Origin of the sequence: Candidatus Kapaibacterium sp., assembly GCA_023957315.1 — a bacterium.
Classification (GTDB): domain Bacteria; phylum Bacteroidota; class Ignavibacteria; order Kapaibacteriales; family UBA2268; genus PGYU01.
Map to the genome: position 1 here is coordinate 230686 of JAMLHE010000001.1, position 57671 is coordinate 288356.

Below are 57671 nucleotides of genomic sequence, written 5' to 3' on the forward strand. Positions count from 1 at the left end.
GATATTCTCGCCTCCTTCGACTAATGGATATATGGCAGTTTTATCTCGGGACACAAATACCGGAAATAAGATTTTATATTCGGTTGATTCGGAAGGAAAGTATTTTCAAAAAGTTGCCGAAGAGAGTTCATTATTCGATATAAACTATCCTATAATGTCGCCGGATGGAAAGAAAATTGCTTTCAACGGAGGGCAAAAGAGATTGTTTATCAGCAAATATGACGGAGCGTACGTTTTCGACTTAATTGACGACAATATTACGAGCAACACGATTCCGGCGTTTTCGCCAAATTCGAAAATGATAGCCTATTTCAAAAATGAGACAAATGGGAATTTGGTGCTGAAAGTAGTCAATGCTGAAGAAACGGGCTCAACTCAAGTTATATTTCAGACAATTATTTCAGAAACTTTAGTTGAACGCAGCGAAATTCATCCTGAATGGTTCTCTGACAACAATCGGATTGTGATATCGGTAAGCAACAATGGTGCTGAGAAGCTAAAAATCATTGACATAAGTTCAGGAAATATTCGTGAAATCCTAATCGAATCACCTTTGATAGGTTCGTCCGACCCTGCGATTTCAGCCGATGGAAACTTTGTGGCAGTATCGGGTAAAGACGGTAACATTTGGGTGATTGACATTTTGGACGATGATTACAGATTCTCGCGTATCACGGATGTTTTCGAAGGGGAAACTGCCAAGTCACCAACTTGGCTATCAAACGGAAAAAGTATAATGTACAATTTACAAACGAAATATGATAAAGTAAGCTATTCGACACTCTTTTTGACAAATATCAGTTATGACGGTACTTTAGTAAACAAAGAGACAACGTACGTGTTGGCGAATTCGGTAATAAAAGGTTTTTGGCAATCTCAAGGAAAATGATGAAATTGAATTTCAAACAAATGGAAGATTCAGAACTTATAAGCTTGTTGTTTACAACCAAGCATAAGGACGCTGCATTTGCTGAAATTTACGAACGATATTCACGAAGAGTTTATGCCTATTGCAAAAAGATGCTTCATTACAATGTTGAAGAAGCTAACGATGTTTTTCAGGATGTGTTCATTAGATTCTATAATTCGATAAACAAAAATCATTATTACGGAAATCTTCAGAACTTTTTGTTGACAATTGCAAGAAATTTATGTCTGAATCAAATCAGAGACAAGAAAAACCACGTGCCCTTAGACGAAGCAATAATGGTTGAAGGACGTTCGGAATATGATTCTTATGAATTGAAAGAACTGCTAAACAAAGCATCAAATATGTTAGAAATTGAATATAAAGAAGTTTTTATACTGAGAATGTATGATGGATTGGAATACGAAGAGATTGCAGAAATTATCGGCGAAAAAGCCGCAACGGTAAGAAGCAGAGTTTGGAGAGCGAAAGAAAGAATCAAAGTGATTTTACAGAAGTATTTCGATGAATATGAATTTAATAAATAATTATATATAGTGAGTTTACAATGTCTTATGCAAAAATGATACACGATTACATTGACGGTGGCTTAGACAGCACGAACGAGCAGGCTATGTTCGCATTGCTGTCCCAAAGTGATGATTTGAGGCACGAATTCAATTCGCAATTCAAAATGCACCTCGCTGCTCAAGAGGATATGTCGCAAATTGCTCCACCAATCCATGTTACAAATGCAATATTTGCAGGGCTCGGAATGGCTATTCCGGCAAATACGGTGCAATCGCCAACCAGCAGCATAAAGCGTTTCTTGAACAGGTTCGCCCCTGCTATCCTCTTGCTACTGTTCTTCGGAGCAATGGGCTGGGGTTTGCTCGAATATCAAAAAAACCGAGACCTCGAATCTCAATTGGCTTCGTCAAACGGCAACGCATCTATTGGGAATTCATCAAATAATATTCCGATGATGTCCTCATTCAGCGATGATGATGTAGCTGCAAACGGCAGCAATTCTACCGGGAATGCCGTCAATAATGATGCGTCCGTTAATTCAGCTACCTCGGGAAACTCGAATAATGCAAACCGAAATAATGCTAATAGTTTTTACAATTCACGTGCTAATTCAAACTCGGGAATAAGCACCCAAAACGGTCAAAATGATTATGATTTGGCTTCGGGAAATTTGCAAAATAGCAGAACTTCCGGCATGAATAATCATATCGAAGGCTCAAGGATTCAATCTGACAAGAATTTTGCAAGAAATGCGATGTTCGGTTCGAGTCATAATTCAAATACTTCATCGCAATTTGGCAATTCGATTTCGATGAATGGTGGATTGGGCAATTTCCAATTGATTTCGGTAAATTCGATGATTGGTAGTAAAGTTCAAATTCAAGTGAGCACTTTACAATCACCTTTCACTTCGCCATCATTTGAAAATTCCAATTTGCAAAGCCCGAATGGAAGCTGGTCAGGTGCATTTTTGTATTCCATTAATGATTTTAGTACTATTGGTTTAGTAGTTGGTGTGGAAAGCTTCAACCAAGATTTCAAGACATCCGATGGATTGCATTATTTACAAAGCCCTGAATTGCTTTGGTTCGCTGCAAGTTATCGCTATACAGCAAAAGATTTGTTTGTGCCACACATTTTCTATCCTTACGCTCAATTAAGTGCCGGTGGGACAAGTGTCGGACCAATTACCAAAGGACAAGTCGGTGTTATCTGGAATGTATTTTCTACAGTTAATTTGAACTTAGGTGCTGAAGTAGGATATTTATTTTACAATGTAAATGGCAATATTCATAATTCAAGCAAAATTGGATTTACAAGCGGAGTTACAATAGGATTTTGATACATAGTTTCTTATACGGCGCATTCGCAACCTTTTTAGCTTTGTCAGTTATAGCTATTGGTGGTTGTGAATGTGTCCCCGATATTACAACGCCAAAGGAAATTACTCCCGAAAACTCTTCGTTTGTGAGAATTATTAACGCTTTGCCGGACCATCCGGAAATCGAATTGGAAAGCAACGATATTAAGATTAGCACTATTGCCTATTATTCCGGTTCGGATTCATCGCTATATCAAAAATTTCATGCCGGAAATTCCTTCATTCGAATCAAATCTATAACTCGAAATCAAGTAATTGCCAATCAAGCATACTTGCTCACAAGAGACAAACAATATTCACTCATTTCATACGGACGCGGCAGTTTAGCCTTGACGGCATTGATTGAAGATGAATTGGAATTATTGCAAACGGGAACATCGGGCATAAGATTGTTGAATTTCACTGACGGAATGAGCGAATTGACCTTTTCGCTCACCGGTTTGAACAATCATGAGCAATCAATTGCATATTCGAGCTATTCCGAATTCATCAAAATCCAAAGCGGAGATTACATAGTAAAAATTCGTGATGGAGCAGGAAATGAAATTGCCACAGAAAACATAAAAATAGCCCCGGGAATAAATTATGATTTAATTTCCAAGGGCTACATTTCGGGAACGTCAAAAAATACTTCATTGCAATTAATAGCAATCAAAAAACCAAATTAGTTTTGTTTAGTCAATACTTTCAAAATCGAATTCATCTCCCACTTCTTCTTCCTCTTTGCGAATGTATTCGTCGAATGTGATGTTAGTGCTTGGCAAACATCTCACCAAATTCATGACATCTTCGTGGCGAATCTTGTTGCCCTTCAAATTGAGCAATCTCAAACCTTTTAATTCGCAAAGCATCATAGGAACTTCTTTTAGTTTATTGTTGCTCAAATTCAATTCGCGCAAATTTTTCAATTTGGACATATCATTCGGCAAATCGTCAATTCGATTATTGCTCAAATCAAGATAGTGCAATTTGTTCAAATCGCCGATTGAAGCAGATACATTTCTGAGCCTATTGCCGGAAATATCGAGGTATTCCAAATCTTTGTAGCGATTGAGCCCATCAGGGAAATCACGGAACCTGTTATCAGAAAGAATCAAACTTGAAGAGTTGAGTGGCAAATCATAAGGCATATTGCGTAATTTGCTATTTGAAAGATTGATAACTCCCGATGAACTGCCGAAAGCCATACTACCGCCGTCACTAAGCATTTTGCTGATTCTTCCGCTGCTTTCCATAACATTTTGCATCGCAACCTGGCTACCGTCTGATTGCTTGATTATTCGCGAATATATATCCAATGCTTTCCTGAAGTTAGCATCAGCATTATCTTGTTGCCCCATATCGCGGTATAAAAAGCCGTAATATTCGTAAGCAACTGCTTGCCAATATTGTGATTCAAATCCACGATTGGATTCGACGCCCGAAAGCCCTTTGTCAAGGAATTCCTTTGCTGCATCGAATTCACCTGATTCTCTGTATGTATTACCGAGCTTGAGATTTCGCTTGCCCAATTCCAATGATGAACCTTGGGAAAATGCTTTGAAATCATTAGCTGAAACAAAAATTAAAATCGCGAGAAATATTAGAGTTTTTTTCATAATTTACCTGCTGAAATAATTAAAATGGAGACCTCCAAAAGTTGTACCTTACCCCGAGTGAGAGCCCTAAATGTGTCTTTCCGAGGTCAATTCGGTTATAGCCTTGGACATCGGTCACGAATACCAAATTTTTTGTAAATGAGTGATAGATTGAAAAATCAACAAAAATTTCAAATGGGAATTCACAACTTGGCATTCCAAAGAAGTATTCGATATTTATATTGTACCCATCCCAGCTAAAGTTGCTGGTAGGTCTGTTGACAACTTCGCCTTTGCCCCAGAAATAGCCTAATTGCATGTTCAAACCATGGACTAAATTCTCGCTCTTACCTACAGCTAATTTAGCACCAAGTCCGACAGCGTGCATGTTAGTTCCCCATTTCTCGGTATAATCAGTACCCATAATGTCATATTTTGTGAAGAAATTGGGAGATAAATATTCGTACCAAAAATCAATTCCTTGCCAAAATCCAAATAGTTTTTGAATATTTACAGCACCTTTCACGCCCAATCCCGGGTCATTGGTAACATGGTCGCCACCATTTGAAACGAAAACATTTCCCGTTCCGGCAATTGAAAAAATCGTAGTATAATCACGGCAGTTTAGGAAAAATTGTTGGCGAAGAAGTTGGAGATTATCTGAGTAGAGTTGGTCTTGTTCGATTAGACGAGCAATCATTTCATTGAGGATTTCATTTGTGATTTTGCCTTTCATGACAATCATATCGGAAACCGTATCGCTCAATTGCTTCTCAAGTTGGTTAATGCGTTCGAGAAGCAATTGGCGGTCCGTATTTGGTGCGGATAACACCTCTTTCTCCAGATTCATTGCGATTCTGTGGTATTTGCGAATAATTCTGAAGTCCATGTCTTCCAATTCTTCAAAGGTGGGTTGAAACACTTTTGATTTTGGTTCAATACCCATCAATGCGAGTTGAGTCTCAAGAATGATACATGTTCGGTATAACTCGAGTACTTTCAGTGCGAACAAACCTTCGCTTTCTTCGTACATTTCGAGTTCCGAATCCGATGGTAAAGCCGAAACCTTCAAAATCGGCTCTGCCCCGAACGCCATGTAAGAACACATTACAAATGCGAAAAATATTTTTATCATTATTTTCATGTTTTTGTCTCCAAATTTTTATACTATCTGAACAGCAAAGTATATGCCAAAATAAAGACGGTCATATCCTATTGTATTTCATAGGCTTACGAAACATGAATCAAGTCAAAGAACAATTTAAAACATTTGCAATTCCAACGATACTAAAATGCAGTATTCTCAGATAGGAATGCTAAGTAAATTTTCGGATATGAAAAAAATAGTTTGTTTGTATCGTTTTTTTTGTTATTTTTATAAAAGTTGTATAGTTGTAATTGGAAAAATGTTAAGATTTGCAAACATATCACTCGGATTGTTGTCGCTGCTTGTTCTAATCAGCGCTTGTTCGGATATGGGTAGCCCTGTAATCAACCACGAGAACCAAAATGTTTTGAAATCTATTACCAAATGGCAGGTTGACGTTACTACAAATCAAAAGAAATCCGTTGTGATGTTTCAAGAATTTGACAGAAGTGGCAGATTGACTTTCAATGAAGAATACAACGAAGTTGGCATTATTAAATATAAATCTTCTTACTCATATACAAGCAATAACGAAAGCAAAGAAATTTTAATAGAATTCGATGCGGCAGGTAATGAAAAGCAACAATCAGTTAATGAATATGAGTTGGATAACTATGGTAGAATCGTTAAAAAAGTAGCGATTGACCAATCCGGCGATGCTTGTAAGGAAACTGTTTATACCTATGATGAACTGGGCAATATAATCAAACGTTCCGAGACTGATATCAAAACAAATAATACAGTAGTTTTTGATTATAGTTATACATATAGTTCCGGTGGGAATTTGGTCGAGCGAACCATAATATCTTCAAACGGGAATACTTTCTCACGCGACAGTTTAGTGTATTCTCCCGGGAATTCGGGGCTTGATGTCATCAATTATGACAACGAAGGAGTCACATATATCAAATCATACAAATACAACTCCGCAGGTCGCATAATAACTGAGTTCGAAAGTACCTCTCAAGGTACTGTTATCAGAAAATTTATCTACGAATATAGCTTCTTCTCCTCTAACTAATTTTTGTCTTCATTACAATTATTTTCACTTTTTTCGTTTCATATCGTCTATTAAGATATATTTGAAACTAATATTAATTTATAATGACAATCATCAAAAACCTAAAATTTCTCTTTATAGCTTTTCTTTTCGTGTTTATAATGTCGGCTCAAGCCCACAGCCAACCGAAACTCAATGTTTTTTACCCCGGAGAAGTAATCGAATACGAAGTATCTTTTATGGGAATTAAGTTGGGTAATATCACAATAACTTCGATTGAAGAAGTTGATTTCAACGGCAAAAAAGTTTATTCCGCTAAAGCTGAAATGAAAAGCAACCCGGGAATTCCTTTCCTAAGTCTCAATGCTTTGTTCGAATCTTTGATGGAGAAGAATTTGACACATTCACATCAATTCAAGGGCAGTACTAAGCAGGGTGATAATCCATGGACAACAGAAAAATTTGATATGAAATATCCCCAAAAGCATATTGTATATGAACTTTGGAAAGATAACAAGTTAGATAAAACGAACAAAATCGAATTTGATAAGAAAGTCAATGATGGGTGCTCCTTGTTTTTCTTCGCCAGGCAATTTACTGATTTGGGTAAAACCGTCAGAGTTCCGACACTAATTAATGCAGCGTTGTCTTATACAAGTCTTAATTTTCATGGTAGGTCTGAAAAAACTAACATTTCCGCTGTCAAGTATCCTATAAAAACGCTATTTTTCGACGGTAGAGCCGATTGGGAAGGAGTTTATGGGTTAAAAGGGTATTTCAAGGGTTGGTTCTCCGATGACGAAGCCAGAGTCCCTATAAAGGCAGAAATGAATGTTTATGTTGGAAGTGTCAATATTGAATTAATACGTTGGGAAAGAGGTAATTGGCAACCACCAAAAGCTAATTAAGAGCTTTGATTAGCTTGCCGATTTTTTTGAGACGAGTATATAAATCATACTTGGTAATTACCATAAAAGTAGATATGTCGAATCCTGAATCTCGCAACAATCTCGCTACCCAAGTATTGCATGTATTGAATGTATGATATTTCTCATTTGAAAAATAGAATTGCACTTTGCCGGAATATTGCTCTGAAGCTTTTTGAATTTTACCGTAATCATCTAAATCGAAAGATTGATTAACAAGTTCAATCATTTTGGCAAATCTCTCTCTCGAAAATTTCAATAAAACAATAAAATCGAAATTCTCAGGCATTGACGTAACAGGGTAATTCATACCTTCAAACCGTAGGACACTCGAAGTTGGCATTAGCAGTGCTTTCGCTCCCAAATATAAATCAAAACCGGTAATTTGGTAAAAATCGGCATCTCCCCAACCTATATCAATCTTCCGGTATTCCTTGAAATTTTCGCCTACATTCAATTCAGACAAAACAAGTGAATCAGTCGGGATTATAACGCCTGTGTGGTAACTATAATTGATGATATAAACATCAACACTATCGGAGGCAAATATGTATCCGACTTGCAAGCAACACAGCAGCAAAGTTGATTTTATTATGTTAGATATTAGAGCCATTTAAAATTCAAAAACGAAATACCATCGTCTGAATTTTCTGAAAAATAGCGGAATAAGACTTTGCCCTCAATTCGTTCGGACGAAATCGGACCAAAGTAACGTGAATCATAGCTTTTGCTGTAGTTTTCGCCTGTTACGAAATAATATGAGTTCTTGAAAATATAGACATTTGATGATTTGCCATTGACAAGAAAGTCCTTTCCGGTATCGAATACAGATTCATTCTCTGAACGCATCAAGGAAATATAAAAGTCGGAATTCACCGAATCATACTTGATTTCAGTACCTTTCGCAGGTAAAGCTGCTTTTTTATAGTGGTCTTCAAACTCTACCAAAGTAAAAAGATTGAAAGTTGTATTACCTTCAAAATGCTGGTAATTAACAGTATCTCCGGGAATAGCATCAACTTGTTTTGTTACATATCTGATAGATTTGAAATCGCCTTCGTAATCCTCGTCACGAAATACTATCACATCACCTCTTGACGGTTCTTTGTACCATAGGGCAAATCTAAGAGGGTTTTCGAGCGTAGTGAAAGGAATTATTGAGCCCAATCCGAAATAATAGCCGAGCCGACTCATCAGTACGTGGTCACCCTTTTTTAAGGTAGGCGACATCGAATCAGACTCGATTTTCAGGAATTCGAGAGTTGTAAATCTGAGCAAAAAAGTGACCAAAAGTATCAGAATCAGTACTTCAAAAAATGCAGATATGACAACTCGTAAAGAGTTTTTTTTTTGAGGTGAAACCTTTAATTCCGAATCGCTCATCATCTGATAATTGTGCCAATTCTTGGTAATCGAACCGAGCCGAATTTGTCAACTATTTTAGATAATGGAATATTTGTATCCCATGACCAATAAACAATCATTGGAGTACCAATCACATTATCATAAGGAATATAGCCCCAATAGCGGCTGTCGAGACTATTGTCTCGATTGTCGCCAAGCCCGAAGCAATAATCACGTTCAATTGTATAGCTTGAAACAGAGTTGCCATCAATCAAAATTCCGCTTGCAGTTGATGCCACTTCGTGTCCCTCGCGAGCAATAAGCACTTCCCATTCACGAATATTTTCAGGACTTAGCTCCACTACATCGCCTTTTTTCGGAATTCTTATAGGTCCCCAGTTATCGCGAGTGAATCCCAATCCCGGAGGAAATGTACGCAATTTATCACCGGGATAAATAGGCAGCTCTCTATCAAATTTTCCATATTCGGCAAGTGGAACTTCTGTACCATTTACGATTAATTGCTTGTTTACAATTGAAATAGTATCTCCGGCTACGGCTACACAGCGTTTCAAGTAATAAACGAAATCAGCCGGCTTTACTTCGTCACGGTCACCCGGGTAAATAAATACAATGACATCGCCTTTCTCGGGCTCTTTCAGTCCCGGAAATTTATAAAAGGGCAATGGAATATTCAAAAATGGGATTAGTTGTGGTGTAGTTGGTCCGTAAATAAATTTATTGACAAAAAGGAAATCTCCTGTCATAACGGTTTTTTCCATCGAACCGGTAGGAACAACAAAAGATGCTACTGCAGCACCATTAATAATCATCACAACAATAATAGCACCTAAAATAGTTTTTACCCAGGAAATGACACTCTCTTGAAAAGTTTCGGGTTTCTTCTTAGCCGGTTTCGCAGTCTTAGCGAAATATTTCTTAATATCCATTGCTTTTTGTATTTATTATCTAAAAATTAATTGTCAATGCTGAGTACAGCCAAAAATGCTTCTTGCGGAATTTCAATACTTCCTACTTGTTTCATACGCTTCTTACCTGCTTTTTGTTTCTCAAGTAATTTACGTTTACGCGAAATGTCGCCACCATAGCATTTGGCAGTTACATTTTTACGCAATGCTTTCACGGTCGAACGAGCGATAACTTTTTGCCCAATTGATGCTTGAATCACTACTTCGAACATTTGTCTGGGGATTAAATCCTTAAGCTTGTCGCATAATTTTTTACCCCAATCGTATGCCTTAGCTCTATGGACAATTGCCGATAATGCGTCAACAGGTTCGCCGTTGAGCATTATATCAAGTTTGACCAAATCACCTTTTCGATATTCCATGAATTCATAATCGAGTGAAGCATAGCCACGAGTGATTGATTTCAGTTTGTCGTAAAAGTCGAATACAACTTCAGCTAAGGGCAATTCCCATTGAATGTCAACACGTGTTGCAGACAGATAAATTTGATTTGTTAGCACTCCTCTTCTATCCATGCACAATTTCATGATATTGCCCACATAATCATTTGGCGTGAGGGTTTGAGCCTTGATGTATGGCTCTTGAAGTTCTTCAATTTCGCCGAGTTTGGGTAATTCTGCAGGATTGTCAACAAAAATAACATCACCGTTGGTTTTGAGTACTTTGTATCGTACGTTTGGAACTGTGGTAACAATTGTTTGGTTGAATTCGCGTTCGAGCCTTTCTTGGACAATTTCCATGTGCAAAAGCCCTAAAAATCCGCACCTGAAACCGAATCCGAGTGCATTAGATGATTCCGGTTCGTAAGTAATTGCCGAATCGTTTAGTACGAGTTTGTCCAAAGCTTCGCGTAAATTTTCGAAATCATCCGCATCCGCAGGGTAGATACCCGAAAATACCATCGGCTTAACGACTTGAAATCCTTCGATAGCACCGACGCATTGATTTTTGAAATATGTAACAGTATCGCCGGCTTTGGTATCGTGCAAGTCTCTGATACTTGCTGTAAAATACCCCACATTTCCCGCTGAAAGCTCTTTTGTTCGGTGGCGAGTCATGTACAAAATACCTACTTCTTCAGTCTCGTAAACTTTATTTGATGCCATAAACAAGACTTTTTCGTTTTCGCGTAAAGTTCCCTCGAAAACACGAACATTTACAATTACGCCACGATATGCATCATAAATCGAATCATAAATCAAAGCTTTCAGAGGAGCATTGGGGTCGCCTTTTGGTGGTGGAATTCTCTTTACAATCGCTTCCAACATTTCATGAATGCCAATACCTTGTTTGGCGGATGCAAGCAAAATTTCATCTTCCCCACAACCTATGAGCTCCATTACCTGTTGTTTTACGTCATCAACAGTTGTAATGGCACTCGGCAAATCAATTTTGTTCAATACAGGAATAATTTCCAAATCATTTCCAAGTGCGAGATATAGATTACTAATGGTTTGAGCTTCAATGCCTTGAGTGGCGTCAACGATTAACAGGGCGCCTTCGCATGCAGCAAGTGAGCGAGAAACTTCGTATGTAAAGTCAACATGGCCCGGAGTATCAATCAAATTTAAAATATATGTATTGCCGTCATCGGCTTTGTAGTCCATTTGGATGGCGTGCAATTTAATGGTAATGCCACGTTCTTGCTCGAGTGGGTTATCATCTAAGATTTGGTTCATAACCATTTCCCGCTTGCTAACTCTTCCAGTCATTTCAAGCAAACGGTCTGCCAATGTTGATTTGCCATGGTCAATATGTGCAATAATACAAAAATTTCTAAATAGCTCTAAGGGAGTTGCGCTCATTAATTTCTTTATTGAATTTCTAATTGAAATATTTTTCAGACTAACTATAGTTTTTCTTAGACGAAAGAGATGATTTTTTAATTAGACTTAAAGAGATTTATTATTGGGACAAAAAAAAAGAGCCGACTCATGCGAGCCGACTCTAAAAATACTTTATTATTTATAGTCTTATTTAATTACTGCTATGCGTTGAATCAACTGAACACCGTTTGCTCTCATGACTACAGAGTAAATTCCGGAAGTCAGACGCAATGCGTTAGCATCAATATTGAGTTGGTACTGCCCGCCTGCAAGTCTTGAGTTAACAAGTTTTGCGACTTCGACACCTAATTGGTCAATTAGGACGATTTCGACAAATCCGTCAGAGGCAACTTCGTAAGAAATTACCGTAGTTGAATTTACAGGATTAGGAACTGCTGCACCAAGCAAGTAACCGTCTTTCATTTGGTCAGTAACGTCACTTGTAGATGATGATACAGTAACAATTGCTATTTCGGAAGTAACTTCACCGCAAGCATTTGAAATCAATACATAGTAAGCTCCGGTATTCGATTCATCTACACTTTCAATCGTATAAGATACATCGTTTGCACCTGGAATTGCTTCGGTATCGAAATACCATTGGTAAATTAGGTCAGTACCTGTAGTTTCAACTTCAAGCATCAAATTATCACCAACTGTTAAATTAACTATCAGTTCCAAATCTTTCGTTATTGCAGGTAGGTCAGTGACTTCTAATACTGCAATATATGAGAGGAGTCCATAAGGTGATGATGGAACTTTAACTTCGCAATAGTATTCACCATTGAGTTCTGCTCTTGAATTGTTCACTGTCAATGTGTTTGAATGCGAACCGACGTAATCGTCATTGTCAAGCAGTGCAACACCGTCTTTGTGCCATCTGTACGAAATTGGCTCACCTGTCGAGGATGTTGCCGAAACACTAAAGCTAACAAATTCACCTTGACAAGGCGAAGTACTCATAGGTTGAGCTGTTATGCTAAATTCAGATTTGATTAATCCGAAGTTACTCACTGTATCATTGCCACATAATCCATAAACTACAACCCAATAATCATCACCATAATCAGAATCTTGGATGTTAGCAATAATCAAACTGTTAGATTGAGTACCAATGAATCTTGGTGATTCTAATAGTGGGGCTGGTCCTCTGAACCACTGAACTTTAGGTTCAAATTCAGGAGGTGCACCATTGACGTGAGCTCTGACTACCCAATTGACCGAATTGCCAAGCATAACAGATTGTGTGGTAGGCTTCCTAGTAAATTCAGTAGGAGTTGCTACGTAAACTGCAGCAGGATTTGAAGTCACGATTTTTTGACCGGCGCAATCTTCTACAGTCAAACGGCATTGATAAATACCTGAATGGTCATATTCAACATTCGGTAGTATCAAAACACGTTTGTCAGCATAATAGTTTTCTTCGTTACTTATTTCAATACCATTTTTCAACCATCTGAATCCATAAATTGTTCCTTCGGCAAAAACTTTGAGTGTAACTTCTTCGCCTGCACAAACAACCTGACTTTCCGGATGCTCTTCGATTGCAAAGAAATCCCATACTTTGACAGCTGTTGAGGGTGTTGGAACAAGTGGTGTTCCGCATGTAGTGCTACCTAAAATCATACAACGATAATCGGCAGATTCGTCAGGACTCATATTAGTCATCACAAGCGTTTGAGTATTGGCAGAAGGATATTCGTCAATGCTAAGGTCTATAAATCCTGTTCCTGTACTTTTTTGCCATTGATAGCCGAAAATAGTACCGTCGCCGGTTGCATGAATAGTAATGCTGCCATCTTTGCAAACGTAAGTCAAATCGCCTTCGTAATGCAACTGAGCATTTTCGAGTGGGTCAGAAATATTTACAAAACTGATATCCGAATACAGATAATCAGGTCCGCAATTTCCGGGTCCCATCACTTTCAATCTGTAATGTCCAATAGCTGCTTCAGGATTATTCAAATCAAGTTGCACTTCGGGACTTGTTTCACCCTGCATCGGGATAAATGTGCTTGTACCTAATTTTCTAAATTCCCATTGATAACCGGTAATATTGCCCGTTGCAACGGTTCTGATTAGCAATTGTGGGTCAGTAGAACAGATATCTTCATCTTTAGGTTGTAATTCAAAAGCTATAGGCGTTTCAACTGCGACATGTTGTGTTTTAGTCATCAATTCAACATCCATAAACTTTGCTGTGGCATGATATGTAGCGGAATCAGACATTTGAAGTGACTCAAATTCCAATTTCTTAGATTTTGCACCACTAATACCATAATTATTTTTAAACCAAACAATATCTATACTTGATAAACCATCTCTTGTTATGTCATCGCCAAAAGTTAACTCGTAATCAAATGACAATGTGAGTGGGTTGTCAACACAATAGACATTATATTCCGGTGTAAGTGTGTTATCCTCTGTCATGTTTAAATAAGCGATAACTTCATCAGCGCCTACATATGTTGAACTTTTGCGAAGCTCACCATCGGAATCATATAGAACATCATCCATTCTTGGAATCATAAGGTTGGTGTTTCCAACACTACTGCCATTTAAGTGTAAATCAGTATCACTAATATGATTTGTTGTTACCGAGAATGAGTTGACATCTTTTCCGGTCATATTTTTCCATGCTGTCAAAGTTGTAGCAACATTTGAGAATGGATAAGAAGTACCGTATCCGCCATACTTACCATGGTCACCGCCGACTGTATAATTATTATTATCAAGTATGCTCAATACATTAGTAAGATTACTAGTGCTATACAAAAATATGTTAAAGGAACTCGTGCCGTTAACACCCGAAATTGAGTTGTGAAGTATATTTCCTCTTACATCGTTATTCAAATACGAAGATGAAAATATTATATTTGCTGTAAGTGATGGTTGAGAGCCTGCAGTAGCCTGACTGCCTTTCATTATGATAGTATTGTGCCAAATCTTGTGCCCTGAGCCCGAGGCAACACGAATACCGAAAGGATTTCCTGTGGTAGAAGTTGAGCTCATTCGACTTGTGGTGATATCAAATATATAATTATTCATAATTGAATGACCCGTTCCGCCTAAGATGTTAACACCGTAACAACCAACTGTGCTTGATGCAGTTTGCTTTAATCCATGAATTATATTATTTTCGATAAGGGCGTTAGTTGATGTCGAACCATCTATTTCAATCCCCGTACGTGAAGTGCTATAAGCTGTGGTGAAATTAAATATTTTATTCCCACGAATTACAGCATTATCTGTAAGATAAACATCAATACCTTTGACGGAAATCTCACTGCCGGAAGTAGTCGAACCTATTTCATTGTTTTCAATCAACAAATTTTGTAACAGACCGGATGTCTTACCGAAAGCAGAAATCCCATATGAACATTTGTAGATTTCATTATTACGGATAGTTAAATTATTCACATTTTCACTTGAAGCATTCGTACTCGTACTTATTAAACCATCAGTAACTATTATTCCATACGAGCCGACTGTGCTCATAATATAGTTGTTGAAGATTACACAATTTTGAATTGTAACGAATTTGCCGCCATCTAACATAGCACCACCGCTTCCGATTGCTATCGCAGCATTATATCCTGTAGATTGTTGGTTGGTAATTTCGAGGTAACGACCGTCACCGTCAAAACTTCCGTCGAATGTTACATAACTTGCACCGAGCAGGGTAATGATAGACCCACCGGCAAGAGTGCCTGAAAGTCTTTTGACTTTAGCTTCGCTTGGTTTGAATGTGACGTTATAATATTCGGCGCCTTCGTATAATAATTTACCGAGTGCAATAGAACCTGACTCAGAAATATCCGTAGAAATGACTACTTCGACATCGCCTGTCAAAATACCATTATTTAAGTATTCGAATACTCCACCTACATCGGTTAGAGTAGCATAATCTTTACCGGAGCCGCTACCTACTGTAATTTCGCCTTCAATAGCTTCTGCTATTTTGAAGTTATCTGAATCGTAGAATGGAAAGTTTTCAGCTGTCAAACTTGTAGAAGTTGGATTGACAGAGAAAAAGCCCTTGGAAACACTAATGTTGCCCGCCGGAGCAACATCTTTTGCAACAATAAAGTATTCGTAAACATCTCCAACTTCCATACCATCATAAATTTTGTTGTAATCCAATGTAAATGAATATTCGTCGCCACTTATTGTAGCAGTTGCATATTTCCATCCGTCTTGAGTTGAACTATTCCCCACCCAAGAATTACTATTTTTGATAGCTCTGTAATATAGTCTTGGTGCTGAAGTAGTTTTGTTGACTGCAGTATAATCAGTAATAGTAGCTACAAGGACTCGGTTGTCTGTACTTGTTGTAGAAGCAAATCTTTCAAATACAATATCAGGACCCAATAGGTCTGCGGCTTTTTCATATGCACCCGGAGTCGGGTTAGTAGCCGAACGTTGTTCTCCGGTAATATCATATTCAACCTCACTAAGACCTATACCTTTTCCAATTACTTGTGAACCCGGGACGGGCGCGTTATTAGTGGTTGAGTTAAACTCGGTGAAAATATTCATAGAATTAGATTCACGAGATGTAGCTGATTGCCAACCTGATAAGTTTGTAATATCGGAATTTAAGTATCCAATCATGCCATAATCACCACCGGCATAATAGTTATTGTAATCCATTGTAGAGTTGTTCAAATTATTTGTACTTACAAGATAAACACAGAATGAACGCGACCCGGACAAACCTTCGAGAGTGTTGGAAAACAGGTTATTTCTCAAGTCAATTGTGTTGACTGCAGTTGAAGTAATCATGAGGCATGACGAAAGAGTTCCTGACGTGCCGGTTTCAATTTGTTCGCCATTAAGTTGCACACTATTATGCCAAATTTTATATCCTGTACCGCCTGTAATCGAAATACCGAATGGATTAGTTGTTGTGCCTGATGTGCTCCATTGGGTTGTTCGTATGTTCGCAATTGAGTTGTTTATTATTTGTGTATTGCTTGATGTACTTGAAATTTCAATTCCCCATGCTCCTGTAGTACTTGAACCATTTGCTGTAATACCGAAAATTTCATTATTGGATAATTCGCCATCGGCTACGGTCGCAAAAGAAATTCCACGAGAATAAGTTGATGCAGTTTGGTTGCTAACGATATTATTAAGCGCTTTTGACTTGCCGGAACTATTAATACGGATACCGTAAGAAGCGCCACTTGAATTCATTAAATTATCTAAATAATTTCGCTGTACAGTAGATTCAGCACTCGAAGTCAAATAAATTCCGTACATTGTTCCTGCGTTATATATATTGGTAATCCTATTGTCCTCTACAGTGGAATAGGCACAACTACTTAAATAAATATTATATAATGTAGTTGGCGAACTCATATTGTCAATTTTGTTATTATATAATTCTGTGTAAGGGCTTTGAAGTATATAGCATCCGTACAAAGTTGACCCGGATTTGAAATTGGAAAATGTATTGTCGTAAATTTTTGATTCATTACCATAATAGAAGTAAAGACCATAAACTGTACTTGTGCGTTCAAGTCTATCAAAAGTATTATCGTAAATTTCAGCACCATCTGTATAATATATATACATCCCATACCAAGCTACTGTTTCGGTTGCGTCAGATGAACCCAAGTGATTTCCATATATCTTTAAGTTTTTCATTCTGCCGGCTGATGTTCCATATGCTCTAATACCATAATAGAGTTTTTTGAATGTACAGTACGCAATTGTGTTATTGTCATTGCCGGCACCTGAGCCGGTCAAAGATGTGCTGACACTCATTACAATGCCATAACTTGCTGTAATAGAACCGCCAATAATATTAATGTTTCGGATAGTATTATTAGAGGCACCGCCACCACCGGTTGTATTACTATCTAACCAAATAACAGTAGTGGAAGTACTTGTGCTTGTATTTTCTATTGTTAATTTGTTTGCTGTACCTGATTGGTTCTGGCGACCGTCGAAAGTGACGTCATCAGCACCACGTAATTCGATAAGTGCAGTGGCTTGATTGCCGGAAATTTTATATTCGCCTGTCGGATAAATCACAACCGAAGTATAATCAGCACTACCTTGACCCGAGGCGTTCAAAATCGCCCTGGAGGTTTCTGAAATATCACCGGTAATTTTAGCAACAATATTGCCTGTATGGGTACCATTATTAATGGCGCTAAAAGCAGCAGACAATGTTGAGTATTCGGTCGAGCCGATTTCTACTTTTGCATTAGCTTGCTGGACATAAATTGTAAATGCAAAAAGAAAGACAAAAAATCTTGTACAGATTTTTTTCATAATAAACCTCAAATGATAAATTTTACATACTATCTATATTATAAAATGAATACTCAACCCAATAAGCAAAAAATAATGATACTCTACATTTTTATAGAGCTTAGTTTCATAATATCAAAATAATTATTTGCTAAGATATGCTTTTGGGCTTAAATAAAAAAGCAAAATCGTATTCAGTGCACGAAAAGCATCAAAATATGGCATTTTTCTACATTTGTTAATTGATAGTGAAGTTATTATGAAAAAAAACTCACTCGTGATTAACATTCACGAGTGAGTATAATGATAAAATTTTAATATATTTACTTCTTTTTAGCTTTTTTCTTGCCTTTTTTGTCTGCTTTTGATTGAATTTTTTCTCTAATAGTGGCACGAGCGGCTGCAAGACGTGCTATAGGCACTCTATAAGGTGAACATGAAACATAGTTCAAACCTGCAAAGTGGCAGAATTCCACAGAAGCCGGGTCGCCACCATGTTCACCGCAAATGCCGAGCTTTAATTTCGACTTGACACTTCTGCCTTCGTTAACAGCATGTTTAACCAAGAAACCAACGCCTGAGCGGTCAATCGAAACAAATGGGTCAACATTATAGACTTCGCGAGCAACGTAATCAGGCAAGAATTTACCTGCATCGTCGCGGCTCAAGCCAAGAGTCGTTTGAGTCAAATCATTTGTACCAAAGGAGAAGAATTCGGCAACTTCGGCGATTTCGGCAGCAGTGATTGCACCGCGTGGTATTTCAATCATTGTACCAACGAGATAATCAAATTTCACACCTGTTTCAGCCATAACTTCGCTAGCCACACGGCGAACAACTTGTTCTTGATGGGCTAATTCTTTGACATGCCCAACTAATGGAATCATCACTTCGGGCAATACTTTTTTGCCTTCTTTGGCAACGTTCACGGTAGCTTCGAAAATTGCGCGTGCTTGCATTTCTGTGATTTCGGGGAAAATAAAGCCGAGACGGCATCCGCGGAAACCAAGCATTGGATTGAATTCGTGCAAAGCGTCAACACGTTCTTTGACTGCTTTAGCCGTAATCCCGAGTTCTTTTGCAACTTCTTTTTGTCCCGCATCATCATGAGGCAAAAATTCGTGAAGTGGTGGGTCAATTGTTCTGATTGTCACCGGCTTACCGTCCATTACACGGAAGATACCTTCGAAATCTTCGCGTTGGAGTGGCAATAATTTAGCTAATGCTTTTTTGCGATTTTCGACATTTTCAGCAAGAATCATTTCGCGCATAGGTTGGATTTTACCTTCGCCAAAGAACATATGCTCAGTACGGCACAAACCAATACCTTCGGCACCAAATGCAATCGCATTTTCGCTTTGGTCAGGTTGGTCAGCATTAGTACGGACGTTCATTTTGCGGAATTTATCAGCCCAATCCATGATTTGCTTGTAAATTTGGAATGTTGGAGCGTCTTTTGCATCAAGAGTTTTGTCGATAAGAACTTCGACTACTTCGCTTGGTTTGGTAGGAATATTGCCGAGAATAACTTCGCCTGTCGAACCGTCAATTGAGATATAGTCGCCTTCTTTCACTGTGAAAGATTTTCCTTCGACAGTAAATTTGCGAGCTTTGTAATCCACCAAAAGCGAACCGCAACCTGCAACACAAACTTTACCCATTTGGCGAGCTACGAGTGCAGCATGAGAAGTCATACCACCGCGTGCAGTCAAAATACCTTCGGCGGCGTTCATACCTGCGATGTCTTCGGGTGAAGTTTCGATACGAACCAAAATAATGTTTTCGCCTTTAGCTTTCCATTCTACTGCATCTTCGGCATTGAATACAACTTTACCTGCTGCAGCACCTGGACCGGCATTCAAACCAACTGCCAATAAATCACCTTTGGCAAGTGCAGTTTTCTTAGCTTCCAAATCAAAAACGGGACGCAAAAGTTGGTTCAATTGGTCAGGGTCAACTCTCATCAAAGCTTCTTCGGGTTTGATAAGTTTTGCTTTCACCATTTCGACGGCAATTCTCATCGCAGCCATAGCGGTACGTTTACCTACGCGGCATTGGAGCATATACAGGCGACCATCTTGAATTGTAAATTCAATATCGAGCATGTCTCTGTAATGCTTTTCGAGTTTTTTGCGGATAGCTAATAATTTATGGTATGATTTGGGGTCAATGGCTTCGAGTTCGATAATCGGATTTGGAGTTCTTGTGCCTGCAACGACGTCTTCGCCTTGGGCATTCATCAAAAATTCTCCGTAGAAAATGTCTTCTCCGGAAGCAGCATCGCGAGTGAAGGCAACACCCGTTCCTGAAGTTTCGCCGAGATTACCGAATACCATTCCTTGGATGTTAACGGCTGTGCCCCATTCTTCGGGGATGTTGTTCAATTTGCGATAAACGATAGCTCTATCATTCATCCATGAGCTAAATACTGCACCAACCGAACCCCAAAGTTGTTGCATAGGGTCTTCGGGGAATTCCTGACCTGTAATATTTTTGATTGCAGCTTTATATTCAGCAACTAAGTCTTTCAAATCATCAGCAGTAAATTCGATGTCAAGTTTTATACCTTTTGCGTGTTTTTTAGCTTCGAGAATTTCTTCAAATGGGTCAATATCATCCTTGCCCTGTGGCTTCAAACCCATTACAACGTCGCCATACATGGAAACGAATCTGCGATATGAATCATAAGCAAAGCGTGCATTGCCTGATTTTTCAATCAATCCAATTATAGTAGTGTCATTAAGTCCGAGATTGAGCACAGTATCCATCATGCCGGGCATAGAAGCACGAGCACCGGAACGAACCGAAAGCAACAAAGGATTTTTGGCATCACCAAATTTGGCGCCCATTTCCTTTTCCATTTGTTTGATTGCTTTTTCAACTTGCTTAGTTAATTCTTTTGGATAGGAATGTTTGTTCTTATAAAAGTAAGTACAAACTTCAGTAGTAATTGTAAATCCGGGAGGAACAGGCAATCCGATATTTACCATTTCGGCAAGGTTAGCACCTTTGCCACCGAGCAAACCCTTCATTTCAGCAGTGCCGTCAGCTTGGTCACCCCCGAAATAATACACATACTGGTGAGATTTGCTTTTTTTGGAATTTTTAGAATCGCTTTTCTTTGATTTTGACATCGATTTCTCCGATATAATTCGTAAAATTGTGAAAATATTATCTACAAATTTACTAAAAATGATGCAAACCTATGTTAATTAATTGTTAATTGTATGAATAAAAAATAATTGTACGAATGTTTGGCATTAATAAATAACTTTTGTAATTTCACATAATTGAATTACGCAAGCATGATAAAAGAAATTAAAATATCATAAATGGGAGTTTCTATGGTTAAGAAAATTTATCCGAAACACAAAGGTAGCGGACTTGAGTTTATCCTTGATACAGCACTTGCATTTCAAAAGAGCAAAGTATTACTTACAGCCTGCGAACTTGATGTATTTAGTATAATCGGCGACGAAGCACTTTCAGCCGAAGAAATCGCTCGAATTATAAACACTGATTTTCGGGCAACAGAGCGTTTATTAAATGCTCTATGCGGAATGGAACTGCTCGAATTCATTGATTTGCATTACAAGAATACTGAAGATTCGATGAAGCATTTAGTCCACGGAAGCCCTGCCTACCTTGGTAATTTGGAGCACATCGCCGGACTGTGGGATTCGTGGAGCGACCTAATCCAAGTAATTAGGTCAGGTCAACCTGTTAATTATAAAAATCTTCAGGAAAAGGATGAAAAATGGGTAGAAAGCTTTGCTAATTCTACCGATTGGAGGGCAACGATGGAAGCCCCCGAAATACTTTCGCATTTGAATCTCAAAAATGTCAAAAAAGTGCTTGACATCGGTGGTGGCAAGGGAGCCTACGCCAAGAGTTTTATTGAACTCAACCCGAATATTAAAGTACATGTTATTGATTATCCCGAGGTAATCAGATTTACTTTACGAATGATAATTGATGATGACTTGCAAGATAAAATATTTCCGATTTCGGGAGATTTCAACGAGGATGATTTAGGCAGTGGCTATGATTTGATTTTTATTTCAAATGTAGTGAATTTATATTCGATTTGGGATAATGTAAAATTGTTGCAAAGATGTTTCGATGCTTTAAATCACGGCGGACAAATAGTCATTCACGAAATGATTATTGATGACGATAGGACACATCCGCTGAAATTTGCTCTATCATCAATAAACTTGCTCGTCAATACACTTCGTGGTGGCGTTTACACCGAGACAGATTTGTGGATAATACTCAAAGAGTCGTGGTTTAGAGATGTAGTCAAAATTGATACAGAGTTCGAATCAAGCTTAATGGTCGGGTATAAGTAAATTATTATACTTTTCGCCGCTTTGTAATATAGTCTCTTAATGCCTTGTCGAAGGGAGTTGATGTTTCAATCATTGTATAATCTATATTATGGTTGAAACATTCTTTTTTTATGTCCTTGATGAAATTTTTCACAGCATCGGAATATGCCCCACCAATTTGATGTGGTTGAGTAACAAGCTCTTCACCGGTTTCCATATCTCGGAAAGTAGCACCTGTACCAAGTTTGAAGTCAATTTCTCGCGGGTCGAGCAAATGAAAAGCAAGAACTTCGTGATTGCGGTGACGGAAATGTTTCAGAGCGTTCAGAACCGATTCTTTTTCGTCGAAAAAATCACTCATTATAATTACCAATCCGCGACGTTTGATTCGTTCGGCTAATGAATCTAAAGCCTGAGCCGTTCCGGTATTATTTGTCGGGCTATATGAGGCTAAGGTTTTCAAGATTTCAGTCACATAGGATTGCTTCGAATTCGGTGGCAAATATTTTCGAACTTCGGTATCGTACATTGCCAGCCCTACTGCATCGCGTTGCCTAAGCATCAACATACTTAGAGCGGCAGTCAAAAAAATTGCATAGTCGAATTTGGAAATCATACCTTTGGAAGCGTAACCCATAGAAGCACTCGAATCCACTGCAAGCACTGCACGAAGATTGGTTTCTTCTTCGTATTGCTTCACATAATATTTGTTCGTTCGGGCATACACCTTCCAATCAATATTTTTTGTTTCATCACCGTGGCGGTATTGCCTATGTTCGGCAAATTCAACGCTAAAGCCATGATAAGGCGAGCGGTGCAATCCCGTAATGAAACCTTCGACAACGAGCCGAGCAACTAATTCGAGATTTTGAATCCCGGCTACATTAGCAGGTATGAGAAATTTTCTGTAGTCTTGATTTTGTTCCATATTAAAAGCATTGACGAAGCTGATTGATATGTATTAAAAAAAAGGAAACCTGCCCGGGGGGATGGACAGGTTTCTCAAACGGGGCGTTTCCTCGTCATATTTTATAAGGTTCTATCCTTAATAACCATAATAGCGACACCCCAAATCTCGAACTTGTCGCCGGAGCGTACTTTAATAGGCATATAATTTTCGTTTTCGGAAAGTAACATCGTTTCGCGATATGAAAAGTTCAGCTTTTTGACTAAAATCTTACCATTAATAGATGCTACTACAATGTCACCGTGTTTTGGCTCAATTGAGCAATCTACCAAAAGAGTATCAGTATTATCAATACCGCAATTAATCATCGAATCGCCTTTGACCTTTATCAGGAAAGAATAATCGGGCTTTTTGATAAGCATCGCGTTTAGGTCAACATCATCTTCGATTATTTCTAAGTGTTTTCCTTTTCTTTCTAAAAATTCGGTCGCTATTGATTTATCAAAATTTAGTTTGCTATTACTTTTCAAATTTGAGATTATTTTTCTTTCTTCGTCAGTTATCAAGTTACATACAGGGTTCATATAGTTTTGCTTTTCTTTAGTTTCAACAATTACAAATCAATTATATCACATATCGTGCCAATGAATTTAAAGAAAAATATTTTTTTTTGAAATTTTTTGATATTTTATACTTTAATAGTCTTACTTTGTAATTTGTTTATCATAAAAAAAATAAAAAATGTCCGAAGAAAATACATTGACTAACGAAGTCGAGAACTACATAGTAACGGCTCGAAAGTGGCGTCCATTAACGTTTGCCGATGTTGTGGGGCAAGACCACATCACTCAGACATTGAAAAATGCCGTTACTTCCGGGCGGATGCACCATGCTTATTTGTTCTGCGGTCCGCGAGGAGTGGGCAAAACAACTACAGCCCGAATTATGGCTCGTGCCGTGAACTGTTTGCACCCTGTAGCTGCCGAACCGTGTAATAAGTGCGTCAACTGCCAAGCTGTGCTCGAAGGACGCTCGGTGGATGTTATCGAAATTGACGGTGCATCAAATAACAGTGTGGATGACATCCGGAAATTGAGAGAAAATGCAAAGTATCCTCCATCTCACGGCAAGTATAAAATGTATGTAATCGACGAGGTTCATATGCTTTCGTCAGCTGCATTCAATGCCTTGCTCAAGACTTTGGAAGAACCGCCGCCGCATTTGATGTTTGTGTTTGCAACAACCGAAGCTCATAAAGTGCTCCCGACTATCACAAGCCGATGCCAAAGGTATGATTTCCGGAGAATGGAAACCGGTGAAATAGTCTCGCAACTCAAATATATTGCGGGTAAAGAATCTATTACTATAGATGAAAAATCGCTAATGATTATAGCAAAGCGGGCAGACGGCTCGATGCGAGATTCACAAAGTATTTTCGACCAAGTCATTGCCTTTTGCGGCAAAAATGTGGATTTCCATGCGACTGTTGATTCACTGAGTTTGATTGATGATGAGTTCTATTTCAGGATTTCCCGAGCAGCAGTCAGTAAAAACACTGCCGAAATGTTCCACATTGCAAATGAAATTATCAATCGTGGATACGATTTGCAGGAAACATTATCGGGATTACTCGAGCATTTACGACATTTATTGACCGTTGTAGTAACCGGAAGCACAGAATTAATCGAAACAGCGAGCGAAATTCAATCTCTGTACCAGCAAGAATCTAAAAATTTCAGAAAGAATGATTTGTTGAGAATGATGAATTTGATAGCTCAATCCGAACAAGAAATTCGATTCGCCAAGCAACCGCGGGTCAAATTTGAACTGACTTTATGCAAATTAGCTACGATGGATACTGTCGCAGAAATTGAGGATTTGATTCGCCAAATAAACGGTTTGCCAACGACTGAAAGCCCTGTTACAGTTACTCCTCAACCCAAAGCTGCTCCAAATGAAAATATAGTAGCCCGTGAAAATAGCACTGCCTACGCACCAGAAAGTAAAGTCACTGAAGCAAAAGCAGTAACTCCAAAAGCTGAAAGTAAAATAACTGAAGCAAAAGTAGAAGTCCCGAAGATTGTATATGAATTACCAAAGGATTGGAGTAAGATTTTAAAATCAGATGAAATCAACGAAAGCGGGCTATCGAAAGGATTGGAACAAGCCGAGATGATGATAGTCGGCAAAACGCTCGTACTCAAATTTAATAATGCTTTTCATGCCGATTTTATTGGTGGTAAAGGCAAATTACTCGAATCAATACTTTCAAAACATTTCGATTTACACTACTCAGTCAAAGTTGAATTAGAGCAAGAAAAGATTGAATCGAATGATAACAACTTAAGTTCCGATTCGACGTCAGATAATAAATACGTTGACCAAAGCAAAGATTTGCATCCTTTTGAAAATGAAATCATAAATATCTTTGGTGCAACTGAAGTAAGAAATGATTAGTTCAAAGATTTAGGAGAAGTATGTCACTCGAAATTGGTTCAAAAGCACCTGATTTTTCCGCCGAAGTAAATAGCGGACAAAAGTTTAAATTATCTGAAACCCTTGGCAAATGGTTAGTTCTATATTTTTATCCTCAGGATGACACCGAAACTTGTACTAAACAAGCTTGTGATTTCCGAGACAATATGGAACGCATAACAAGTGTGGGAGCAAACGTAATTGGCGTTAGCCCTGATGGAGTCAAATCTCATGATAAATTCACATCAAAATACAATCTCAATTTCCAATTAATCGCTGATGAAAGCAAAGAAATATGTAATTTATATGGTGTCATCGGTGAGAAATCAATGTTTGGCAAAAAGTATATGGGTGTGATTCGGACAAGCTATATTATAGACCCCAAGGGAGAAATAAAAAAGGTTTACAACAATGTGCAGATTAAAGGGCATATAGATAAAATCATCGCCGATTTGAAAACACTTCAATCTTGAAAGTAAAATTGAATAAATCCAAATGATAGATACACACGCACACATTGATTCGGAAGATTTCGATACGGATAGAAGTGAAGTCATAGACAGAACTTTTGCCGAAGGGATTGAAGCAGTGATTGTTCCAGCAATCGAGCCGGATAAGTTTGAATCAACATATGAACTCGCAGCCACTCACCAACGCATATTTGCCGGAATTGGAATTCATCCGCATAGTGCTCTCACTGCAAATGAAGAGTCGTATGCAAAAATTTACAAATATGCACAGATGGAGAAAACAGTCGCAATTGGCGAAATAGGTTTGGATTATTTCTACGATTTCGCTCCCAGAGATGTGCAAAAAGATGTTTTCCGCAAACAACTCCAAATCGCCAAAGAGCTTGATTTACCCGTTATCATTCACAATCGCGACTCAGAAGATGACCTTGTGGAAATACTAACAGAAGAACAAGATGGAACTTTGCGAGGCGTTTTGCATTGCTTTTATGGTTCGCATGATTATTTTCAAAAAATTATGGATTTGAGAATGCACATTTCTTTCACCGGAAATATCACATTCAAAAAATTTGCCGACCATGAAATTATTCGTAGTGTGCCAAACGACAGATTCATGCTCGAAACAGATTCACCCTATATGTCTCCCGTACCTTTCAGAGGTAAACGAAATGAGCCTTTATTCGTCAAGTATGTTGCGGAAAAAATCGCTGAAATAAAAACAATTAAAATAGAAGAGGTTATAGAAATGACAACAATCAATGCTAAGAAGTTATTCAAACTGACTTTAGTCACATTATTATTTGCACTTGCAGGTCTGAATTCAGCACAATCACAAGGATATGAAGAAGATTATCCGGAAGAAACTCCGCGATACACAAAACCTTTTAATCATTTCAAAAAGACACTCGGCATAGGATTTGTTTTGGGCACAAACACTATCGTTGAATCATACAAGCCGGACCCTCAAGATTTGTCCTACGAAGGATTAGTTGCATTTGGTGGCACGATTCATGGGTCACCATTTGATTTTTTGGTACTTTCTGGTACATACTTGTACGCAAAAAATGAAAAATTACTTGTGAAATTTCCCTTCCTCAAACCAAACATACACCAACAAATTCAATTTACAGCACATTTTCTTTTGAATCCTCGCAACAAAATCAATTTTTACGGAATGGCAGGACCATCAATACTATTAAACGAGTACGGATTGGAAAATGGTGAGGTTGACAATCAAACTCGTATGGGAGTTAATGCAGGATTGGGCTTCTTCATTAATATTCCTGTATCAGGTGCCGGATTATTTGCTATTCAAGCTGAATGGAAATTAGATTTTATGATTGGCAAAACTACCAGGAACTTTGACCCAAGATATGAAAGAAATGACCCCAACGGTAAATTTTTCCGCGAAACAGAAGTAACAACCTTTTTCTCGATTCCGAGATTGAATTTAGTTTGGTATCCGGATTTATTTTAATTATGGTAAACTTACTTAATCATCCGATTATTGATTTCGAACTTACCAAACTTCGAGATAAACGTACAAGTTCCGAATTATTCCGCCAATCTGTCGATAGCATCGGCAGTTGCATGGCATACGAAGTTCTGAAAAATCTACCAACGAGGGAAATTCAAGTCGAAACACCACTTGAAACAACAAAAGGCAAAGAAATCACAAGCAAAGTCGTTTTTATTCCGATTCTCAGAGCCGGATTGGGCTTGATGCCTCCATTTATGAAAATGTACCCAAAAGCTGAAGTGGGTTATATAGGAATTCGCCGAAATGAAACAACATTCAATAGCGAAGAATATTTTTTTAATGTGCCGAAAATAGATTCAGATAGTCGAATTTTCCTATTAGAGATTATGCTTGCGACTGGCGGTTCGCTATTATCAGCAATTTCGAGACTCAAATTGGAAGGAGCTGCCAATATTAGCGTTGTTGCTTTGATTTCTGCACCCGAAGGAATCGAAAGAATCATCACAGAATACCCCGAAATACCAATCTATACAGCTGCAATTGACCGTGGCTTAAATGAAAAAAAATACATTGTCCCCGGGCTTGGTGATGCCGGTGACAGACTGAATGGAACCTGAATCCCGCATTAGCCTTGCCTACATTATAATTAAATAAAAACTAAACTCAAATTATTAAGAAAAAAGTCTGTTTTTTTTCTTAATTTTGCTTTGTAATTTGACAATGGTAATTTTTCGTAATAAAAATGTGAGGTACTATGTTCAAAAATCATCCTAAAGGTCTTATCGTAGCCTTCTTTGCCAATATGGGCGAGCGGTTTGGTTTTTACACAATGATGGCGATTTTGGTTCTGTTTCTGCAAGCAAAATTCGGTTTGGCAGCCGATGATGCCGGAATTATTTATAGCGTTTTCTACACTTTGATTTATGCGTTGGCACTTGTCGGTGGGTTTTTAGCCGATAGAACTCAAAATTACAAAGGCATAATATTAATTGGTATAGTAATAATGTTCGTGGGATATGCACTAATGGCAACTCCCGGAACTGGTCTGGTTATCACCCTTCTCGGACTTTTTACGATTTCGCTTGGTAATGGTCTGTTTAAGGGCAATCTTCAAGCACTCGTTGGTCAGATGTATGATGCACCGCAATATGCGCATCTACGCGACTCAGCGTTCAGTATTTTTTACATGGGTATAAATATTGGTGCATTCTTTGCGCCTACCGCTGCAAACGGTATTAGAAATTGGTTCTTGAAAAGTCAAGGCTATTCCTATGATGCAGATTTGCCGGCTTTAGCCCACAAAGTGGTAAATGGTCAACCTGTTGATATGGTTCAATTCCAGGAATTAGCAACTAATTCGACTACTTTGCCTGTTACAGATTTAACTGTATTTGCACAAAACTATATTGATGTATTTGCAGTAGGATATAATTACGCTTTTGGTGTGGCAGCGGTTGCAATGCTTATTTCGTTAGTTGTATATATTTTCTTCAAGGGTAAATTACCTGACAGAAAAAAGCAAGTCGAAAAAGGCGAAGCTACTATTCAAATGGCTCCTGCAGAAGAGCGCCAACGCTTGGTTGCACTTGGTTTGGTTTTCTTAGTAGTTATTTTCTTCTGGATGTCATTCCACCAAAACGGACTAACACTTACTTACTTTGCTCGTGATTACACCGCTAAAACTGTTGATGCATTCACATATCTATTCTTCGATTTGCGTGGATTCTTGCCAATTATCGCAGCTATTCTCGGTATGGTCTTCTTGGTGAAGAAAAGTTCGGAGACAAAGCATCGAATCATCGGAGGTGCATTAGTAATTGTAGGTAGCGCTTTGGCTTATTATTTCTATGGAACTTACAATGACTCAAACGTTATCGAACCCGAATTATTCCAACAATTCAATCCGATATTCATTGTATTTCTGACGCCCGTGGTTGTATGGTTCTTCGGTTGGCTCAAAAGACGAAACAGCGAGCCTTCGACCCCGCGAAAAATCGGTATCGGTATGATTTTGGCTGCTTTTGCATTTATGCTTCTGCTCGTAGGCTCTGTCGGACTTGTTTCACCAGCTGATTTAGGTGGTGAGGCAACACCGGGTCGAGTATCGCCATATTGGTTGATTAATACATATTTGATATTGACAATTGCAGAATTATTCCTTAGCCCCATGGGTATTTCATTCGTGTCGAAAGTGTCGCCACCTCGATTCCAAGGTTTGATGCAAGGCGGATGGTTGGGAGCAACTGCAGTTGGCAATCAACTTTTATTTGTCGGCTCATTCATGTGGATGCGTATCGAAGTGTGGCAAGTTTGGGCTATTTTCGTCGTTTGTTGTTCTATTTCGGCAGTATTTGTATTTTCAATTATGAAAAAATTAGAAAAAGCAACCGGGAAATAAATATCCCTTATTTAATAAAAAATCGCTCCCAAAACGAATTCATGGGAGCGATTTTTTTTTAGATAAGTAATTGTTTTATCTAACTACATTGAATTTTTTGACAACAGACCCATTTTTTGTACTTAGACTTAGATAATATTGACCTGCTGAAATAGATTTAACGTCAATATCAAATGTATGAGAGCCGATGATATTATCTCCGAGAATTCCCGAAATAAGTGCATCGCCGGATAGGTCGTAAATTATATATTTAAGCTCACCCATCTTATTCAAAGTTACTTCGATATTCAATTTTTCATTTGCGGGATTTGGGTAAAGTTTTGTGATGAAAAAATCAGAGAAAATGCTGACAATATCGGGTACGCTAGTGAGATATTGCTCCAGATTGTCCGAATCAATTTTAGCCATATAAATATTAATATTCCCATCGTTAGTTCTGCCATCAGCCCAGATAGGGATTATTGTTTTACCGTCAGATACAATAGCATTGTATTCACCGATACCGAAATTGTTATTCTGAGAACCAATATTTGCAAAATTCATTGGCTCGGAGGTAAGCGGGAATTCGACAAAAGTTTCGCCTTGGTCTTTCGAAACGGCAAGGTAATAATGCGTAGATGCACTTGTTGAGTGGCGTCTGTCATAATATGAAATTGAAAGAACACCTGTGGAACTAACATTAATGGATGAATAATAAGCATGAATTTTCTCCCCCTCCGGATGTTTGTTAACAATCTTAGGGTCAGACCATGTATGTCCACCGTTAGTTGATTTGGCAAAATAAATATCAAGCCCACGCGAAGCATTTGAAGTTACTCCATTAGCAGTCCAAGTCAAATATAAATTGTTTGAACCGATGCCGTTACTTCTATCTATTGCAACATACGGGCATGGATACAAACGAGTTTGATTCATTCCCACGACAGATTCGGCATTACCAAGCTGAGCTAAAGTGCCACGAATTTGAGCAATTGGTTGAGGCACGGAGAAAGTCACTCCTCCGTTTTTGGAAACGCAGTGATATAAATTACCTATACGGTCACTTCTCGCTCCGAGAAATGTAAAATGTACATGACCGTTCAAATCAACATCTAAAGAACCAAATTGCACCAACTGAAAATTTTGACCACGCGTGATGTTGACACCATTTTGGTCGAATTGTGATGAATCAGCCGCTTTGGTAAATACAATCATATTAATCCCATAATCTTGCGATGAAAGTTCCATATTCATTTGCATCGCACTTGTGTAAACGTTATTATAATATGGAGATGATTTTGTCACATCTGATGCCATCCATTGCTTGTCGAGCATATAAGTTATGCCGCCGCTACCCGTGTACCTACTTTTAACAAGTTTACCTAAGTACATTGAGTTGTCGAAACTGAAGGTTTCTCCTCCATCTTCCGAAACTGCATAGTGCATAACAGCCCAAAGTGAATCCGGGATTAATTGCGTAGGATTTTCGGGTAAAGAAATCGTGGAAAGGCAAACATTTATCCACGATAAATACAATTTGCCATCACCATCAAATACAAGTACTGGGTCTCCACCTCCGACAATCAATAAATTATCAATCTTAGGTTTAGTGACGAAACTGCTTTTTTGCCAACTTTCTCCTTGGTCTTTGCTATAATAAATTGGACAAGACAGCGCTGAAGTTGGATTGTTTCGATTTTGATTGATAGGTGAAGCAACAATATTATTTGGATTTGTGGGATTGACTGCAGCGTGAACTTCTGATTCAACAACCGAACTTATGCTTACAGTGGACTCAAGCCCGGATTTTTGCATTTCCGGTAGTGTTAAAGCATCAATCTGCTTGTACTTATCAGGATTGTTGATTTTGTCTAACAAATCCTCAGCTTTTAACCGAAACTTTTCATTTCTCCAAAATTCGAGAACTTTAAGATAGCTATCGGGCGTTTGCTGTTCTTGACTTAATAATTCTGTGCTTCCGATTAGAAGCAGCATGAAAACAAAAAATACTTTTTTCATATTATTTCCAAAAATTTGTAGTTTAGATAATGTAATAACAGATAAACATAAGAAAAAGTTACAATAAATTTCAAAAATAATACTATACTTTCGCTTTATTTGTCTTAATACAATGAAAATGAAAAAAATTGAAATTATAGGTAACTGAATGAAAAAGAATGTTGATTTTATATTGGACATCGAATCAGAAGAGGTTGATTTTACTAAAATACCTAAGAGGCTGCCCGTTATACCGATGCGAGATGTGGTGATTTTTCCGAATATGATATTTCCGTTACTGGTAGGACGCAGCACTACACTTAAGGCGATGTCTGTATCACTCGAATCTAAACGATTTGTTTTTCTCTCTGCACAAAGGAGCCCTGATGTTGACGAACCTACTTTTGCAGATATTTACGAATATGGTACAATCGCCAGAATTATCCAAGTCTTGAGATTGCCGAATAATTTAATGAAAGTATTGATTGAAGGGATTTGCCAAGCAAAGATACAACGGAAATATAAACGCAAAGACTATTTATCGGCTGATATACAGCAAATCGAACTCAAAATACCACCATATACTCCCGAATTTGAAGCATTAGTCAGACGTTCAGGAGATTTATTCTCTGAATACGTCAAATCGGATTCATCGCTACCGGGTGATTTGATTGCAGCATATCTAAATTCTGCCGACCCGATTCAACAACTATTTTTCGGTGCTGCAAATCTAAAATCCAAAGTCGAACGCAAACAACGATTGTTAGAAATCGAGAATTTGAGCGACCAATACTTGGAATTTATTACAATGATTGTTTCCGAGATGGAATTGCTCAAACTTGAAGGAGATATTAATAATAAAGTGAGCGATTTGATTCACAAAAATCAAAAGCGTTACTTTATTCAAGAACAAATTCGAGCATTGCAAAACGAACTTGGCGAGGAAGATGATTATAGTCCGGAACTCGTTCAGCTAAAAGAAGAATTGGACAAGGCAGGATTGCCCGAACATGTCAAAGCAAAAGCTGATGAAGAATTGAAAAGACTCGAGCGAATTCCACCTATGTCACCCGAGTTTTCGGTGCATAGAAATTTTTTGGAATTGTTGACACAAATTCCATGGAATGAAAAAACTATTGACCAGCTAAAAATTCAACATGTAAAAAACATTCTTGATGAAGACCATTTCGCACTCGAAAAACCAAAAGATAGGATACAGGAATTTATTGCATTGTTGAATTTAGCAGGTAACGTCAAAAGGCAAATCCTGTGCTTTGTAGGACCTCCCGGAGTTGGCAAGACTTCACTGGCAAAGTCAATCGCACGGGCAATGGGCAGAAAATTTGTAAGGATTTCTCTTGGTGGCGTTCGTGATGAAGCGGAGATTCGCGGACACAGACGCACGTATATAGGTGCAATGCCGGGTAAAATCATTCAATCAATGAAAAAAGCCGGAACAATCAATCCGGTAATGCTTTTGGACGAGATTGACAAAATGTCTATGGACTTCCGTGGCGACCCGTCGTCGGCACTGTTGGAAGTGCTCGACCCCGAACAAAACATCGCATTCAACGACCATTACCTCGAAGTGGATTATGATTTGTCGAATGTAATGTTTATAACAACTGCAAACGTCCGATACGACATACCTCTCCCCTTGTTGGACAGGATGGAAATCATAGAATTGAACAGTTACATGGAATATGAAAAGCTCGAAATCGCCCGTCGCCACATATTGCCAAAACTTTATGAAGAGTTTGGAATGAAGGATTTGGGCATTAAATTTGACGAAAGTGCTATTAAGAAAATCATCCGTGAATATACTCGCGAAGCCGGAGTCCGAAATTTAGAACGAGAAATGACATCAGTTCTCCGCAAGTTAATTAAAGATTTGATAAACGATTATTTTGAAAATCAACCTATAAAGAAACCGAGCAAAAAAGTGGTAACAGAAGTTGAAGTAGTTAGTATTTTGAGTCAGAGTCCGGAATTTTGCAAGTTTATTTTCGAGAAAAAAATCGAAATTGACGTTGATACTATCGAAAAATATCTCAAAGCTCCGAAATTCAAGGATATGAAAGGTGAATTGAGCGATAAAGTCGGTGTTGCAACGGGACTGGCATGGACAAGTGTTGGTGGAGACATAATGCCGCTCGAAGTAATGATTATGCCTGCATCGTCCGAAAAATTGACTTTGACCGGACAATTGGGCGATGTGATGAAAGAATCTGCCATGGCAGCACTATCATTCATCAGAGCAAATTATTCTGACTTAGGATTAGTCGAAAATTTCAACAAAAATAAAGAGATCCATATTCACGTTCCCGAAGGTGCAATCCCCAAAGACGGACCATCAGCCGGTATCACAATGGCAATAGCAATGATTTCCGCACTTACAAATAAGGCTGTCAAAGGCACAATTGCTATGACCGGAGAAATAACTTTACGCGGGAATATATTACCAATCGGCGGTTTGAAAGAAAAATTATTAGCCGCAAAACGAAACGGAATTTCCAAAGTGATTGTACCGATTGATAATAAGACTGATATAATTGATATCGAGAGCAATATTATTGATGGATTGGAGATAGTTTACGCCAAGCACCTCAAAGATATATTGGCTGTAGCCTTTGTTTCAAGCCCGATTGTAACAATCAAATCTAAATCATGATAAGCCGTCGAATTAAGTAGCTTTTTACTTTCAATGGCATGAAATTTGTATAGCTACGATGTACAAATTTATTAAATGAAGGATTATGATTAACAGAGAAGAATACACAATTATCGGCATAGATGGCGGCGGTACCAAAACAAGAGGTGTTCTATTTACTCAAGGCAACGAAAAAGTCGAAATGGTTGCCGGCACCACTCGCATTGGTGCTGTAGGAGTTGGCGAATCCTGCGAAAGGACATTGAACGTTATTACTGAACTATGCAAAAAAGCTGAAATAGACACTTCGGAAGTGGATGCAATTGTTGTCGGACTTGCCGGTGTATGGCTTGACGAAGAGAAAAAACGCTCTCAATCGCTTATTCGTACATTAGCACGCGGGCAAGGCGTCGCAATTAGTGATATTATGGTAACAAGCGATGCCGAAATCGCTCTCGAAGGGGCTTTTGAAGGTAAAGACGGAATTATGATTATCGTGGGCACAGGCTCAATCGCTTTAGCAAAGAAAAAGAACGAAGTATTTCGCTGCGGCGGTTGGGGAATTGAACTCGACGACGAAGGAAGCGGTGCATGGATTGGCAGAGAAGGCTTGACGGCTGTTGTCAGAGCTTTAGACGGCAGAGGTAAAGCGACAAAATTGACTAATGTAATCGGCGAGATGTTTCCGACTGTTGATATCGAACAACCCAGAACAATTGTCAAAGCCTATGCAGAGCGCGCTTTTGAGTATCAGATGCTGACACCGACAATTATGAAATGCGCCGAGGAAGGTGATGAAGTTTGCATGGAATTAATAAATAAGGCTGCAAATCATTTATACGAGTTGCCCAAAGCCTTGGATAAGCATTATGATTCGAAAGTTGAAGTAGCGATGATGGGTGGAATTATTGATGCAAACACAATATTGAATCAAAAATTAGAAAAATTGATTGAATCCGATAAAAAATTAAAACTCGTGAAACCCAAAGGCTCGGCGTTAAAGGGTGCAATCGAAATTGGATTCCGTATGATAGCCGATGACATTGAAAATTAACTTATAAAGCAAAAACATTGCTATTCGACGAAAATAATTTAGAAATAACTGCAAAAACCCTTGCAGGGCTTGAAGATGTGCTATCAGCAGAAATCGAAAAGCTCGGCGGTAGGGATATTTCGCTACATTCGCGCGCTGTGACCTTCTTCGGTGATACCGCACTTTTGTATAGAGCAAATCTGCACGTGCGGACTGCATTGAAATTCCTGATAGCTCTCAAAAAATTCCAAGTCCGAAATGACAAACAATTCTATGAGCAATGCCTCGATATAGAGTGGGAATCATTCATCACTCCCAATATGACAATCGCAGTTGACAGCACTGTCAATTCCCCGCATTTCAATCATGCAAATTACGTTGCTTTAAAATTGAAGGATGCTGTCGTTGATAGGCTCCGCGATTACTACGGTGGTCGCCCCGACGTTGATGTCAACAATCCCGATATTAGATTGAATGTTTATATTTCGGGTGAAGATTGCGTAATTTCGCTCGATAGTTCGGGCAATTCACTTCACAAACGCGGCTATCGCGTCACTCAAACTGACGCACCCTTGAATGAAGTTTTGGCTGCGGGAATGATTTTACTGAGCGGCTGGAACGCTGAAACTGACTTGTACGACCCGATGTGCGGCTCCGGAACAATTGTCACCGAGGCATACATGTTTGCAGCAGGTATTCCACCGGGAAATTTTCGTAAATTCAGCTTTATGAATTGGAAAAATTATAACGAAGCACTTTGGACCAGAATCAAAAATGAATCCAAAGCATTTATTATCGAACCACAGGTTAAAATTTCATGTGCCGATATTTCCTCGAAAGCAATTTCAGTAACTTTTCGAAATCTTGAAGAGATTGGAATCGAAAAGAAAATTGATGTGCGTCGCAGAGATTTCATCAAAGCCAAACCGGAATTGGAAAATACTACTTTGATAATGAATCCTCCCTACGGAGAGCGAATGGATGACGAAGACGTCGAAGCCTTTCATAAACAAATCGGCGACAAATTGAAGCAAGATTACAAAGGTAACGTTGCTTGGGTATTGAGTGGCAACATGGCAGCACTGAAGATGTTTGGGCTTCGCCACGCCAAGCAATTCATCCTGATGAATGCCACGATTGAATGTAGATTCCGCAAATTCGAGCTGTATGAAGGTTCACGAAAAAGCAAATATAATACAGACCCAGATTGACCAATTCGATAAATTACCGATTGAATATTACCTGCAAAAACCGGAAATTGTAGCACGAGATTTAATCGGCAAATTACTCGTCCGAGTAGCCGGTGAGCATATTTATACAGGAATGATAAGCGAAACGGAAGCATATTTAGCACAAGGCGATTTGGCAAGCCATTCGGCAGTCGGGCAAACAAGACGCAACTCAGCAATGTTCGATACGGGCGGCATTATCTACGTTTATCAAATTTATGGGCTGCATTATTGTGCCAATGCTGTTACCGAACTAAGCGGACGTGGCTCTGCAGTGCTACTGAGAGCGATTCAGCCAATAATTGGGATTGAACAAATGAAAATCAACCGCAATAAAGTCACTACAAATCAACTATCCGACGGTCCGGCAAAGCTATGCCAAGCATTCCAAATCGGAATAGGCGACAACCGCAAATCGTTGTTGAGTGATGAAATTTTCATTGCAGATTATCAGGATTTTCCTGATGATAAAATCGAGCTCACACCACGAATTGGCATTACAAAATCTGCAGAATTGATGTTGAGATTTAAAATAAAAACATAAATTAAACGTATAAACTAAAGCTAAAATTTATAGGTGCAATGACGAAATCAGAATTGCACCTAATTTATTTTTAATCCAATATTCTTTCAAGAATTATAGAGACGAAATTATCATATGGATAATTAATATTTGATTAATTTTAATTAATTTGGATAAACCAATTCTATACAATACTTTTGAAATATAGAGCAACTATCAATATTGGTATTTGTTTTTGCAATATACATTTATAATTTATTGGGAGGCATTTATGAATCGTATTCTAGGACTTATTGTAGTATTATGCGTAGTATTCGCATCAACTCAAGCTTTACAAGCCGGCGCACCACAAACAAAAGAAGGTACTAAAGCCTTATTTTGGAGTTTCAGCGGACTTTCGGACATATCGGTTGATAATTCCATGCTTGGATTCAAAGTCAACATTTCAGACGGAGTTGGACTATGGGGTGCTCTCGGACTTGCAATGGTAAACACATCAGACGAAGATAAAGATTTGATGTCGGGCACAGGTATTGAATTGGCTCTTGGGGCGCAATTATATCTATTCGAAACCGAACCTGTTGCAATGTTCATTTCACCATTGTTTGCAATTTCAACTGCATCTGCCGAAAACAAACAATCTGAAGTAACTGTCAGCGAAATGGGTCTTAGTATCGGTGCTGCAGTCGGTGCTGAATGGTGGTTTGCAAATAATGTGAGCCTTTCGGCACAAACATTTGTTGGTTTCCAATCAATGTCCGAAACTACAGAAATGGGTGAAAACAAATCAGAAGATAATTCGACCTTTATCGGAATTGGTGGCAACTATGGTTCGAAATTCACATTGTCATTCTATTTCAGATAATCGCTACGACATTTAAAAAATGAGTTATCATGCCGCATCAATTTTTGATGCGGTTTTTTTTTGTGCTATATTTGTTATATTCAAAGTATTATGGTAAGTTTGTTTAATTGAAAACTTTGGCTATTTAGCAAGATTTGCTCAAGTATATGGGTGGCAAGGCATAGTAGGTTCAAAAAGCATTATCAATCAATTTGATTCTTTAAATTGTGATAGATTAAGAAAATGTCGTATTAATATATAATTTTTAAAAGGAATTGTTCATGAAATCTGCATTTTTACTATGTTTCGCAACATTGTTGCTGATTTTGAACGGTTGTGGTGGGGAAAGCAAGCCAAACAATGAAGATGAAATCAAAGCTTCTGTAATGTACCCAAATAGCTTACTTCCATTGCGGAAAGGCAACTATTGGACATACATGATTAACTATCGTGACGAACCTACGTACATGTTTATAATAACGGCTTATTTAGATGATGATCCTTATTTAGAAAAAGACGAGAATAAAAGCCATCCTTTATATATTCTTTGGGGGAATTCACCTATGATTCCGCTTTTCTTTAGTATTAATTATTTTTACCGAAACCATGATACAGTAGAATGTATTTCTTTCCACAAATATAAAAAAAAGGCTTTTTTTTACCCTTACGCGGCTTCTTATGTTGATAGCTATGATTATAAGGCTGAAGATCCTTATAAATTTGTTGGGCATGGAAGAAATATACAAACAGAGTACAAATTATGGAAAAAGACTTATGTATTTGTAAGCGAATCAAACACCCTACTTGAAGAAGTACACTTTGTAAAAGGCATCGGGGTAGTATATTATAAGGCGACTCGTAAAAGTGATTCATCGATATATACTGAATTTTGGCTTATAGATGCAACTTTAAAGTAAGAATGGAAGTTCGACTTATTCAAGATTAATACATGTATTGAGTCTTGAAAGATTTGGGAGGAATTGAATTTGTTTTCATGCCGTCAGTTGTAACAACCGACGGGACGTAAAATTTTTCAAGAATCAAAGAGGAATTTAAATGGATAAAATCTCATCTGAAGTAGTTGAAAGCATAAAGAAGCTATTATTGCTTCTTGAGGAAAATGATATACATATTAAGCAAGCTTTGGTATTTGGTTCTTATGCCAAAGGTACAAATGACTCAGATAGCGATATAGATTTAGCTATCGTTTCAGATAGTTTTTCGGGCAATAGATTCGCTGATAAGGAAATTATTCGTAAATATGTTGTTTATGTTAATAGTGATATTTCTCCAATTCCTTTTCGTACAGAGGATTTCTCGGAAAAAAACTTATTAGCAAAAGAAATTTTATCCTATGGTATAAGGATAATTTAAATTATTCCATATTTTAAAAAAAAACACTCCAACCTGTAATCCTGTTCAGACTTTGTCTTAGTTAATCCTGTCCATCCTGTAATCTTGATAATCTTGTTCAGATAATCCTGTTCAAGACACAAAAAAAACCTCACAATTTCTTGTGAAGCTTCTTGTTTCTTTGAGCCGGATGACGGATTTGAACCCCCGACCTGCTGATTACAAATCAGCTGCTCTACCAACTGAGCTAATCCGGCGTCGAACAGAATACAAAAGTAAGAGTTTTTTGGATTCTGTGCAAGAAATTTTTTAAAAAAGTTCAGGAAAAATTGTTTCTTCGATTATTTCGCACCAAATATGCCCGATGAGTATGTGCGATTCCTGGATTCGGGCGGTTACTTCCGATGGGACAACAACGGAGTAGTCGCATAGAGGAAGTAATTTGCCGCCGTTTCCGCCCAAGAGCCCGATTGTCAGCACGCCTTGCTCTTTGGCGGTGTTGACTGCACGGATGACGTTTTCGGAATTGCCGCTTGTCGAAATTGCCACCAAGGCATCGCCACTCTTGCCATAAGCTTCTACGAGCCTTGCAAACACATTCTCAAATCCGATGTCGTTCCCACCGGCGCTCATCATCGAAGGGTCAACAGTGAGTGCTATTGCAGGCAATGCTGCTCGGTTGATTTTGCTCCTGAATCGAATCACAAGCTCTGCTGCGATGTGCTGACAATCGGCTGCACTACCGCCATTGCCACAAAAGAGGATTTTCCCACCTTTGTCATATACCGCAGCGAGCAGTTGTCCGCAATTCTCGATTTGCTCGGATTGCTTGGCAACTAGTTGTTGCTTAGTTTCGATGGATTCAGCTACAGATGCGGCTATAAGTTCTTTTGCATTTAACATGATTTTTCCTTATTCGGTTATACGTTTGATGATTGCGACAAGTTCCCTACGCCCCAAACCCGTTTGGACAGAGTAAGGAAGCACCTCGATGCAATGTTTGCAACTTGAGGTGAGATGCTGGATTTGTTCCTGCCGGTCTTCAACTTCTTTCGGTTTGATTTTGTCGCATTTTGTCAATATTATTATAAAATCTTTGCCGTTATTTTCGTACCATTCGATTAGCCCCAAATCAGTTTCGGAGGGGTCGTGACGGCTGTCCACAAGTGCAACGATTAACTTCAGATTATCGCGATTGGCGAGATAGTCCATATTCAGCTTTCGCCACTGCTCCCGCAAATCTTTGCTTACTTGGGCGTATCCGAAGCCGGGCAAATCTGCGAAAGACCATTTGTTTTCGACTTTGAAAAAGTTGATTTGACGCGTTTTGCCGGGACTGGAACTGATTAGAGCAAGATTTTTCTGAAGCACAATGCTATTTATCAGCGATGATTTGCCCACATTTGAGCGCCCCGAAAAAGCTAATTCGGGCAAATTTGTCTTGGGGAATTGTTCGATTGCTACTGCACCGAGCAAAAATTCGGCTTCCATTGGTTTCATATTTTTTTCACTTCAATAAATTTCAATTTCAATATTCACATTACTATTCATACCATTATCATCGGAACAAGATATTTTATATTTTCCCGATTGTTTGGGTATAAACGAAACTTTGTCGTTTAACTTTGATTTGGCGAAAAATTTATCGTTTACATACCAGAAAATGTCAGATTCGAGATTTGATGTCTTGCACTCAAAAGTCAAACCCTTGCCCTCAGCTAAGTAATATTTCGAATTATTTAGCGGGAAAATTATCATCGGTGCGTTGTTAGCTGTATAAGCATGGCATTTGTCGTTATGAGGCGGAATTTTGTCATAAGCGATTTTTATTTCCTCATAATATGACACAAGTTCAGGTTTGATGATTTTAAACACTTTCGTAACGCTGCCCGATTCGGGTTTGCAAATCATACAGTAAGAGCGTTTCATATCAGGCGACACCTCAACTTCGCGATATAAATCGGAAACTTGTACTGAAGAAATGCCAGGAATATAGTAATCTTCTGAAAATAATTTTGTAAGTGGAGAAGGCAGCAGTCCTGTTTCGGCATCTATCGTTCGGGTGAGCGGTGCTTCTGAAATTGTCAATTTTGTTGCCGGATAAAATTTATCGGCAATTCTGAGAATATCGAATAAAATCGGGATTGTGACATTACTACCTGTGAGGTGTTGGCTTGGGGCAGCATCGAAATTGCCGAGCCACACTCCGATTGTAATTCTCTCGTTGAATCCAATCGCCCAAGCATCGCGTCTGCCTTGCGAAGTGCCCGTTTTGAAAGCAAGTGGTGGCAATCCGATTACACTGCTTGCGAATAATCCGAAATCCGGGCGTTCGGGCTTGGACAAAATCTCCGTAATCATATATGAACTTTCCGAACTGAACGCTCTGCGATTTGAAAGATTTATATTTGGTTTTAATAAATAATTCGGAATGATGGCATATCCGGCGCGTGCAAACGATGAGTAAAGCGCAGTTAGCTCATCCAAACGCACTTCACAACCTCCGAGAATCATCGAAAGCCCCAAATCGCGATTTTTCCTGACAAGACCGGATAAATGATTTTCATCAAGAAATTCAACAAAATTTTTCGTCCCGACTTGTTTCATCAAATTTACTGCCGGAATATTGAGCGATGCAATAAGAGCTTGTTCTGCCGTCACTTGCCCGTGATATGTGCCGTCAAAGTTTTCGGGAGCGTAATCTTCGCCGATTAGAGGCACATCACTCATGATGAGCCTTGGTGTAATCAGTCCCAAATCAAAGCAATATCCGTACAAAAGCGGTTTCAATGCACTTCCCGGAGAGCGATAAGCTCTTACTCCATCCACTTCCCCGTGATTTCTCTTGTCGAAAAAATCGCCTGAGCCCTCATAGGCAAGAATTTCGCCGTTTTGATTGTCATAAATTATAACAGCTGCGTTTCGTATTCCAATATTTTTTAATTGCTGTAAATTTGATTTTAATAGCTCCTCTACCCCACTTTGCAAATTGAAATTGATAGTCGTCCGGATTCTGCCACGCTCTTTGTCGCTATAAAATATTCGATTGCTCAGATGTGAGGCGTATTTGCGGAAAAATCGTCGAGTGGGATTTACAGGTTCGGCTTTTGCTTTTTGAATCTGAGATTGCTCGAAAAGATTTGCTTTCTCGATGATTTCGAGCCACGCATCTCGTTCTTTTCTGATTCTCTCGTTGAATTTTCCTAGAGCTAATTGGTTTGGATTATTTGGAATTATTGACAAAATTAGCGATTGGGACAAACTCAATACCTGTGGCTCAGAATCGTAAAACAAAGTGAAGCTGCACGCACCCCTTCGATATTGCCGCCATAAGGCAATTTGTTCAGATATAATTTTAAAATCTCATCTTTGGAACAATGCAATTCCAACTGAAAAGCACGGAAAATTTCGATAAATTTATTGGCATATGTTCGAGATTTCGGTTGCAACATTCTGGCAAGTTGCATTGTAATCGTCGAAGCTCCGCTTTGGATTTCGCCCGCGAAAATATTCTGCTTAAAAGCGCGGAAAATTGAAAAGATATTCACACCCGGATGATAATAAAAATATTTATCCTCCTTGAATATGATTAGCTCCTTCATTTTGGGATTGATATCCGCTAATTCGGCTTCCAATCTCCATTTATCGTCATTGCTCAGATATGTTTTGAGTATTTTCCCTTCGCGAGATGTGATGACTGTTGAATAATCAAATTCGAATTTGAACGGGAAAATCAAATCAAGAATCAACAAGAACCACATGAAAAAAAATATCAGACCGGCAAAGGCGAATAAGATATTTTTATAACTAATTTTATTGCAGCATTTGATTGATGATAACATAGCGGATGCTATTTACTGATTAGCCCGTTTACGAGCGAAAATCCGAATTGCAAATTGAGTTGCTTCCATTTATCGACATCAATGACGTCGTTCAAAGTGTATGCAGCCGAAATATACGGAGAAATGTAAATGCCACGGAACAAAGGCACATCATAGCCGAATCGGATTTGAGGTACGAGAATCAGTGGCGAAAGTGCAGCAATTTTTCCGTTTGCTATTATGCGAGAATCAAACGGAACATTGTCCGAAATCCTGCGTTCGCTATGCTCGGCGGATGAATTATACTTGATAGCCATTCGTAAATCGAATGCCGTGAAAAACTTGGTATCGAATAAACGATATTTAATTCCCGGGCTGATTGCCAAATAGTTGACCGATGATTCGAAATTGTATTGCGTTTTCATGCTCCCACCGCGAATTGTATCGCTCGAATTCGCAGAGAATGAGCCTGTAACATTATTCACCGAGGCAGTCAGTTGGAACGAAATTTTGCTATCATACCAATATTCTAATGAAATCCCAATATTTGAATTATTGCCGTCGCCATTTCCGAATCTGCAACATGGAATTTCATTCTCGAGAAAGTTGAAATCACCCTGATGAAATACTATTCCGTACTCAGCATTGATGCCGACAAATATAACGGGATAATTCGAGGGCAGACGGTGGTCATATTGCCAGTCAAATCCCTGAGCAATGGAATTTCCGCTTGTCATGACAAACACGAAAAATAGTATGAATAGGTATCGCATCATTTGACAATTACAAAATGATTGGTTATAGATAAAAATGGAGTTGACATTTCGATAAAATATAAGCCTGATGCGAGATTACGGCGATTAAAATCGTATGTATATGCACCTGCGGGAATTTTTCCGGCGTTTTCATCGGATAAAATATTCCCGTAAGCATCATAAACTCGGAATGAAACTTCTGCGGCTTTGCCAATGGAACAATCGAATTGGACGAAATCATTCGAGCCTGAATTTAGATTTGATTTAATCGCAAATCCGGCAAAATTCCCCGGGACAGCTTTGAGTTCCAATCCGCAAACCGAATCAGTAACAAAGACGCCATTAAGGGCATTTAGCTCGAAAAGGTCTTCACAATTGCCGTCACTAAAAACGGGGTTGATGATTGCAATTTCAGTTGCGACAGCATTTCCCAAATAGGTAAAGAATCGAACTTTGCATAAAGTATCGTTCGGCTCGAAGAAGTCATTTCCGGGTTTCAAAAAGCGGATATCAACAATTTGCTTATTGGGGTTTTCGATATTGTCGCCCTCGAAAGCGGCTCCTACTGATGCTGTGCCGAGTGTTACCACGCCTTTGTACTCTAAAATTGACCTATCGTAGGACAATGAAAAACTGAAACTTTTGGCAAATTCCGAAGGAATAAAATTATCCGATGTCAGTAAAATCGGCACTTCGATTAATCTACCCGGAGAAGCTCGAAAATCATCGGAAATGGAAATTGTCGCCGAGAGAGTTGGAGTTGAGTTCGCCCTTAGAACAATTTTCGTTAAATTTTGTGGCATTGGAGCATTAGTAATTAGCTCCAAAATTGCATAATATTCCCCAACAACGCCGGAATTATTTTCAAAGCTGATGTCAATTTTGCCGGATGAATTAGGTTCAATTTCCAACGATGTGGCACCGGTAAAGAAATTTGCTCCACCACCGTTAACAATTTTGATGCTTTTAATCAGCAGTTTTTCGTTTCCAATATTGTAAATTGTGAGTGATGTATCCTTATAATTCAGGCAACTCGGCTTATTCAAAGTGACTGAACCGAAATTCAGAGTATCTTCGGCAATGACAATTTTGGGAGATACCACATTAGCTTTGATATAAAAACGTAGAAACCTCTTATCACTTTGGACGCCTTTGATTCCACGTTCCAAAATATCACTTTCTATGATGTATTCGGCAATGTCCAATCCGTTCTCTTTAGGTTGGTAACCTAATATAAAAGCATAATTACTGTCAGGTAATAAGTCTGTATCTTTATCACCGAATTTATGTGTTATAGTAAAGTCCGGGTGCTGCTCCCCGGTAAAAATATCATTGATATATTCGTTAAGCGTATGAAATGGTATATTGCCATTATTTTTCAATAATACGACTACGAGTTCAGAACTACCTGCTCGAACGTCACCTAAAACTATCGTATCTCCAACGATGTTATTGTTTGGAATTGAAGCGCGTAGATTTATTTGTTGGTGAACTCCTGTGCCAACAGCAAACATGGAAGCAACATCAACGGAATCAGGGAATTCTTCAGGGTGTGGTCTATATGTGACATTGAATTGAACTGAATCTATGCCAATATCAAGCGGGTGATACGAAACATCCCATCCAATTGTATTTTTGCTATGAATGGTAATATTCTTGGGACGCTGTTGAATTGTAAACTCTTGCCCCGATGGTTGCTGAGTAATAAACTTTGTTTGGTAATCAATAATATCAATAGATTTGTTGAAGGCGTTCTTCAATTCCCAAGTAATTTTGGGCGTGACGTTTGGCTCGATATACACTGAATCAAAATTAACGACATCATCCATACCGTTCAAGTATAAGGCTACTTTTTTGACACGAAGTAAGAAAGTATCAATTTTGGCAATCGGAGGTCCGCTCCTGTCGTCATTTTTGAGCAAACTGAGCCCGAGCATAGCTTCAAACCAACCAAGTGGCGGTGCAATCAAATCACCCGCGTTGAATTGAATAACCAAGGTATCTCTCGTATTAGGCTGAAACACGCGTTCAAGTGGTGTAATACGACGAAAAAAGTTGAATTGGCTTTGCGTAGGGTCATTCGGACTTGCACCCAGATAAAAACTCGGAACAAGAGGCTGCATATAAAGAGCCTTTTCGCCGTCATTGATTATTTCGAAATTGAATCTGATGCTGTCGTTGACAAGGCAAGGACCAACATTGACGACTCCATTATCCATTTTATGCAACGGAATAATCCTCCCGCTATATTCTTGGGAATTAGCGAGAGAAGTCAGAAAAACAAATATCAATATTGTACGAAACATGAATACCAAATTACTTCCATTCTTATTTTTTTGCAAATTAAAATAAACAAAGTGACATATAATTCCAATTAATTCGTCAGATATTTAACGATTCAACATATTTGTTGGTTTATTTGTTTATTTAGTTCGGAGAATTGGATGAAAAAAAGTATAATTATATTCGCTGCCTTGATTTTATCAAGTGTTGTGATAATGGCTCAACCAAAAATTGAAATCGTAGGTGGGACGACTAAAAACTGGGGTACAGTTGCTCCGGCAGATAGTCCGCTTAAATACGACTTAATTGTCAAAAATTCAGGTAATCAAAATCTTAAAATTTCGAATGTTAGACCTACATGCGGTTGTACAACCGCTCCTCTTGAAAAAGATGAACTAAAACCAAATGAAAGTACTAAAATTTCTATCACTTTCAATGTAAGTCAAAATTCGGGTCCTGTTCAAAAACAAATTATGGTATATTCCAATGACCCGGTCAATCCAAGCATTAATTACACATTGATGGCTGAAGTAGTCAGACCATTAACAGTTTCTCCATCAAATCATTTGTCATTCAGAGATTTAGTCGTGGGTTCAGTTGGCGAATCAACGCTCAAAATCAAAAACACTTCAAATCGCAATATCACAATGACTGATTTCAAAACTACTCCTTCGGAATTGACGATTAATTTGAGTGGAAAAAAAAGATTACGTCCCGGCGAGGAAATTGAACTTAAAGCTAAAGTTTTACCTCTGAAAACAGGAAATCTTAATACCAGAATAAGCATCAAAACAGACCATCCGGATTTTCCGCAACTTGAGATTCATGGTTTTGGGCGTGTTGGCGAATCGCCAATATTTAACAATAGATAAAAAAACTTAGGTATTACAATTACTGCAATGTGTTGCCTCGGGGATTGCTTTCAAACGATTGTAAGCAATTGGACCGCGGCAATTTTTGCATTTACCGTAAAATGGCGTATCAATTCGCAATAGGGCTTTTTCTAAGGCAATCATTCTCATTCGGTTATTTTCGAGTAGCGAATCGTTGACCCCTTTGCCACCAATGGCATCCATTCTAGTAAGTCGCCCGATTGAATTATCCAATGTAATCGGTTTGGTTGCCTCTTCGAGATGAGTGATGTTCGATTTCAATTGCTCAATTTCTTGATTAATAATAGCAGTGATTTCGATTATTTGTTCCGGTGTTAAAACCAAATTTTAATATTCTTCATTATTTTGTTTCAATACATATCGCTTTTCTTCGATAAGTTTTAATTTGTCGCTAACAGCTTGTCCGAGATTAACACCTTTCGCATTGCAATAATTCATTAATGCAATCAAAACGTCAGCAACTTCGGATTCAAATTGTTCGTGAGGTATTTCTTTGCCTTTCCAGGCTTTTTTTTCAATATTTGCTAATTCTCCTGCTTCTCCGTTTAGTTCGAGGCAAAAGAATTCTGAAGGACGGCTGATGAAGCATTCCTTTTGATAATCATCAAAACCAAGTTGAACTCTTTCCAAAGCTTCCGCAACAATTTCCATTAAAGCCAGATATGTTGGTTCAGTCTTTTCATTCATCCGAAGTCATTTCTCTCATTCTGTACCCAACTCCTCTGATGCTTTGAATAATAGGTTTGATGTCGTCTTTTTCGATTTTGGAACGCAATCTTTTGATATAAACATCAATGATGTTTGATTCCGGGTCGAAATTATGTTTCCAAACATGCTGAGTGATAGTGCTTCTGCTCAGGATTCGATTTTTGTTTCGCATCAGATACTCCATCAAAGCATACTCTTTCGTCGTAAGTTCAATTTCTCTACCCTGACGATATGCCAAATGGGAAACTGTATCGAGAATCAAGTCTCCACATCTGAGTTTAGTGGTTTTTTCGGGACTTGACCGACGCAAAATCGAGCGTAATCTGGCAGCTAACTCCTCGAAACTGAATGGCTTGGGCAGATAATCATCTGCACCCAAATCTAAGCCTGTTACTCGGTCTTCGACGTTACCGCGAGCGGTTAACATCACGACCGGTGTGGAAATTCCGGCATCTCTCATCTCTCTGAGAAGTGTGAATCCATCTTTGCCCGGCAACATAACATCGAGCAAAATGGCATCAAAATGGTTATTCATGGCTATCTCAAGTCCGGTGATTCCGTCCTGCGCAGTTTCAACTATATAACGCTCCTCTTCTAAACCGTGCTTTATAAAGTTAGCAACTTTTTTTTCATCTTCAACTACAAGGATTCTCATGTTATTTACCTCATTCAAATAGTAATTTGATTGTTATTTTCGTATATATAAAGGATATATTTCTCGTATTCCGTTAGAAAGTTCCAGACTTATGTAGTAAATTCCGTTTGCCACATAAGCACCATCAGCTCTTATCCCATCCCAACTATCACCATAAGCAATTCCCGGCAAACGCTGTACGCTTTCAATCGGTATTGCAACTACTTTGTTATTTTGGTCTAAAATTTTAATTGTAACATTTGTTTCTTGATTTACAGAATAAACAATGGACAATTGTTCAGTAATTGGATTAAAAGGATTTGGAGCTATAATATCTAAAAATTTTGGCGTTACGCCATTAATAGTCGTATCAATTCCGGCACAAGAGCCCACACAGCAAAATCTGAATATCAATTCGTCAGGAATATCTACGGGGACATCCCATTCGAAAATTTCATCTGCAATATTAGCTTCGCCAATTTGCATAAATTCTCTGCCACCATCAATCGAAATTGAAATACTTATTTGAGAGCAATTTGTAGTAGAGTCAAAATCAAACTGTTCCCAATAAAAAACTCTCGTTGGGTCGGCAGTTGTAATAGGGTCAAATTTTATTGGAATTTGTATTGGTCGCAAAGCAATCTGCGAAATTGCTGATGTATCCGAAAATTCAGCTTTGTTTGCAATCACGCGATATTTGATTAAAGTATCTTGGCTTTGGCGGTCGCAAAGGAATAATTCCGGTATGCAATCAATTTGCATATCGAACATATACGAGCCGTCAATCATAATAGTAGATGCACCGGCAAAAGTCCAATTTGTATCATCTGAACTCCATTCTGCAAATACGCTATCAGCACAATCGGCTCTGCCCATCAATGAAATTTGGTCATTCAAATGATAAAATGCTTTGGGCAAAGCGTCTGAAAATATCATTGGTTCGTTGAAAGTCAATAGCGCTGTTATATCTCTCAATTTATCGGGGTCGCTGACACCTTCTACAACTACTACACCCTGCTTACCCGCATAAAATGCGTCAGCAATGAATGAAAAAGTAAGAGTGTCATCATTATTATCAGCATATTCTACGATTGTTGTTTTGTTATCGGTCGGAATACCGCCAATGTACTCTACAAATTCAATTCTGACATTTCTCTGGCTTCTGATAGTATTTGCCCATTTCACTTCGACGGTATCGCCCAAGCAAAAGATAGTTTGATGTGTCGAATCTTTCGGTGCGATAACGCTTAAAGTATTTGGAATAATAGTGCCAATCACATAAGTGCTGTCATAGGTAGTGACCACAATATCGTTTCGTCCGTCCCCTTCCAAGTCTGCGATTGCGACGTGTGAAATCACTTGATTAAAAAATTCATGGACGAACACAGTATCGAAAGGATTGCCAAGACGGAATCTTGTATCTTCGTAATCTCTCAATCGTACCACCATCAACTTGCCACCGTCGGCAAGTACAATTTCGTCCTTATTATCAGGGTTATTGTCTAAATCATTTACTGCTGCCACCCATCCGTTAATTCTTGCACTAAAAATTGTATCTAATTGGAACAAGTTTTCGCCTGTTGGAGTTGGTTTTTTGACAGGGTCACCGGTAAAATATCTCAACACAAACAGTTTACTTGCCGGATGAGCAAAATCTCTCGATGATTGGGTCACAATGATTTCATTACCCGGATTATTCGGGTAAAATTCGCCCCAAAAGTTTGATGCGGCGCCATCAACGTTTCCGATTGCCACAGACCAATAATGGTTTGTATCACCTCTGAAATGAGGATTGACTGTAGAACCTGTGAAGTAGTCTGTCAATGCCACGCCATCGCGATTGTGCAGATGCAATTTTGGAATCCCGTTGGAACCATCTAAACCGTTATATTCTTCGGCAACGAGAATGAATCCGCGCTCAGCTGTCCAACTATCAGTAATATCAACATAATATGGTCGAATATTCGGGCGAGTGCCGTCATCGGGAATGATTTCATAAGGAGTGAAAGTCGGAGTAGTAATCGTGTTATTCAAATCTAAAGCTACAAGCGAAGCCACATCGGCATACGTTTCGAGATATTGGTTATTCAAAAAGCTGGAAACTAACAAATTATTAAAGTTAGTGTCTATTGCTCCGGGAGTTGGGTAAGAAGGTATAAGCACTCTTCCGTTTCCGGCGGGCGAAACAAACAAAGATGGTTGCCCTGTGTTAACTTCAGCACCCAAGAAAGCCCGATTTGTAGAGACATCCTGAATGTCGGGCAATGGGAATGTAGATGTATTGACACCTTCGTGGAATTGAGTCATGCCTCTGAAAAAAGGCGGTTCAATTTGTTGGGGGTCAAGCACTTTTGGCTGAGTCATATTTATAGTTGCATAAACCATCAATTTTCCATCAATCCTTCTGCCAAAAAATGGCTTGACGCTGCCAAAAATATTTGGTGCAAATGGTCGCAAATTGATTGCGAGTCTTTTCAAAGGTTTTGTCGAATCGGTTAGAACATCATAGCCGAACAAATATGAAAATGCGAGACTGTCTCTATCCAAGGGATTGAAGGTTTCGATGGATTCAAGCCCCATGATGAAATTGCCCGTCACGGGAGAGTAGCTATTCGAGTTGGTATCAATCAAGCATGAAATGCCTTTCACGCCGCTCACGTAGCTCGGGAATCCGGATTTGTTTATCAATGAACCTGTTCCGCTCAGAATAATTATATCATCACCCATGACCGCTGCTATTTGATTAGGAGCGTATTTAAAGTCTGTCAATGGCGGAAATGACGCAAGATTGCCTATCAACGGTCGCACATCACCCGAAATAAGTGGTGTTGACCACTTCACGGAAAAAGAATCAATCATTTGAGGGTCAGATTTGTGTGGAACATAGCGAGTAGCCTGCAAATTGCCATCAGGGTATAACCATGATGCAGGTGAGCTCGATTGACAATATAAGTCGCCCGAAACAAGCCCTATTACTATGACAGACATTATCACAACCAATGATGTTTTACGCGAAATCACATTTTCTAAACAAAAATTAATAATTTGTAACATTCTACAACCTAATATAAAAAAATTAATTTGTTTTTCATAATACTTTAATCATTTAATCAAAATATTTTTCAACTTATAATTTATAAAGCACATATTATACCAAAAATACTAAAGGGTGCAATCGCACAATAATTAGGTACATTGCTACGTAATAAGGGTATTTTATTGTAAAAGATTTGAAGATGAAAATTTTTAAAATAATAATGCTAATCTCCTTTTTCGTGGCTATGTCCTGCAACAATGGCTCATCGAAGCCAATATATGTCGTTACCAGCCATCCTGTTCAATACATACTCTCAGAAATAGTAGGGACAAGAGCAGAGATTGTGTGCCTTGTACCGGCGGGGTCGTCACCTCATACTTATGCTCCAAAACCAAGTGACGTAAAAGCATCATATGGCTCGATTGCACTCATATATGTTTCGGAAAATTTTGACGAATGGGCTTCAGATTTTCCGGCGAAAAATAAAATAAAATTAATGGACTTATTGCCGGAAGATAAGATTTTGTATTTTGATGACGGTCACGAACACCATCATCATCACGACCATGCACATGACCATAATTGCGGACACGGTGTTGACCCGCATTTCTGGCTTGACCCACTGACAGTAAAAGAAAAATGTCGGACCTTTGACCGACAAACTTGTGGAACTTGACCCCGCAAATGAGGAATCATATAGGACAAATGCCGAGTTATTTGTCAAAAGATTGGATAATATTCACCGAAGTGCAGCCGAAATTCTAAGAGAACTCAGAGGAAAAGCTGTTTTTCTGCAACATCCCTCTTTTTTATATTTGTTAAATCGATATAATATGGTGTATGCAGGAAGTATCGAAGAAAATCCAGGCAAAGAACCCGGACCAAAATATATCAAAAACTTAGTTGACCGTGTAAGGGAAAGTGGGACTAAATCCATTTTCAGCGAACCGCAACTCAACAACAAAATTTCCGAAACAGTCTCCACAGGTGCCGAAGTTCTACTTTTCGAACTCGACCCATTAGGAGGCTCTGAAACTATAAAGACATATTCCGACTTGATTCTGAAAAATGCCGAAACTTTACGCAAAGCCCTCAGATGAGCATTAATGCCAATATACTCGAAGTTAGTAATCTGAAAGTGGTTCTCGGACAAAATACTGTGCTTGAGGATATAAATTTCAAACTACCGAGTGGTTCATATCTGGCTATTGTTGGTCCGAACGGTTCCGGTAAAACTACTTTGATGAAGACATTGATTGGTTTAGTCAAACCTGCCACAGGAAATGTAAAGATGTTCGGGGCGGACATTGACGATTTGCCACCGGGCACGATTTCCTATGTGCCGCAAATCAAAACAATGGACAAATCTTTTCCGGCTCGAGCGATTGATTTGGTGATGAGTGGAATCAAACGCCGATGGAGCTTCAAAATCAATTCTCACGATAGCGACAGAGTTGCTGCAATAATGCATGAAGTTGGAGCGGGCGATTTCATTTATCGCCCATTAGCAGCGCTTTCAGGTGGTGAATTGCAAAGAGTATTTTTGGCTCGAAGCTTGATTCGAAATCCCAAAATCTTATTGCTCGATGAACCTGCAACAGGAATTGATTTGGTTTGCGAATTGAGCATCAATAAGCTAATCACCGAATATAACCAAAAATTCGGGACAACTGTAATAATGATAACGCATGATTGGTCCGCTGCATACCATCATACAAATTACGTACTTTTGCTAAATCGCCGCCAAGTTTATTTCGGAGAATCGAAAACTGCATTCACCGACGAAAATTTACAACTCACTTTCTCGCATCTTGGGCATGGTCATGGTATTAAATTCGGACTTAAACTTTAATTTGAAAATAGCATGTTAGAAGCACTTACTTATCCTTTTTTTCAGAAAGCATTGACTGCAGGTCTATTGACCGGATTTACGGGTAGTTATTACGGAGTATTCGTTGTCCAACGCAAAATCAGTTTTATCGGTAGCGGTCTTGCTCACGCCGCATTTGGCGGTGTAGCTCTTGGTTTGCTTTTGGGCGTAGAGCCTTTGCTGACTGCGGTTCCATTTACTATACTCGTTGCTATTGCCATTGTTTACTTGCAAAAATATACTCAATTAGCTGCCGATGCTTTGATTGGAGTATTATTTGCGTTATCGGTCGCACTCGGCATAATTTTCCTTGCTGTTAAAACACAATATACTTCCGATGCCTATTCATATTTATTCGGTTCAATATTGACGGTGAATGACCAAGAAATAGTCATTTCACTGTTGCTTTCATTAGTTACAGTCTTGACATTTTTTAAACTGTGGGCAAGGTGGGCATATTCAACTTTCGATGTGGAACTCGCAGGAGCAGACAAAGTACCGATAGAATTCGACAATGTTATATTGATTTTGCTGATTTCGGTGACAATAGTCATTTCTATCAAGATTGTGGGCATAATTCTAATCTCGGCTTACTTAGTCATTCCACCAGCTTCGGCAAGGCTGATTTCGTCGTCTTTTGGGTCAATGACAGTGATTTCAGTGCTAATCGGGATGTTGAGTTCGGTGATGGGAATAATGTTTTCTTACATTTTGGATTTACCAAGTGGAGCTATAATCGTCATTACTCAAACGATGATTTTTTTCGTAATCGTCTTAATTTCATTAATTAAAAAGAATAAAAAATAATTTTTTTATTGTTACAATAAATAAATGCGTTATATTGAAAAAATATTTTGTGCAAAATTTGGGGAAGTAGGATGAAAAATATCCAAATCGGCTATATATTAATTCTATTTGTTTTGCTTATAATGGCTGAACCGTTAGAATTGCTCTGTCAATCTAAGGGTTATCCTGTTTTAATACCGAAAGCACGCCAATCATCACAAAAGGGCGATGTTCGGAACGATAGCACAAATACAAGAATTTTCCCCGACAAATATTCAGACCTTGACGACCAAAAAGGTTCAAGAACTATCCATAAACAGAGCAACGAAGTTACTACTACTATTGAACAATCCCGTCAAAAGTATCTCCAAGCTCTAATTTTAATCCAGAAGCGTGATACAGCAAGAGCTGCAAGATATTTTGAACAAGCATTAGATAAATTGAATATGATTTCGGGTAGTCCCGGAATTGACAACAACAACGATTTCACGGATTTGGCGCAATCAATTATAGACGATTATCAAAATTACATTAAAAATATTGACTTTGTAGATGAATCTTCATCATTTTTTATCATAAGAGATATACTTGCAACCGAAATTGCAGAAGATATCGAACCACTTGAATTTAATGTTCCTACGCTTGCCGGCTCAAAAACGGCTACGCCGGCATATCCAACTTTGCCCAAGGCGCCTACGAATGTAGTGATCCCGCTGACAGATCACCCTTCCGTCGATAAAGCAATTTCATTTATGACGAAAAACAGAGGTGCAAAATTTTTCAAGAATTGGCTTGAACGCAGCTCAAAATGGTTCCCAATGATGAAGCGGTATGCACGCGAATACGATATGCCTGAAGAAATTATTTATCTCTCAATGATAGAAAGTGGTCTGAATCCAACGATTGTATCAAGTGCGAGTGCTGTTGGGCTATGGCAATTTATTCGTTCTACAGGCGAAATGTACAATTTGAACAAAGACAAATCAATTTTTGTTGACGACCGACGTGACCCCGATAAAGCAACAATTGCGGCTATGAGGCACTTGAAGGATTTGTACAATCAATTTGGAGATTGGCATCTGGCAATGGCAGCATATAATTGCGGACCCGGTTGCGTATCTCGTGCCATTAGACGTACAGGCGGCACCAAGCCCAACTTTTGGGACGTTATGGATAGGTTACCACGCGAAACTCGCGGCTACGTACCGATGTATATTGCAACAGCTCGTATGGCAATGAATCCTGAAGCATATGGTTTTGACATTGATTCGCTAAATTTTCAGGAAGAATATCGTTACGAAACTTATGAATTAAACGAAGCTGTCAGCTTGCAATCTGTAGCACAAGCATTAGGAATAAGCTTAGATGAAGTCCAGGCTTTGAATTCCGAACTAATGAAAAATTGCACTCCTCCCGATAGACTTCCTTATGCTTTGAAAATTCCTGTCGGCACAAAAGACAGATTCGCTGTGAATTTTGCGGCTTTGACCGATGAAGAAAAGCAACCTTTCATGACCCACAAAGTAAAAAGTCGCGAAACAATCACTAAAATTGCAAAAAACTACGGAATCAAAGGTTCAGACATTGTAGCAATGAACAATTTGAAATCTACAAAATCTAAATTAAAAGTTGGACAAGAACTTATTATCCCAGTTATAAACACTCCTAATACAGAGCTTGCTTCAACTTCAGCACAGACATCAAACACAGGTAGTTCGACAAATTCTGCTACTCACAAAGTCAAATCCGGTGAAACACTTCACAGTATTGCACGCGAATATGAAATGGAAGTTGGCGAAATTAGAAATTTGAATAATCTATCCTTAGATAATGATAAAATTACTGTCGGGCAGATTTTGGTGATAAATTCCTCAGGGCAAATTGCTTCTAACCAAAAATCAACTCAAGTCAATATTGAACCAATCAAAACCGAAAATGGAACTAATTACCATAAGGTAAGAAGTGGCGAAACGCTTGCACAAATTGCTGATGATTATGGTGTTTCTATCGACCAAATTCGCAAAATCAACAACATTGACAGACATAAGATTTATGCAGGTCAGAATTTGAAAATTCCGGCTAACGGGCAAATTGCATCTAACACTAATAACGAACCTACTATTGCTACAACAACGAAACCAATCGTTCATAAGGTCTCAAGAGGCGAAACATTAAGCACGATTGCTGCAAAATATCGCGTAACCGAGAATCAAATCAAAGCGTGGAACCCTGATGAAATTAGAGGTTCGACAGTATTTGCTAACAGCAAACTGACAATTCATACTTCGGCAGATGCAAAAGGTAGTTCTGCAGCCCAAACCAAGAATGTAAAGAGCTCTCCGAAGCATTATACTATTAAAAGAGGCGACACACTTGGTGCAATAGCACGCAAATTTGGAGTTTCGGTAGCGTCGCTAAAAGCTATCAACAAAAACATTGACGAACGCAGTCTTAGCATTGGTAGAAAGATAAGAATTCAATAGGAAAATCACTTGAAATCATTTTTTTTTCAATTAATTACTACTAAATTCGTACTTTTGTGAACTTATGAATTTCATTTGGTTAATCAAAATTAGTAGTAATAAATGAGAGCGGTAATACCGGTAGCCGGTGTCGGTACAAGGCTACGTCCACACACATATTCCTTACCGAAAGTCCTATTAAACGTCGCAGGCAAACCCATTTTAGGTCATATTTTAGATGCATTGGTTGAGCAATCAATCACTAAAGCTACGATTATAACCGGATATATGGGCAAATTGGTCGAAAATTACGTTGTCGAAAATTACAAGTCTATAAATTTTGATTTCGTCGTCCAAGAAGAACGTCTCGGTCTGGGACATGCTATTTGGACAGGACGCAATACTTACGGCACAGACCCATTAGTTATCATACTCGGAGATACAATTTTTGATGTTGACTTATCAAGATTAACAGTCAAAGGTTCGAATACTATTGGTGTGAAAGAAGTTGAAGACCCGCGTCGTTTTGGCGTTGTGGTACTAAATAACAAAGGCAAAATCGAAAGATTAGTCGAAAAACCCGAACAATTTGTGTCAAATCTTGCTATAGTAGGTCTATATAGCATTAATGACTCAAAGTTATTGAGTGCTTGTTTGGACGAAATGATAAAAAATAATATCCGTACTCGCGGCGAATATCAATTGACCGATGCTTTGCAAATGATGATTGAAAAAGGTGCAGAGTTCTCGACTACAAACGTAGAAGGTTGGTTCGATTGCGGAAAACCCGAAACTTTGCTCAATACAAACAGATTTTTGTTAGACCGCAAACCACCGTCAAGACATTTCCCCGATTCCAT

General features: G+C 38.6%; 45 protein-coding genes, 1 tRNA gene and 1 pseudogene (2 of these 47 only partly in view). 25 read left to right on the forward strand and 22 right to left on the reverse strand.

Annotated elements, in window-relative coordinates; genetic code table 11:
* The 4 genes in view from M9949_00885 to M9949_00900 are tightly spaced (at most 20 nt apart) and all read left to right on the forward strand, a layout consistent with a single transcriptional unit that may run on beyond the window.
* Window positions 1-889, forward strand: the 3' portion of a protein-coding gene (locus M9949_00885; protein MCO5249960.1) for a hypothetical protein. 248 nt of this gene lie to the left of the window's left edge; the window shows 889 of its 1137 coding nt (coding positions 249-1137); its start codon lies off the left edge, out of view; its stop codon occupies window positions 887-889.
* Window positions 886-1455: an RNA polymerase sigma factor gene (locus tag M9949_00890; GenBank protein MCO5249961.1), complete on the forward strand. Its 570-nt coding sequence runs from the start codon at window positions 886-888 to the stop codon at window positions 1453-1455. Before M9949_00885 ends, M9949_00890 begins: the two co-directional genes overlap by 4 nt.
* Before the next feature lie 20 nt (window positions 1456-1475).
* Window positions 1476-2780: a hypothetical protein gene (locus tag M9949_00895; GenBank protein ID MCO5249962.1), complete on the forward strand. Its 1305-nt coding sequence runs from the start codon at window positions 1476-1478 to the stop codon at window positions 2778-2780.
* Window positions 2777-3487 carry a DUF4397 domain-containing protein gene (locus M9949_00900; protein MCO5249963.1) on the forward strand — a complete coding sequence of 237 codons (711 nt, stop codon included), beginning with the start codon at window positions 2777-2779 and terminating at the stop codon, window positions 3485-3487. The genes M9949_00895 and M9949_00900 overlap by 4 nt, the downstream gene beginning before the upstream one ends.
* A 6-nt stretch (window positions 3488-3493) precedes the next feature.
* Here the strand turns inward: M9949_00900 and M9949_00905 are convergent, their stop codons facing one another.
* Both M9949_00905 and M9949_00910 read right to left on the reverse strand, forming a co-directional pair.
* Complete coding sequence (locus M9949_00905; GenBank protein MCO5249964.1) at window positions 3494-4417, reverse strand: leucine-rich repeat domain-containing protein; 924 nt, start codon at window positions 4415-4417, stop codon at window positions 3494-3496.
* 19 nt (window positions 4418-4436) lie between these two features.
* Window positions 4437-5540: a hypothetical protein gene (locus tag M9949_00910; GenBank protein ID MCO5249965.1), complete on the reverse strand. Its 1104-nt coding sequence runs from the start codon at window positions 5538-5540 to the stop codon at window positions 4437-4439.
* A gap of 262 nt (window positions 5541-5802) precedes the next feature.
* On the opposite strand from M9949_00910, the gene M9949_00915 reads away from it, so the two are divergent.
* Together M9949_00915 and M9949_00920 are read left to right on the forward strand one after the other, a co-directional pair.
* Entirely contained in the window at window positions 5803-6564 is a 762-nt protein-coding gene (locus tag M9949_00915; protein ID MCO5249966.1) for a hypothetical protein, read from the forward strand.
* A 140-nt stretch (window positions 6565-6704) separates the two neighbouring features.
* Window positions 6705-7451 carry a DUF3108 domain-containing protein gene (locus tag M9949_00920; protein MCO5249967.1) on the forward strand — a complete coding sequence of 249 codons (747 nt, stop codon included), beginning with the start codon at window positions 6705-6707 and terminating at the stop codon, window positions 7449-7451.
* Here M9949_00920 and M9949_00925 read toward each other — a convergent pair.
* The 6 genes from M9949_00925 to ppdK form a co-directional block, all read right to left on the reverse strand.
* Window positions 7444-8082, reverse strand: coding sequence for a DUF2459 domain-containing protein (locus M9949_00925; GenBank protein ID MCO5249968.1), 639 nt, complete (start codon window positions 8080-8082; stop codon window positions 7444-7446). The two genes, M9949_00920 and M9949_00925, sit on opposite strands and share 8 nt — an antisense overlap.
* Window positions 8073-8855 (reverse strand): signal peptidase I, encoded by a 783-nt coding sequence (gene lepB / locus M9949_00930; protein ID MCO5249969.1) that lies wholly within the window; start codon window positions 8853-8855, stop codon window positions 8073-8075. Before lepB (M9949_00930) ends, M9949_00925 begins: the two co-directional genes overlap by 10 nt.
* Entirely contained in the window at window positions 8852-9763 is a 912-nt protein-coding gene (gene lepB, locus M9949_00935; protein ID MCO5249970.1) for a signal peptidase I, read from the reverse strand. The genes lepB (M9949_00930) and lepB (M9949_00935) overlap by 4 nt, the downstream gene beginning before the upstream one ends.
* A 26-nt stretch (window positions 9764-9789) precedes the next feature.
* On the reverse strand, window positions 9790-11607 hold the full coding sequence (gene lepA / locus M9949_00940; GenBank protein ID MCO5249971.1) for a translation elongation factor 4: 1818 nt from the start codon (window positions 11605-11607) through the stop codon (window positions 9790-9792).
* Window positions 11608-11775: 168 nt separating this feature from the next.
* On the reverse strand, window positions 11776-17913 hold the full coding sequence (locus tag M9949_00945) for a hypothetical protein (GenBank protein MCO5249972.1): 6138 nt from the start codon (window positions 17911-17913) through the stop codon (window positions 11776-11778).
* Between the two features lie 302 nt (window positions 17914-18215).
* Complete coding sequence (ppdK, locus tag M9949_00950; protein MCO5249973.1) at window positions 18216-21026, reverse strand: pyruvate, phosphate dikinase; 2811 nt, start codon at window positions 21024-21026, stop codon at window positions 18216-18218.
* Between the two features lie 210 nt (window positions 21027-21236).
* On the opposite strand from ppdK, the gene M9949_00955 reads away from it, so the two are divergent.
* On the forward strand, window positions 21237-22244 hold the full coding sequence (locus tag M9949_00955) for an acetylserotonin O-methyltransferase (GenBank protein MCO5249974.1): 1008 nt from the start codon (window positions 21237-21239) through the stop codon (window positions 22242-22244).
* Between the two features lie 4 nt (window positions 22245-22248).
* Here the strand turns inward: M9949_00955 and M9949_00960 are convergent, their stop codons facing one another.
* Both M9949_00960 and umuD read right to left on the reverse strand, forming a co-directional pair.
* Window positions 22249-23151, reverse strand: a complete 903-nt coding sequence (locus tag M9949_00960) for a DUF58 domain-containing protein (GenBank protein MCO5249975.1) — start codon at window positions 23149-23151, stop codon at window positions 22249-22251.
* A 101-nt stretch (window positions 23152-23252) separates the two neighbouring features.
* A complete protein-coding gene (gene umuD, locus M9949_00965; GenBank protein ID MCO5249976.1) occupies window positions 23253-23714 on the reverse strand; it encodes a translesion error-prone DNA polymerase V autoproteolytic subunit in 462 nt (153 codons plus the stop codon).
* A 157-nt stretch (window positions 23715-23871) separates the two neighbouring features.
* On the opposite strand from umuD, the gene dnaX reads away from it, so the two are divergent.
* The 5 genes from dnaX to M9949_00990 all read left to right on the forward strand — a co-directional run bounded on the left by dnaX (window position 23872) and on the right by M9949_00990 (window position 29953).
* Entirely contained in the window at window positions 23872-25587 is a 1716-nt protein-coding gene (dnaX, locus tag M9949_00970) for a DNA polymerase III subunit gamma/tau (protein MCO5249977.1), read from the forward strand.
* Between the two features lie 20 nt (window positions 25588-25607).
* Complete coding sequence (bcp, locus tag M9949_00975; GenBank protein MCO5249978.1) at window positions 25608-26078, forward strand: thioredoxin-dependent thiol peroxidase; 471 nt, start codon at window positions 25608-25610, stop codon at window positions 26076-26078.
* Window positions 26079-26100: 22 nt separating this feature from the next.
* Entirely contained in the window at window positions 26101-27552 is a 1452-nt protein-coding gene (locus M9949_00980; protein ID MCO5249979.1) for a TatD family hydrolase, read from the forward strand.
* A gap of 2 nt (window positions 27553-27554) precedes the next feature.
* Window positions 27555-28172 carry a uracil phosphoribosyltransferase gene (upp, locus tag M9949_00985; protein ID MCO5249980.1) on the forward strand — a complete coding sequence of 206 codons (618 nt, stop codon included), beginning with the start codon at window positions 27555-27557 and terminating at the stop codon, window positions 28170-28172.
* A 137-nt stretch (window positions 28173-28309) separates the two neighbouring features.
* Entirely contained in the window at window positions 28310-29953 is a 1644-nt protein-coding gene (locus M9949_00990; GenBank protein MCO5249981.1) for a peptide MFS transporter, read from the forward strand.
* 75 nt (window positions 29954-30028) lie between these two features.
* Here the strand turns inward: M9949_00990 and M9949_00995 are convergent, their stop codons facing one another.
* On the reverse strand, window positions 30029-31951 hold the full coding sequence (locus tag M9949_00995) for a T9SS type A sorting domain-containing protein (GenBank protein ID MCO5249982.1): 1923 nt from the start codon (window positions 31949-31951) through the stop codon (window positions 30029-30031).
* Window positions 31952-32099: 148 nt separating this feature from the next.
* Here M9949_00995 and lon point away from each other — a divergent pair, with 148 nt between their 5' ends.
* From lon to M9949_01030, 7 genes are all read left to right on the forward strand, one after another.
* On the forward strand, window positions 32100-34601 hold the full coding sequence (gene lon, locus M9949_01000) for an endopeptidase La (protein MCO5249983.1): 2502 nt from the start codon (window positions 32100-32102) through the stop codon (window positions 34599-34601).
* Window positions 34602-34686: 85 nt separating this feature from the next.
* The gene (locus M9949_01005; protein MCO5249984.1) at window positions 34687-35634 is read left to right on the forward strand and encodes a hypothetical protein; all 948 of its coding nucleotides are present in this window, start codon (window positions 34687-34689) and stop codon (window positions 35632-35634) included.
* A 17-nt stretch (window positions 35635-35651) separates the two neighbouring features.
* Window positions 35652-36824: a class I SAM-dependent RNA methyltransferase gene (locus tag M9949_01010; GenBank protein MCO5249985.1), complete on the forward strand. Its 1173-nt coding sequence runs from the start codon at window positions 35652-35654 to the stop codon at window positions 36822-36824.
* The gene (locus M9949_01015) at window positions 36781-37386 is read left to right on the forward strand and encodes a DNA-3-methyladenine glycosylase (protein ID MCO5249986.1); all 606 of its coding nucleotides are present in this window, start codon (window positions 36781-36783) and stop codon (window positions 37384-37386) included. The genes M9949_01010 and M9949_01015 overlap by 44 nt, the downstream gene beginning before the upstream one ends.
* Window positions 37387-37636: 250 nt before the next feature.
* Complete coding sequence (locus M9949_01020) at window positions 37637-38230, forward strand: hypothetical protein (GenBank protein ID MCO5249987.1); 594 nt, start codon at window positions 37637-37639, stop codon at window positions 38228-38230.
* Between the two features lie 260 nt (window positions 38231-38490).
* Entirely contained in the window at window positions 38491-39126 is a 636-nt protein-coding gene (locus M9949_01025) for a hypothetical protein (GenBank protein MCO5249988.1), read from the forward strand.
* 139 nt (window positions 39127-39265) lie between these two features.
* Window positions 39266-39583 carry a nucleotidyltransferase domain-containing protein gene (locus M9949_01030; GenBank protein MCO5249989.1) on the forward strand — a complete coding sequence of 106 codons (318 nt, stop codon included), beginning with the start codon at window positions 39266-39268 and terminating at the stop codon, window positions 39581-39583.
* A 163-nt stretch (window positions 39584-39746) separates the two neighbouring features.
* On the opposite strand, the gene M9949_01035 is transcribed toward M9949_01030, so the two are convergent.
* The 7 genes from M9949_01035 to M9949_01065 all read right to left on the reverse strand — a co-directional run bounded on the left by M9949_01035 (window position 39747) and on the right by M9949_01065 (window position 46444).
* Window positions 39747-39819 (reverse strand) — tRNA-Thr (locus M9949_01035).
* 52 nt (window positions 39820-39871) lie between these two features.
* On the reverse strand, window positions 39872-40465 hold the full coding sequence (locus tag M9949_01040; protein MCO5249990.1) for an SIS domain-containing protein: 594 nt from the start codon (window positions 40463-40465) through the stop codon (window positions 39872-39874).
* Window positions 40466-40474: 9 nt separating this feature from the next.
* On the reverse strand, window positions 40475-41062 hold the full coding sequence (gene yihA, locus M9949_01045; GenBank protein MCO5249991.1) for a ribosome biogenesis GTP-binding protein YihA/YsxC: 588 nt from the start codon (window positions 41060-41062) through the stop codon (window positions 40475-40477).
* A 12-nt stretch (window positions 41063-41074) separates the two neighbouring features.
* Window positions 41075-42856, reverse strand: a complete 1782-nt coding sequence (locus M9949_01050) for a penicillin-binding transpeptidase domain-containing protein (GenBank protein ID MCO5249992.1) — start codon at window positions 42854-42856, stop codon at window positions 41075-41077.
* Complete coding sequence (locus M9949_01055; protein MCO5249993.1) at window positions 42826-43404, reverse strand: transglycosylase domain-containing protein; 579 nt, start codon at window positions 43402-43404, stop codon at window positions 42826-42828. Before M9949_01055 ends, M9949_01050 begins: the two co-directional genes overlap by 31 nt.
* An 8-nt stretch (window positions 43405-43412) precedes the next feature.
* Window positions 43413-44159, reverse strand: coding sequence for a hypothetical protein (locus M9949_01060; protein ID MCO5249994.1), 747 nt, complete (start codon window positions 44157-44159; stop codon window positions 43413-43415).
* Complete coding sequence (locus tag M9949_01065; GenBank protein ID MCO5249995.1) at window positions 44156-46444, reverse strand: hypothetical protein; 2289 nt, start codon at window positions 46442-46444, stop codon at window positions 44156-44158. The genes M9949_01060 and M9949_01065 overlap by 4 nt, the downstream gene beginning before the upstream one ends.
* A gap of 138 nt (window positions 46445-46582) precedes the next feature.
* Here M9949_01065 and M9949_01070 point away from each other — a divergent pair, with 138 nt between their 5' ends.
* Entirely contained in the window at window positions 46583-47293 is a 711-nt protein-coding gene (locus tag M9949_01070; protein MCO5249996.1) for a DUF1573 domain-containing protein, read from the forward strand.
* 6 nt (window positions 47294-47299) lie between these two features.
* Here M9949_01070 and M9949_01075 read toward each other — a convergent pair whose 3' ends face one another.
* The 4 genes from M9949_01075 to M9949_01090 are packed head-to-tail and all read right to left on the reverse strand — an operon-like array spanning window position 47300 to window position 51710.
* Window positions 47300-47638: a TraR/DksA C4-type zinc finger protein gene (locus M9949_01075; protein ID MCO5249997.1), complete on the reverse strand. Its 339-nt coding sequence runs from the start codon at window positions 47636-47638 to the stop codon at window positions 47300-47302.
* Between the two features lie 3 nt (window positions 47639-47641).
* Window positions 47642-48001: a hypothetical protein gene (locus M9949_01080; protein MCO5249998.1), complete on the reverse strand. Its 360-nt coding sequence runs from the start codon at window positions 47999-48001 to the stop codon at window positions 47642-47644.
* On the reverse strand, window positions 47994-48677 hold the full coding sequence (locus tag M9949_01085; protein ID MCO5249999.1) for a response regulator transcription factor: 684 nt from the start codon (window positions 48675-48677) through the stop codon (window positions 47994-47996). The genes M9949_01080 and M9949_01085 overlap by 8 nt, the downstream gene beginning before the upstream one ends.
* Before the next feature lie 33 nt (window positions 48678-48710).
* Complete coding sequence (locus M9949_01090) at window positions 48711-51710, reverse strand: hypothetical protein (GenBank protein ID MCO5250000.1); 3000 nt, start codon at window positions 51708-51710, stop codon at window positions 48711-48713.
* Between the two features lie 227 nt (window positions 51711-51937).
* Between M9949_01090 and M9949_01095 the strand changes: the two are divergent.
* The 5 genes and pseudogenes from M9949_01095 to M9949_01115 form a co-directional block, all read left to right on the forward strand.
* Window positions 51938-52793: pseudogene (locus M9949_01095) on the forward strand (metal ABC transporter substrate-binding protein).
* Entirely contained in the window at window positions 52790-53545 is a 756-nt protein-coding gene (locus tag M9949_01100) for a metal ABC transporter ATP-binding protein (GenBank protein ID MCO5250001.1), read from the forward strand. Before M9949_01095 ends, M9949_01100 begins: the two are co-directional and overlap by 4 nt.
* A gap of 12 nt (window positions 53546-53557) precedes the next feature.
* Window positions 53558-54370 carry a metal ABC transporter permease gene (locus M9949_01105; GenBank protein ID MCO5250002.1) on the forward strand — a complete coding sequence of 271 codons (813 nt, stop codon included), beginning with the start codon at window positions 53558-53560 and terminating at the stop codon, window positions 54368-54370.
* A 71-nt stretch (window positions 54371-54441) separates the two neighbouring features.
* Complete coding sequence (locus M9949_01110; GenBank protein ID MCO5250003.1) at window positions 54442-56832, forward strand: LysM peptidoglycan-binding domain-containing protein; 2391 nt, start codon at window positions 54442-54444, stop codon at window positions 56830-56832.
* Between the two features lie 102 nt (window positions 56833-56934).
* Window positions 56935-57671, forward strand: partial view of a sugar phosphate nucleotidyltransferase gene (locus M9949_01115; GenBank protein MCO5250004.1) — the 5' portion only. Its footprint extends 244 nt past the window's final position; 737 of the gene's 981 nt are visible here — the first part of the coding sequence; the start codon lies at window positions 56935-56937; its stop codon lies beyond the right edge, outside the window.

What these genes read in the sequence shown, in the direction of transcription:
- M9949_00890 (MCO5249961.1), top strand. Translation starts at nt 886, where the DNA reads ATGATGAAATTGAATTTCAAACAAATGGAAGATTCAGAACTTATAAGC.
- M9949_00895 (MCO5249962.1), top strand. Translation starts at nt 1,476, where the DNA reads ATGTCTTATGCAAAAATGATACACGATTACATTGACGGTGGCTTAGAC.
- M9949_00905 (MCO5249964.1), bottom strand. Translation starts at nt 4,417, where the DNA reads ATGAAAAAAACTCTAATATTTCTCGCGATTTTAATTTTTGTTTCAGCT.
- M9949_00910 (MCO5249965.1), bottom strand. Translation starts at nt 5,540, where the DNA reads ATGAAAATAATGATAAAAATATTTTTCGCATTTGTAATGTGTTCTTAC.
- M9949_00915 (MCO5249966.1), top strand. Translation starts at nt 5,803, where the DNA reads ATGTTAAGATTTGCAAACATATCACTCGGATTGTTGTCGCTGCTTGTT.
- M9949_00920 (MCO5249967.1), top strand. Translation starts at nt 6,705, where the DNA reads ATGTCGGCTCAAGCCCACAGCCAACCGAAACTCAATGTTTTTTACCCC.
- M9949_00925 (MCO5249968.1), bottom strand. Translation starts at nt 8,082, where the DNA reads ATGGCTCTAATATCTAACATAATAAAATCAACTTTGCTGCTGTGTTGC.
- lepB (MCO5249969.1), bottom strand. Translation starts at nt 8,855, where the DNA reads ATGATGAGCGATTCGGAATTAAAGGTTTCACCTCAAAAAAAAAACTCT.
- lepB (MCO5249970.1), bottom strand. Translation starts at nt 9,763, where the DNA reads ATGGATATTAAGAAATATTTCGCTAAGACTGCGAAACCGGCTAAGAAG.
- lepA (MCO5249971.1), bottom strand. Translation starts at nt 11,607, where the DNA reads ATGAGCGCAACTCCCTTAGAGCTATTTAGAAATTTTTGTATTATTGCA.
- M9949_00945 (MCO5249972.1), bottom strand. Translation starts at nt 17,913, where the DNA reads ATGAAAAAAATCTGTACAAGATTTTTTGTCTTTCTTTTTGCATTTACA.
- ppdK (MCO5249973.1), bottom strand. Translation starts at nt 21,026, where the DNA reads ATGTCAAAATCAAAGAAAAGCGATTCTAAAAATTCCAAAAAAAGCAAA.
- M9949_00955 (MCO5249974.1), top strand. Translation starts at nt 21,237, where the DNA reads ATGGTTAAGAAAATTTATCCGAAACACAAAGGTAGCGGACTTGAGTTT.
- M9949_00960 (MCO5249975.1), bottom strand. Translation starts at nt 23,151, where the DNA reads ATGGAACAAAATCAAGACTACAGAAAATTTCTCATACCTGCTAATGTA.
- umuD (MCO5249976.1), bottom strand. Translation starts at nt 23,714, where the DNA reads ATGAACCCTGTATGTAACTTGATAACTGACGAAGAAAGAAAAATAATC.
- dnaX (MCO5249977.1), top strand. Translation starts at nt 23,872, where the DNA reads ATGTCCGAAGAAAATACATTGACTAACGAAGTCGAGAACTACATAGTA.
- bcp (MCO5249978.1), top strand. Translation starts at nt 25,608, where the DNA reads ATGTCACTCGAAATTGGTTCAAAAGCACCTGATTTTTCCGCCGAAGTA.
- M9949_00980 (MCO5249979.1), top strand. Translation starts at nt 26,101, where the DNA reads ATGATAGATACACACGCACACATTGATTCGGAAGATTTCGATACGGAT.
- upp (MCO5249980.1), top strand. Translation starts at nt 27,555, where the DNA reads ATGGTAAACTTACTTAATCATCCGATTATTGATTTCGAACTTACCAAA.
- M9949_00990 (MCO5249981.1), top strand. Translation starts at nt 28,310, where the DNA reads ATGTTCAAAAATCATCCTAAAGGTCTTATCGTAGCCTTCTTTGCCAAT.
- M9949_00995 (MCO5249982.1), bottom strand. Translation starts at nt 31,951, where the DNA reads ATGAAAAAAGTATTTTTTGTTTTCATGCTGCTTCTAATCGGAAGCACA.
- lon (MCO5249983.1), top strand. Translation starts at nt 32,100, where the DNA reads ATGAAAAAGAATGTTGATTTTATATTGGACATCGAATCAGAAGAGGTT.
- M9949_01005 (MCO5249984.1), top strand. Translation starts at nt 34,687, where the DNA reads ATGATTAACAGAGAAGAATACACAATTATCGGCATAGATGGCGGCGGT.
- M9949_01015 (MCO5249986.1), top strand. Translation starts at nt 36,781, where the DNA reads ATGAAGGTTCACGAAAAAGCAAATATAATACAGACCCAGATTGACCAA.
- M9949_01020 (MCO5249987.1), top strand. Translation starts at nt 37,637, where the DNA reads ATGAATCGTATTCTAGGACTTATTGTAGTATTATGCGTAGTATTCGCA.
- M9949_01025 (MCO5249988.1), top strand. Translation starts at nt 38,491, where the DNA reads ATGAAATCTGCATTTTTACTATGTTTCGCAACATTGTTGCTGATTTTG.
- M9949_01030 (MCO5249989.1), top strand. Translation starts at nt 39,266, where the DNA reads ATGGATAAAATCTCATCTGAAGTAGTTGAAAGCATAAAGAAGCTATTA.
- M9949_01040 (MCO5249990.1), bottom strand. Translation starts at nt 40,465, where the DNA reads ATGTTAAATGCAAAAGAACTTATAGCCGCATCTGTAGCTGAATCCATC.
- yihA (MCO5249991.1), bottom strand. Translation starts at nt 41,062, where the DNA reads ATGAAACCAATGGAAGCCGAATTTTTGCTCGGTGCAGTAGCAATCGAA.
- M9949_01055 (MCO5249993.1), bottom strand. Translation starts at nt 43,404, where the DNA reads ATGTTATCATCAATCAAATGCTGCAATAAAATTAGTTATAAAAATATC.
- M9949_01060 (MCO5249994.1), bottom strand. Translation starts at nt 44,159, where the DNA reads ATGATGCGATACCTATTCATACTATTTTTCGTGTTTGTCATGACAAGC.
- M9949_01065 (MCO5249995.1), bottom strand. Translation starts at nt 46,444, where the DNA reads ATGTTTCGTACAATATTGATATTTGTTTTTCTGACTTCTCTCGCTAAT.
- M9949_01070 (MCO5249996.1), top strand. Translation starts at nt 46,583, where the DNA reads ATGAAAAAAAGTATAATTATATTCGCTGCCTTGATTTTATCAAGTGTT.
- M9949_01080 (MCO5249998.1), bottom strand. Translation starts at nt 48,001, where the DNA reads ATGAATGAAAAGACTGAACCAACATATCTGGCTTTAATGGAAATTGTT.
- M9949_01085 (MCO5249999.1), bottom strand. Translation starts at nt 48,677, where the DNA reads ATGAGAATCCTTGTAGTTGAAGATGAAAAAAAAGTTGCTAACTTTATA.
- M9949_01090 (MCO5250000.1), bottom strand. Translation starts at nt 51,710, where the DNA reads ATGTTACAAATTATTAATTTTTGTTTAGAAAATGTGATTTCGCGTAAA.
- M9949_01100 (MCO5250001.1), top strand. Translation starts at nt 52,790, where the DNA reads ATGAGCATTAATGCCAATATACTCGAAGTTAGTAATCTGAAAGTGGTT.
- M9949_01105 (MCO5250002.1), top strand. Translation starts at nt 53,558, where the DNA reads ATGTTAGAAGCACTTACTTATCCTTTTTTTCAGAAAGCATTGACTGCA.
- M9949_01110 (MCO5250003.1), top strand. Translation starts at nt 54,442, where the DNA reads ATGAAAAATATCCAAATCGGCTATATATTAATTCTATTTGTTTTGCTT.